The 57,671-nt window shown below is 57.6% G+C and carries 55 protein-coding genes and 1 tRNA gene (2 of these 56 only partly in view); 29 read left to right on the plus strand and 27 right to left on the minus strand.

The window, feature by feature from the left end; genetic code table 11:
- From MWU39_RS09325 to MWU39_RS09340, 4 genes are all read left to right on the plus strand, one after another.
- Positions 1–827, plus strand: partial view of an NAD(P)/FAD-dependent oxidoreductase gene (locus MWU39_RS09325; protein WP_348646383.1) — the 3' portion only. The gene continues 379 nt to the left of window position 1, outside the view; only the last 827 of its 1,206 coding nucleotides appear in the window; its start codon lies beyond the left edge, outside the window; the stop codon is at positions 825–827.
- 10 nt (positions 828–837) lie between these two features.
- On the plus strand, positions 838–1,257 hold the full coding sequence (locus MWU39_RS09330; RefSeq protein ID WP_247159719.1) for a DoxX family protein: 420 nt from the start codon (positions 838–840) through the stop codon (positions 1,255–1,257).
- 177 nt (positions 1,258–1,434) lie between these two features.
- Positions 1,435–3,072 carry a wax ester/triacylglycerol synthase family O-acyltransferase gene (locus MWU39_RS09335; protein ID WP_247159720.1) on the plus strand — a complete coding sequence of 546 codons (1,638 nt, stop codon included), beginning with the start codon at positions 1,435–1,437 and terminating at the stop codon, positions 3,070–3,072.
- Entirely contained in the window at positions 3,072–3,890 is an 819-nt protein-coding gene (locus MWU39_RS09340; protein ID WP_247159721.1) for an alpha/beta hydrolase, read from the plus strand. The genes MWU39_RS09335 and MWU39_RS09340 overlap by 1 nt, the downstream gene beginning before the upstream one ends.
- On the opposite strand, the gene MWU39_RS09345 is transcribed toward MWU39_RS09340, so the two are convergent.
- On the minus strand, positions 3,887–7,162 hold the full coding sequence (locus MWU39_RS09345; protein ID WP_247159722.1) for a hypothetical protein: 3,276 nt from the start codon (positions 7,160–7,162) through the stop codon (positions 3,887–3,889). The two genes, MWU39_RS09340 and MWU39_RS09345, sit on opposite strands and share 4 nt — an antisense overlap.
- 162 nt (positions 7,163–7,324) lie before the next feature.
- Here MWU39_RS09345 and infA point away from each other — a divergent pair, with 162 nt between their 5' ends.
- From infA to purQ, 10 genes are all read left to right on the plus strand, one after another.
- Entirely contained in the window at positions 7,325–7,585 is a 261-nt protein-coding gene (gene infA / locus MWU39_RS09350) for a translation initiation factor IF-1 (protein WP_218404713.1), read from the plus strand.
- A gap of 15 nt (positions 7,586–7,600) precedes the next feature.
- On the plus strand, positions 7,601–8,173 hold the full coding sequence (locus tag MWU39_RS09355) for a Maf family nucleotide pyrophosphatase (protein WP_247159723.1): 573 nt from the start codon (positions 7,601–7,603) through the stop codon (positions 8,171–8,173).
- A complete protein-coding gene (locus MWU39_RS09360) occupies positions 8,166–9,128 on the plus strand; it encodes a ribonuclease (protein WP_247159724.1) in 963 nt (320 codons plus the stop codon). Before MWU39_RS09355 ends, MWU39_RS09360 begins: the two co-directional genes overlap by 8 nt.
- Positions 9,125–9,313, plus strand: a complete 189-nt coding sequence (yacG, locus tag MWU39_RS09365) for a DNA gyrase inhibitor YacG (protein WP_247159725.1) — start codon at positions 9,125–9,127, stop codon at positions 9,311–9,313. Before MWU39_RS09360 ends, yacG begins: the two co-directional genes overlap by 4 nt.
- 120 nt (positions 9,314–9,433) lie before the next feature.
- A tRNA-Phe gene (locus MWU39_RS09370) sits at positions 9,434–9,508 on the plus strand.
- A 23-nt stretch (positions 9,509–9,531) separates the two neighbouring features.
- On the plus strand, positions 9,532–10,338 hold the full coding sequence (purC, locus tag MWU39_RS09375) for a phosphoribosylaminoimidazolesuccinocarboxamide synthase (RefSeq protein WP_247159726.1): 807 nt from the start codon (positions 9,532–9,534) through the stop codon (positions 10,336–10,338).
- Positions 10,339–10,438: 100 nt separating this feature from the next.
- Entirely contained in the window at positions 10,439–12,481 is a 2,043-nt protein-coding gene (locus tag MWU39_RS09380) for a DUF3857 domain-containing transglutaminase family protein (RefSeq protein WP_247159727.1), read from the plus strand.
- 96 nt (positions 12,482–12,577) lie between these two features.
- The gene (locus MWU39_RS09385; RefSeq protein ID WP_247159728.1) at positions 12,578–15,466 is read left to right on the plus strand and encodes a M16 family metallopeptidase; all 2,889 of its coding nucleotides are present in this window, start codon (positions 12,578–12,580) and stop codon (positions 15,464–15,466) included.
- Between the two features lie 113 nt (positions 15,467–15,579).
- On the plus strand, positions 15,580–15,846 hold the full coding sequence (gene purS, locus MWU39_RS09390) for a phosphoribosylformylglycinamidine synthase subunit PurS (RefSeq protein WP_247159729.1): 267 nt from the start codon (positions 15,580–15,582) through the stop codon (positions 15,844–15,846).
- Positions 15,846–16,535 carry a phosphoribosylformylglycinamidine synthase subunit PurQ gene (gene purQ, locus MWU39_RS09395; RefSeq protein WP_247159730.1) on the plus strand — a complete coding sequence of 230 codons (690 nt, stop codon included), beginning with the start codon at positions 15,846–15,848 and terminating at the stop codon, positions 16,533–16,535. The genes purS and purQ overlap by 1 nt, the downstream gene beginning before the upstream one ends.
- Positions 16,536–16,556: 21 nt before the next feature.
- Here purQ and MWU39_RS09400 read toward each other — a convergent pair whose 3' ends face one another.
- The 3 genes from MWU39_RS09400 to MWU39_RS09410 form a co-directional block, all read right to left on the minus strand.
- A complete protein-coding gene (locus MWU39_RS09400; RefSeq protein ID WP_247159731.1) occupies positions 16,557–18,914 on the minus strand; it encodes an EAL domain-containing protein in 2,358 nt (785 codons plus the stop codon).
- Between the two features lie 81 nt (positions 18,915–18,995).
- Complete coding sequence (gene glmS / locus MWU39_RS09405) at positions 18,996–20,819, minus strand: glutamine--fructose-6-phosphate transaminase (isomerizing) (RefSeq protein ID WP_247159732.1); 1,824 nt, start codon at positions 20,817–20,819, stop codon at positions 18,996–18,998.
- Between the two features lie 98 nt (positions 20,820–20,917).
- Positions 20,918–21,832 (minus strand): DMT family transporter, encoded by a 915-nt coding sequence (locus tag MWU39_RS09410; protein ID WP_247159733.1) that lies wholly within the window; start codon positions 21,830–21,832, stop codon positions 20,918–20,920.
- 182 nt (positions 21,833–22,014) lie between these two features.
- Between MWU39_RS09410 and MWU39_RS09415 the strand changes: the two genes are divergently transcribed.
- The 4 genes from MWU39_RS09415 (at position 22,015) to MWU39_RS09430 (ending at position 26,666) form a co-directional block, all read left to right on the plus strand.
- On the plus strand, positions 22,015–23,040 hold the full coding sequence (locus tag MWU39_RS09415; protein WP_247159734.1) for a glycosyltransferase family 2 protein: 1,026 nt from the start codon (positions 22,015–22,017) through the stop codon (positions 23,038–23,040).
- 2 nt (positions 23,041–23,042) lie between these two features.
- Complete coding sequence (locus MWU39_RS09420) at positions 23,043–24,713, plus strand: hypothetical protein (protein ID WP_247159735.1); 1,671 nt, start codon at positions 23,043–23,045, stop codon at positions 24,711–24,713.
- Positions 24,714–24,720: 7 nt separating this feature from the next.
- Positions 24,721–25,653, plus strand: coding sequence for a hypothetical protein (locus MWU39_RS09425; protein ID WP_247159736.1), 933 nt, complete (start codon positions 24,721–24,723; stop codon positions 25,651–25,653).
- 131 nt (positions 25,654–25,784) lie between these two features.
- Positions 25,785–26,666 (plus strand): FkbM family methyltransferase, encoded by an 882-nt coding sequence (locus tag MWU39_RS09430; protein WP_247159737.1) that lies wholly within the window; start codon positions 25,785–25,787, stop codon positions 26,664–26,666.
- A gap of 5 nt (positions 26,667–26,671) precedes the next feature.
- Here MWU39_RS09430 and MWU39_RS09435 read toward each other — a convergent pair whose 3' ends face one another.
- On the minus strand, positions 26,672–27,808 hold the full coding sequence (locus MWU39_RS09435; protein ID WP_247159738.1) for a glycosyltransferase: 1,137 nt from the start codon (positions 27,806–27,808) through the stop codon (positions 26,672–26,674).
- A 269-nt stretch (positions 27,809–28,077) separates the two neighbouring features.
- On the opposite strand from MWU39_RS09435, the gene MWU39_RS09440 reads away from it, so the two are divergent.
- Positions 28,078–29,625: a CpaF family protein gene (locus tag MWU39_RS09440; RefSeq protein ID WP_247159739.1), complete on the plus strand. Its 1,548-nt coding sequence runs from the start codon at positions 28,078–28,080 to the stop codon at positions 29,623–29,625.
- A 90-nt stretch (positions 29,626–29,715) separates the two neighbouring features.
- On the opposite strand, the gene MWU39_RS09445 is transcribed toward MWU39_RS09440, so the two are convergent.
- Positions 29,716–29,964, minus strand: coding sequence for a hypothetical protein (locus MWU39_RS09445; protein WP_247159740.1), 249 nt, complete (start codon positions 29,962–29,964; stop codon positions 29,716–29,718).
- An 83-nt stretch (positions 29,965–30,047) separates the two neighbouring features.
- Between MWU39_RS09445 and MWU39_RS09450 the strand changes: the two genes are divergently transcribed.
- Positions 30,048–30,959: a DMT family transporter gene (locus MWU39_RS09450; protein WP_247159741.1), complete on the plus strand. Its 912-nt coding sequence runs from the start codon at positions 30,048–30,050 to the stop codon at positions 30,957–30,959.
- A 56-nt stretch (positions 30,960–31,015) separates the two neighbouring features.
- Positions 31,016–31,147 carry an entericidin A/B family lipoprotein gene (locus MWU39_RS09455; RefSeq protein ID WP_247159742.1) on the plus strand — a complete coding sequence of 44 codons (132 nt, stop codon included), beginning with the start codon at positions 31,016–31,018 and terminating at the stop codon, positions 31,145–31,147.
- A gap of 8 nt (positions 31,148–31,155) precedes the next feature.
- Here the strand turns inward: MWU39_RS09455 and MWU39_RS09460 are convergent, their stop codons facing one another.
- From MWU39_RS09460 to MWU39_RS14555, 15 genes are all read right to left on the minus strand, one after another.
- Positions 31,156–31,758, minus strand: coding sequence for a DUF938 domain-containing protein (locus tag MWU39_RS09460; protein WP_247159743.1), 603 nt, complete (start codon positions 31,756–31,758; stop codon positions 31,156–31,158).
- Positions 31,759–31,767: 9 nt separating this feature from the next.
- Entirely contained in the window at positions 31,768–33,333 is a 1,566-nt protein-coding gene (locus tag MWU39_RS09465; RefSeq protein WP_247159744.1) for a fatty acid--CoA ligase, read from the minus strand.
- A 104-nt stretch (positions 33,334–33,437) separates the two neighbouring features.
- Entirely contained in the window at positions 33,438–33,884 is a 447-nt protein-coding gene (locus MWU39_RS09470) for an ABA4-like family protein (RefSeq protein ID WP_247159745.1), read from the minus strand.
- On the minus strand, positions 33,884–34,636 hold the full coding sequence (locus tag MWU39_RS09475; RefSeq protein ID WP_247159746.1) for an NAD(P)H-binding protein: 753 nt from the start codon (positions 34,634–34,636) through the stop codon (positions 33,884–33,886). The genes MWU39_RS09470 and MWU39_RS09475 overlap by 1 nt, the downstream gene beginning before the upstream one ends.
- Positions 34,629–35,813: a deoxyguanosinetriphosphate triphosphohydrolase gene (locus tag MWU39_RS09480; RefSeq protein ID WP_247159747.1), complete on the minus strand. Its 1,185-nt coding sequence runs from the start codon at positions 35,811–35,813 to the stop codon at positions 34,629–34,631. Before MWU39_RS09480 ends, MWU39_RS09475 begins: the two co-directional genes overlap by 8 nt.
- 342 nt (positions 35,814–36,155) lie before the next feature.
- On the minus strand, positions 36,156–36,851 hold the full coding sequence (locus MWU39_RS09485) for an amino acid racemase (RefSeq protein ID WP_247159748.1): 696 nt from the start codon (positions 36,849–36,851) through the stop codon (positions 36,156–36,158).
- A gap of 84 nt (positions 36,852–36,935) precedes the next feature.
- On the minus strand, positions 36,936–37,904 hold the full coding sequence (locus MWU39_RS09490) for an alpha/beta hydrolase (RefSeq protein ID WP_247159749.1): 969 nt from the start codon (positions 37,902–37,904) through the stop codon (positions 36,936–36,938).
- Positions 37,901–38,920, minus strand: a complete 1,020-nt coding sequence (locus tag MWU39_RS09495) for an SO2930 family diheme c-type cytochrome (RefSeq protein ID WP_247159750.1) — start codon at positions 38,918–38,920, stop codon at positions 37,901–37,903. Before MWU39_RS09495 ends, MWU39_RS09490 begins: the two co-directional genes overlap by 4 nt.
- A complete protein-coding gene (locus MWU39_RS09500; protein ID WP_247159751.1) occupies positions 38,917–40,107 on the minus strand; it encodes a parallel beta-helix domain-containing protein in 1,191 nt (396 codons plus the stop codon). Before MWU39_RS09500 ends, MWU39_RS09495 begins: the two co-directional genes overlap by 4 nt.
- 60 nt (positions 40,108–40,167) lie before the next feature.
- Positions 40,168–40,533 (minus strand): hypothetical protein, encoded by a 366-nt coding sequence (locus MWU39_RS09505; protein ID WP_247159752.1) that lies wholly within the window; start codon positions 40,531–40,533, stop codon positions 40,168–40,170.
- A 33-nt stretch (positions 40,534–40,566) separates the two neighbouring features.
- Positions 40,567–42,015 carry an NAD(P)(+) transhydrogenase (Re/Si-specific) subunit beta gene (locus MWU39_RS09510; protein ID WP_247160354.1) on the minus strand — a complete coding sequence of 483 codons (1,449 nt, stop codon included), beginning with the start codon at positions 42,013–42,015 and terminating at the stop codon, positions 40,567–40,569.
- Positions 42,016–42,185: 170 nt separating this feature from the next.
- On the minus strand, positions 42,186–42,467 hold the full coding sequence (locus MWU39_RS09515) for a proton-translocating transhydrogenase family protein (RefSeq protein ID WP_247159753.1): 282 nt from the start codon (positions 42,465–42,467) through the stop codon (positions 42,186–42,188).
- Positions 42,467–42,898 (minus strand): hypothetical protein, encoded by a 432-nt coding sequence (locus MWU39_RS09520; protein ID WP_247159754.1) that lies wholly within the window; start codon positions 42,896–42,898, stop codon positions 42,467–42,469. The genes MWU39_RS09515 and MWU39_RS09520 overlap by 1 nt, the downstream gene beginning before the upstream one ends.
- Complete coding sequence (locus MWU39_RS09525) at positions 42,895–44,016, minus strand: NAD(P) transhydrogenase subunit alpha (protein ID WP_247159755.1); 1,122 nt, start codon at positions 44,014–44,016, stop codon at positions 42,895–42,897. Before MWU39_RS09525 ends, MWU39_RS09520 begins: the two co-directional genes overlap by 4 nt.
- Before the next feature lie 16 nt (positions 44,017–44,032).
- A complete protein-coding gene (locus MWU39_RS14555) occupies positions 44,033–44,155 on the minus strand; it encodes a hypothetical protein (RefSeq protein WP_281501098.1) in 123 nt (40 codons plus the stop codon).
- Between the two features lie 317 nt (positions 44,156–44,472).
- Here MWU39_RS14555 and MWU39_RS09530 point away from each other — a divergent pair, with 317 nt between their 5' ends.
- Both MWU39_RS09530 and MWU39_RS09535 read left to right on the plus strand, forming a co-directional pair.
- The gene (locus MWU39_RS09530; RefSeq protein WP_247160355.1) at positions 44,473–45,879 is read left to right on the plus strand and encodes a sigma-54 dependent transcriptional regulator; all 1,407 of its coding nucleotides are present in this window, start codon (positions 44,473–44,475) and stop codon (positions 45,877–45,879) included.
- Positions 45,880–45,911: 32 nt separating this feature from the next.
- A complete protein-coding gene (locus MWU39_RS09535; RefSeq protein WP_247159756.1) occupies positions 45,912–46,670 on the plus strand; it encodes an SDR family oxidoreductase in 759 nt (252 codons plus the stop codon).
- A gap of 3 nt (positions 46,671–46,673) precedes the next feature.
- Here MWU39_RS09535 and MWU39_RS09540 read toward each other — a convergent pair whose 3' ends face one another.
- The 6 genes from MWU39_RS09540 to MWU39_RS09565 form a co-directional block, all read right to left on the minus strand.
- Positions 46,674–47,858, minus strand: a complete 1,185-nt coding sequence (locus tag MWU39_RS09540; RefSeq protein WP_247159757.1) for an alkaline phosphatase D family protein — start codon at positions 47,856–47,858, stop codon at positions 46,674–46,676.
- A 75-nt stretch (positions 47,859–47,933) separates the two neighbouring features.
- Entirely contained in the window at positions 47,934–49,049 is a 1,116-nt protein-coding gene (folP, locus tag MWU39_RS09545; protein ID WP_247159758.1) for a dihydropteroate synthase, read from the minus strand.
- A 146-nt stretch (positions 49,050–49,195) separates the two neighbouring features.
- The gene (locus MWU39_RS09550) at positions 49,196–49,981 is read right to left on the minus strand and encodes a P44/Msp2 family outer membrane protein (RefSeq protein WP_247159759.1); all 786 of its coding nucleotides are present in this window, start codon (positions 49,979–49,981) and stop codon (positions 49,196–49,198) included.
- Between the two features lie 177 nt (positions 49,982–50,158).
- Positions 50,159–51,277, minus strand: coding sequence for a site-specific DNA-methyltransferase (locus MWU39_RS09555; protein ID WP_348646395.1), 1,119 nt, complete (start codon positions 51,275–51,277; stop codon positions 50,159–50,161).
- A gap of 241 nt (positions 51,278–51,518) precedes the next feature.
- Positions 51,519–52,442, minus strand: a complete 924-nt coding sequence (locus tag MWU39_RS09560; protein WP_247159760.1) for a calcium/sodium antiporter — start codon at positions 52,440–52,442, stop codon at positions 51,519–51,521.
- A gap of 25 nt (positions 52,443–52,467) precedes the next feature.
- Positions 52,468–53,088 (minus strand): ribonuclease HII, encoded by a 621-nt coding sequence (locus MWU39_RS09565; protein WP_247159761.1) that lies wholly within the window; start codon positions 53,086–53,088, stop codon positions 52,468–52,470.
- Here MWU39_RS09565 and MWU39_RS09570 point away from each other — a divergent pair.
- The 6 genes from MWU39_RS09570 to MWU39_RS09595 form a co-directional block, all read left to right on the plus strand.
- Positions 53,087–54,247, plus strand: coding sequence for a PQQ-dependent sugar dehydrogenase (locus MWU39_RS09570; RefSeq protein ID WP_247159762.1), 1,161 nt, complete (start codon positions 53,087–53,089; stop codon positions 54,245–54,247). The genes MWU39_RS09565 and MWU39_RS09570 overlap by 2 nt on opposite strands.
- Before the next feature lie 43 nt (positions 54,248–54,290).
- Entirely contained in the window at positions 54,291–54,848 is a 558-nt protein-coding gene (locus MWU39_RS09575) for an N-acetyltransferase (RefSeq protein WP_247159763.1), read from the plus strand.
- Positions 54,849–54,919: 71 nt separating this feature from the next.
- Positions 54,920–55,480, plus strand: coding sequence for a DUF1285 domain-containing protein (locus MWU39_RS09580; protein WP_247159764.1), 561 nt, complete (start codon positions 54,920–54,922; stop codon positions 55,478–55,480).
- Positions 55,481–55,486: 6 nt separating this feature from the next.
- Complete coding sequence (locus tag MWU39_RS09585; RefSeq protein ID WP_247159765.1) at positions 55,487–56,083, plus strand: CoA pyrophosphatase; 597 nt, start codon at positions 55,487–55,489, stop codon at positions 56,081–56,083.
- Positions 56,080–57,273, plus strand: a complete 1,194-nt coding sequence (locus MWU39_RS09590) for a CCA tRNA nucleotidyltransferase (protein WP_247159766.1) — start codon at positions 56,080–56,082, stop codon at positions 57,271–57,273. The genes MWU39_RS09585 and MWU39_RS09590 overlap by 4 nt, the downstream gene beginning before the upstream one ends.
- A 248-nt stretch (positions 57,274–57,521) precedes the next feature.
- Positions 57,522–57,671, plus strand: the beginning of a protein-coding gene (locus MWU39_RS09595; RefSeq protein ID WP_247159767.1) for a hypothetical protein. 447 nt of this gene lie beyond the right edge of the window; only the first 150 of its 597 coding nucleotides appear in the window; the start codon lies at positions 57,522–57,524; the stop codon falls past the right edge of the window.

Consider the following 57,671-nt stretch of genomic DNA (forward strand, 5'->3'; position numbering starts at 1 on the left):
TCTGCGATGCCGAAGTTACTGCTGTTGAGCACGACAATGATCGCTTTGCTGTGATGGCGAGCGGGCAGATATTCTCCGCTCCCAAACTTGTCATCGCAACCGGCGGTCCGTCCATTCCCAAAATGGGGGCGACCGGCTTCGCCTATGATCTCGCAAGGCAATTTGGATTGAAAGTGGTTGAGCCGCGCCCTGCGCTGGTCCCCCTCACTCTTGGCGGAGATGATGTGCTGTTCCGGGAGCTTTCCGGCGTATCCGCTCCGGTCACCGCACGTACTGGCGCGGGAAAGACAAAAGCCGAATTTGCCGAAGCCGCTTTGTTCACACATCGAGGGCTTTCCGGCCCTGCCATCCTCCAGATCTCGTCTTACTGGCGCAGCGGCGAAGAGATCGGGATCAAATTCCTACCCGAAGCCGAAGCAGAATGGCTGATCGGCCTCAAGAAAGATTACCCCCGCGCCAACTTGCGCACCGTGCTGCGTCACCATCTGCCGGATCGGCTCGCAAACGCATTGGCAGACCGGATCGGCATCGAAACCGAGTTTAGCAATGTGCCTGATAAAGCTTTGCGAAGCGCAGGCGCGCAGCTTGCCGATTGGCGCTTCTCCCCGAACGGCACAGAGGGCTTTGCCAAGGCGGAGGTGACCATAGGCGGAATCTCTACCGCCGAGCTTTCATCTCAAACGATGGAAGCCAAGAAGGTGCCCGGTCTTTACGCGATCGGCGAGGCGGTGGATGTCACTGGCTGGTTGGGCGGTTACAATTTCCAATGGGCATGGGCCAGCGGGGTCGCCGCAGCGGAAGCCTTGGCGCAAGCAAAACACTCTTAAAGGGGATCACATGTCACAAGTGAGCATCACCGCCGGGCGCATTCTGCTGGGTCTATATTTTCTGCTGCCCGGCCTGATGAAAGTCGCGGCGCCAGCGCAAACCATCGCCTACATGGAAAGCCACAACATCGCCTTTGCCGAGCCGCTGATGTGGTTCGCCGCTGCGGCGAACATTATCGGCGGGTTGCTGCTGATTGCCGGGAGGCATGTGAAGCTCGTCGCCTATGGCTGTGTGGTCTACATTCTGCTGGTCAACGTGTTGTTGCATGGCTTTTGGGGCGTGACCGAAAATGTGGTCGAGCGCGAAACGCAGAACTTTATCAAAAACCTTGGCATTTTGGCCGGGCTGCTGGTTCTCGCAGGCTTCTCGCCCGCACGCAGTCTGTCTAGCGCAGGTTGGTGGCGCAGCGACAAAGCTGTCACCGGATAACCGAAAGCGCACGCACGAAAGTTTCAAAGCAGCTGTTGAAACGGCAACACTTCCGCGCGCGTGAGGTTGTCACGGGACTGAAACGCACCTACCCATTACTCCAGAGCTCGAAAACGGGCCGAAACGGGCCAGTTCTTGGTTCGCTTGCGGGAGAAACCCTTGCGGCAATTGCAGGGCATGGATTCATCGTTTGTAGCGATGGAATCGCCAAACTCGCCGATGCATATCGGCAGTGTACTGATTTACAATCCGGCGACCGCCCCGGGCGGCTTCGTTCGGTTTAAAGACATTCTTGGCTTCATCGAAAGCCGGATGCAGCTTTCCAAGACGATGCGACAGCGTCTTGTGCGCGTCCCGTTTGACCTCGATTATCCCTATTGGATCGAAGACCCCGATTTCGATCTGGAATACCACGTCCGCCACGTGGCTCTGCCCAAGCCGGGCGATTGGCGTCAGCTGTGCATTCAGGCCGCGCGCATTCACGCCCGTCCGCTCGATCTGAACCGTCCGCCGTGGGAATTTACCGTGGTCGAGGGTCTCGACAATGTGCGCGACTATCCGCCGGGCTGCTTCGCGTTCGTTACCAAGGTTCACCACGCGGCGATTGATGGTATGAGCGGGATTGACCTGATGGAGGCGCTCCACACGGTCACACCCAACGCAGCGCCGCCCAATAAACCCGATGATTGGAAACCTGAGAAGGTCCCCGGTCCGGTCGAATTGCTCGGCAAATCCTACTTCAACGCGATCCTCAACCCGCTGAAACAAGCGCAGGTCGCCGCCCAGGCCGTCCCCGGTGTTGCGAGCGCGATCAAAGGGCTGGTGACGCGCGATTTCAAGCTCAGCACTGATATGGTGCCGCCGCGCACCCGCTTTAACCGGACAATCTCACCGCATCGCGTGGTCGAAGGAGCGAGCTTCCCGCTGGCCGATATGAAGGCGATCCGCGCACTCTTGCCCGATGCCAAGGTCAACGACGTTGCCATTGCCATCATTGGCGGCGCGCTTAACAAATATCTCACATCGAAAGGCGACCTGCCCAAAACGACGATGACAGCCATGGCGCCAATCTCTGTCCGATCTAAGGATGAGAAGGGCGATATGGGCAATCAGGTCGCGGCCATGGTCGCGCCGCTTGGCACGCATCTTTCCGATCCTAAGGAACGGCTTGAATATGTGTTCGGCCAGACCAGCAATTCCAAAGCGATGACAAACGCTCTGGGCGCGCGCACCATGACCGAGGTGAGCAAGGTCAATCCGCTGCTCTACATGGCGCTGGGCGCGCAGCTCTTTAGCCGGGTTAGCATCGCGCACAAGCTGGCGATGCCGTTCAACACTGTTGTTACCAACGTACCCGGCCCGCCGGTTCATATCTATTCGTCGGGCGCACGGATGGAGAGCATGGCGCTCTCGCTGATCTGCCTGACCGATGGATTGGGCCTCGCCCATGTCGTGCAATCCTATGTCGATGAAGCCTATATCAGCTTCACCGCATGCCGCGACATCATGCCGGACCCCGAATTCTACGCGGAATGCCTGCAGGAAAGCTTCGAAGACCTGCTCGCTGCGGCCAAGGCCGTGGATGCCCAATCCGCAACAAAGAAGCCCGCAGCAAAAGCGCCCGCAAAAAAGGCAGCGCCCAAAAAAGCGCCTGCTCGTAAGCCCGCGGCGCGTAAAGCGCCCGCTAAGAAAGCCGCACCTACAAAAACGACGACCGCCCCTAAAACGGGAGCACGCAAAACACCTGCGCGCAAAACGGTCGCAAAACGCAAACCAACAACAACAATCGGTCGCAAGCCCAAGGAGACGAAATAATGGCAAGCATGGCACCCAGCCCGCACGCCGGTGGATTAGAATTGCCCGCAGCAGTTCCGCCCAACCGGTTCTGGACTCTCGCCGAAGGCCGCGCCTTTTTCGAACTGGGCGCGTTTTACGCGAGCAGCCCGTTTTTGATGAACCTCGCCAAGGGAGACGGTCACTCCGTTTTGACCCTCCCCGGCTTTATGGCGACGAACAGCTCGACCATTCCGATGCGGCGCCTGCTCAAGCGGCTGAACTACGATGCGCATGGCTGGGAAGCCGGACGCAATGTCCGTGTGAATGAAGAATTGCTCTCCAGTCTCGAACATCAATTGACCCGTCAGCACAAGGAAAGCGGGCGCAAGGTCTCGCTTGTCGGTTGGAGCCTTGGCGGCGTGCTTGCGCGCGAACTCGCAAAACTTCATCCGGAAAAAGTGCGTCAGGTGATCAGCCTAGGCAGTCCGATCTCGGATGATCGCAATCACACCAGCGCCGCGCGTCTGTTCAAACTGTTCAACGGCGATGAGCCAGAGAAACTTCGCGGTGGCCAGTTCGAAGGCCTTGATATCGCTCCGCCGGTTCCCACAACATCAATCTGGACCAAGACGGACGGTGTGGTTCACTGGCGCGGAAGCGTTCAGCACCCTCACAAAGGGCATGAAAACCAGCCATTCGAGAATATCGAGGTTTACGCCAGCCATTGCGGCCTTGGCGTCAATCCGAGCGTGATGGTGGCACTCGCTGACAGGCTGGCGCAGAAAGAGGGTGAGTGGTCACCATTCCTGCCCAAGCCGCATCAGCGCATCCTGTTTCCAAAAACCAGTATGAATTAAAATAACTTCCGAATATCGATCCCGATGAAACGGCCAGTCGGATCGATCAGAAATGGTTGGTAATTGATCGGCGTATCACCGTTGTCATCGGTGACGTCGCGCCGCGCATCGAAGATGTTATCAGCACGCAAGCTGATACGAAGGTTTTTGAGCGCTCCTTCGTTCTTGCCGACGAGTTCGCCGACATTGGAGAATAGGCGCAGGTCAAAGCGGAGCAGATCTTCGAAGAACAAGTCGCTGCTGCCCGCAAAACCAGAGCCATTGAGGCGCGTCTCCCCCGTGTACCGCCCTGAAACCCGCATGCCGACGCCCGCGCCGAATATGCCGCCTTCAAGCCGCGTGCTGTGACGCGGGAAACCGAATGCACTGGTCCCATCACCGTTTAGCTGATCAAGCGGTGCAAGACCGGGCGCGATGATGATCTCATTTTCGAGCTCGATCGTATGGTTGAGCGAAAGGAAATAACGGAAACCCGAAAAAGATCGGCGCGCGAGCGGGTTGAACCCTCCGGGAGGTCCACCGCCACCGCGCGCCTGCTGGCCGCCTTGGCCGCCCTGTTGGGAGCCGCTTTGCTCATTCGAACAGAAACGCTCGCGCAGGCCAGCGATCCGCTCATCCGTGATATTACCGTTTTCGTCACGCAAACGCCCGAGCATCATCTCCGCCATGCTCGGATCAAAGCCGGGAAGCTCGTCGGAGACGTCTTCTCCCGCTTCGATACGCGTGATGAGAGCGCGGATGCGCGCGGGGCCATCCTCGGCGCATGCGATAGCGCGGAATGCCGCGAATCCTTGCGGACGTTCGCCTTCTGGCGCGTCTGCGGGAGCACCTGAAGGTGGCTCCTCGCCGCGTCGGTCACCGCGCGGGCCGCCGGGACGTCCGCCCATGCTTTCCGGATCGAAACTGCAGATGCGCTCGCGCACAGCCGCCAGCCGCTCGGGATCGACATCGCCATTCTCGTCGCGAACGCGCGACAACAGCCGCTCAAAGCGCTGGGCGTCAAAACCGGGAATAGTCGCGGACAAATCTTCGCCATTCTCGACCGCTTCGACCAGTCGGGTCAAAACATCGAGACCATCATCGGCGCAAATGCGCGTGCGAAATTCCATAAAGGCCGCGCGTTGTTCGGCGGTAGGTGGGCCGCCGCGGCGCCCTTCTGGCGGGCCGCCTTGGGGACGCCCTTCGGCTTGCTGCGGCGCCGGACTGCTGCTCTGGCCGCCGCCCGGAGCATTGCCTTGCGGTCTGCCTCTACCGGGGCGTCCGCCGCCTGGTCTGCCGCCGCTTTGCCCACCGCCAATGCTTCCGCGTGTGAACAACCCGAATTGCAACCGATCCGCGCGCGTCTCAGAAAATGTCACAAATCGCGTATCAAGCGCCACCAACTGGCCGGCGGTATCGCGGGTAATCCGATCCGGGAATGCAGCCTCGATCTCAGGCGTGATAATCGGAAGACCGCGCGTCACATCGCTTGAACGGTTACGGATATACTCAACTGTAAAGCGGGTATTTTCCCAAAACGGCAGCTGCCAGTTTGCTGCAAACTTCCAATCACTTTGTGTTTCGGCCAGCAGATCGGGGTTGCCGCCTGTGGTCACCGTGGCCAGCACAGTCTCGCCTTTGGTGAAATCGAACACCGGCGTGTTGAAGAAGATGACCTCAGGATTGCCGAGAGCGGACAAAGACGGCGCGACTTCCCGTTCGATATATGTCGCGGACAAATTGAGCTTATCAGTCGGCGCCCATGTCAGGCCGATCGTATAATCGCCCAGCGTGCCGAAATCGGAAAGGTTATCGAGACCGGCTTGCGCATTCAGCGTGAAACTGCCCAAGGCATCCGCAAAGCCGGTCCGGCGGCTGGTAATCGGGATTGTCAGGTTTGCGCCCGTGGAAAGATTGCCGCGTGTGAGCGACACATCTTGGAAAGAACGGGAATCTGATGTTTGCAAATTGGTCCATGAGTACCCGACATCAAATGTCGCCAACACTTCGCCTGCCGGTAAATTGGCAATCGGGCCGCGCAGCGTGTTGAACGTACTGCCAAAAATGTTACGCGTATCGGCTGTGTCAAAGCGTGTCGTGACGCCCGATGGCAACAGGCCATCGATGGCCAAATCGCCAGCCAATGCAGACGCTTCAAAGCCGCTGGTATCGAACAGCTGGTCAATCTGCTGCGCCGTTGCGGAATAACTCACATTATAGGTGCTGGTCAGGCGAAAGGCATTGATGCGTTTCGTCAATGAGCCTGAGCTGGAAAGCGTATCGGTGGAGCTGATCTGTTGCAGCGGCGTGTCCGCTCCGAACACGCGGAATGCGCTGTTGCCGCCTGCATCTGTCAAAGTGACGGAGTTTAATCCACGCAGAGAGCGGCTATCATTGCGGGCATAGTTCAGATTTGCGCTCACAGAAGTGCCGCTGTCGATATAGGCTTTGGCCCAGCTTAAATTGCCCTCTAGCGAACGGCTGTCAGAGATCAGGCTGCGGAACGGTGCTTGGTCGGGATCTCCGGCGAGATCGGACACAGACGTCGCAGTCTGAATGATGTCACGCTCGCTTTCGGTCATCAGCGAGGTATCGCTGGCTTCGAAATTGACGTTTATCCGCCCGCCATTGGCGATCTGTAGAAAGCCCAATTCCTGTTCGCGCCGATGATACCCGCCGCGCGAAGGCCCTTCGAATTCGAATTCAACTTCCGCGTTGTTATAGTTTTCCTTCAGGATCAGATTGATCACGCGCCGATCAGGCGGAAAGCCGAAACGCTGCGCAGTTTCCTCTGGAAAAACTTCAACCCGCGCCAATGCTTCGGGTGGGTAATTGGCGAATTCGCGGAATGATCCGACGCGGATGCCATTGATCAAGATAACGGGACGACCGCCATCACCACGACCACGCGCCGAGCCTGTTTGGTTGGTTATCTGCGTTACTAGGTCAGCAATCGACGTCACGCCCTCGGCTGCGATGTCCTCCTCACCCAGCTCCAGCAACGGAGCCTGCTCAACATCCAACTGTCCGCGAATCCGTTCGGCACGCACGACAATTTCACCGGTGCCAGTTCCGCGTTCGTTGCGTGGTTCCTCGCTTTGCGCCTGCGTAGACTGTGCTTCTGACGATTGTTGTTCTTGGGCAGAGACGGATGTCGTCGCAAGACATGTCCAGATCGAAGCAGCACAGACACCCGATCTAAGCGTCGCTGAGGGGGACAGAGAGAAGATCATGGTTGCCCTTTTGAGGAAACGCTTGCCAGACACAAGCACCTGAATTGTATCGAATTGCACCGCTTGTTACGGCTTGGATTATGAACCCTTGGCATCGCGTCCGGTTCCGCTTCTCTCAAGCTATTAGCGCTGGAGGCTTCCCTTTTGCTCATCTCATCGCTAAATGCCGCGCCAGTATCGATCAGCGCATTCTGTTTTGCGCTCAAAATCTGAAGGGATTACATGGCCAAAGAAGAACTCCTCGAAATGCGCGGGCGCGTCGTTGAGCTGCTGCCCAATGCGATGTTCCGGGTAGAGCTTGAAAACGGCCATGAAGTGCTCGGCCACACCGCGGGAAAAATGCGCAAGAATCGCATCCGTGTGTTGGTGGGCGACGAAGTGCTGTGCGAGCTCACCCCATATGATCTGACCAAAGCTCGGATCACCTATCGCTTTATGCCCGGTCGCGGCGGCCCCGGTCAGGGCCCTGGCCCAACACCTTAAGACGCAGGTGCGCTGATGAGCGCCCTTCACCTGACTTTGGCTTCGGCAAGCCCGCGGCGGCGCGATCTTCTCGCGCGGCTCGGGTTGTCGCCTGACGCCATCTCGCCCGCTGATATTGACGAGAACCCGCACGGTGCCGAGAGGCCCCGCGACTACGCTTTGCGTATGGGCGAGGAAAAGGCTGCAGCCATCGACGCGCCCGGTTTCGTGCTTGCTGGCGACACGGTTGTCGCGGCTGGACGCCGAATACTGCCGAAGACCGAGGAAGCAGATGAAGCACGAGTTTGCCTCGAGTTGCTATCCGGCAGGCGGCACACAGTGCTGTCCAGCGTCGTTCTGCGCTCGCCTGACGGATCGGTGAAATCGCGTTTGAGCGAAAACACCGTCCGCTTCAAATCGCTCAGCCACGAAGAAATTGACGCTTATCTGGCGGGCGACGAATGGCGCGGCAAAGCGGGTGGTTACGCTATCCAGGGCGCCGCCGAGGGCTTGATCCAGTGGATAAGGGGCAGCCATTCCAGCGTTATGGGTTTGCCGCTTTACGAAACCCGCGCCCTATTGAAATCGGCGGGCTTTCCAATTGGCTGAGTGGCTGATCGAAGAGGGCATCGGCGAAAGCCGCGCCTTGTTTATCGAGAACGATCACGTAATCGGCGCCAAACTGTTTTGGCTGAGCAAAGAGTGCGCCCGGACGATCCTGATGGCGAAGATCGTTTCTCGCAAAGCAGGATCATCCCGCGCTTTGTGCGTCAGCCCGCGCGGAACCGAAATCAACGCCAGCGGCCTTCCTCGCGATGCGACCGAGGGCAGCGAAGTGCGCCTTATCATCACGCGCGAGGCAATCGCTGAACGTGGCCGGTTGAAACGGGCACAGGCGCGCTATTTTGGCGACGACAATCCCCATATTCCGCCCGCTTCGGTATTCGCGACGGGCACCATCATTAGGCGGTTTCCATCCGGCCTCTGGGAAGAAGTATGGGATGCGGCTTCTTCGGGTCAGATCGACTTCGCCAAGGGGTCACTACTGATCAGCACTACGCCTGCCATGACCCTTATCGATATTGACGGCGAAGGAAGCCCCCGCGAACTTGCCTTGGCAGCGGTGCCAGCCATCGCGCAGGCGCTGCAATGGTTCGACATTGGCGGTTCTATCGGCATCGATTTCCCGACAATTCAGGACAAACTTGGCCGTAAGGAAGTTGACGCTGCACTCGAAGCGGCTTTGGCCAACTGGCCGCATGAACGCACTGCAATGAACGGCTTTGGCTTTGTGCAATTGGTTGCCCGGCTCGAAGGGCCATCCTTGCTTCACCGGTTCGCGACTTCACGCGTCGGCGCGTGCGCGCGGATGGCTCTGCGCCGTGGTGAAATGGCAGAGGGAAGCGGGCGAGTGCTTCTACTGACTGTTCATTCCGCGCTGAAAGCCAAGCTTAAAGAGGAATGGCTGGTCGAATTATCGGAGCGGACCGGCAAAGAAGTGCGGATTGAAACGAGCCCCTCTCTTGCGCTCGAAGCGGCTCAGGCCCAGATAATCGCGCAATGACAACCAAGCCGCAAAAACCCTGCCCGATCTGCAAAAAGCCGCGCAGTGAAGAACACTCCCCCTTCTGCTCTACGCGGTGCAAAGACCGCGATCTCGCCAAGTGGTTTGGCGATGGCTATGCTGTCCCCGGACGGCCAGCCTCACCTGAAGAGGTTGCCACTACCGATTGGGACAAGCAGGACTGAGGAAACAACCGCAGGTTTATGGCCATTTCCTCTTGCCAAGCGCGCGAGGGTTCGCCATAGGCCCGCTCTCATTTGCTCGCCGGTCTGGCCGATTCAGGAAAGACCGCCGCCGCAGCGAATGCCCGGGTAGCTCAGGGGTAGAGCAGCGGATTGAAAATCCGCGTGTCGGTGGTTCGATTCCGCCCCCGGGCACCATTCGCTGAACAGGGGGTTCCCACATGTCCCGTCGTCGCCAAATTTACGAAGGCAAAGCCAAGATCCTTTATGAGGGTCCTGAGCCCGGCACGATCATCCAGTATTTCAAGGATGATGCGACCGCTTTCAATGCCGAGAAAAAGGGCACGATCAACGGCAAAGGTGTGATCAACAATCGCATCAGCGAGCATGTGTTCAGCCGCCTGTCTCATATCGGCATTCCGACCCATTTCATCCGCCGCCTCAATATGCGCGAGCAATTGGTGCGTCAGGTCGAAATCATCCCGATCGAAGTCGTGCTGCGCAATGTCGCGGCTGGCTCGATCTGCAAACGGCTTGGCCTCGAAGAAGGCGAGCCGCTGCCCCACACGCTGATTGAATATTATTACAAAGACGATGCGCTGGGCGATCCGCTGATTTCTGAAGAGCACATTGCGTGCTTCCAATGGGCCACCAATGAGGAAATGCACGACATCTCTTCGATGGCGATCCGCATCAACGATTTCATGTGCGGTATGTTTGCCGCCATCGACATCCGCTTGGTCGATTTCAAACTTGAATTCGGACGCCTCTACGATGGCGATTTCAGCCGTGTGATCCTCGCTGACGAGATCAGCCCAGATGGCTGCCGTCTGTGGGACATGAAAACGGGCGAAAAGCTGGATAAAGACCGTTTCCGCCGCGATTTGGGCGGCGAAGAAGACGCGTACCGCGAAGTCGCGCGTCGCCTGGGCCTGTTGCAAGACGAAGACAGCAATCCGGGCGAAGTGCTAGATCTGTCGAGCCACCGCACCCGCCTGCGCGGCACCCCTGCAACGCCTAAGAAGTAGGCGCCAAACCTAACGCCCCAATAAACCGTTGCAAACAAGTGGTTTGCGCCTGGCTGCCATGCATGTAGATGTTGGCTTCTAGGTTTGCGTTGGGGGTTTCATGCGTTTCGGATTGGTTTTTGCTGCCATGCTTATGGCGTCCACTGCGCAGGCTCAGACGGCTGAAGCGCCGGACATTGAAATCACACCGACGCCCGACTGGATCACCCTCAGCGAACCGTTAGCAGTTCCCGATAATGCCCAAGGCGGAGTTTTCGTTCGGGCACAAGATACAGTCGTACGGCTAACGAATGATGGCGAGCGCACGTTTCAAGCTCAAATCATGCGCATTCTCCAACCGCAGGCGCTTAGCGCAGGTAACATTGGGATCACATGGAACCCCGCCGCAGGCAGTGCGCACGTACACTCCCTAAAAATCCGCCGGGGCAGCCGAGTTATCGACGTGCTCGAAACCAGCACATTCGAGATACTTCGCCGCGAAGACCAGCTGGAAACGGCGATGCTTGATGGATTGCTGACAGCGGTCTTGCAGGTGCCCGATTTACGCGTCGGCGATGATCTTGAATTGTCATATTCGATTCCGTCTCACGATCCCACTTTGCAGTCGGCCAATAGCGGCATCCTGTTCTTGGCACATTCTCCTCCCGGCGGCCGGTTTCATCTCGAATTGCAATGGGAAGATGAACAAGAGCCGGCGTTGCAGCTGACACCGACGTTTGAAGAAGCGGCACGTCGCGGCGACAATTCGATCTCAGTGACATTCGACAATCCCGAAGTGTTAAGCCCGCCCCGCGCAGCACCGCCGCGCTATTCGTTGATCAGAATGCTGCAATATTCCGATTTTCAGGATTGGGCTTCCGTGTCCACACGGTTTCACACTTTGTTTGACGAAGCGCGCAAGATCGCACCGGGTTCACCTCTGCAGGACGAAGCCGCGCTAATCGCCGAAACACACTCGGAGAAATTGGCCCAGGCGCAGGCCGCTCTAACGCTCGTCCAACAGCAGGTGCGCTACATCTATGTTGGCCTGAATGGCGGCAATTTCACGCCTGCGAGCGCGGATGAGACGTGGGAACGGCGGTATGGCGATTGCAAGGGTAAGACCGCCATGCTTCTCGCATTGCTCGACCAGCTGGGTATCGAGGCCGAGGCGGTGCTCGTGAACAACAACTTTTCAACCGATGGCTTGGACAAACGTCTGGCAAGCCCCGGAGCGTTTGATCACGTTCTGGTGCGCGCCACTATCGATGGAGAGGCATATTGGCTGGATGGGACAATGCCACCTGTCATTGAAGGGCGGACCAAACCGTTCTTCAAGTATGATTGGGTTCTTCCTCTCAAGAAAGCCGGCGGGGAGCTTGAGCAACTGGCTTTCGAACCGTTTGATATACCACAGGAAATGGGCATTGAGGAGATCGATGCAACCGCAGGTTTTGACGTACCTTCCAAGAAAATCCTCAAATCCGTCATACGCGGGTCAGCCGGCCTTCAAGAATACTACACGTTTTCGTCCGTTTCCCCGAACCAACTGGAAAGCGCTCTGCGCAACCAGCTCGAAGGCACACAGATGTGGAATTCCGTCGACTCGGTTGAGTGGCGATTTGATAAGGCGACGCAAGCAAGCATTCTGACAATAACCGGAACTGGCCCTGTCGAATGGGAAAGTGACAGCCTTGATGGTCGATACATGTTCCTCCCGAGAGGCGGCTTCACCCCACCTCCGCGGCGCCAACGTAACGGTCAGGAATCTGGCAAAATTCCTTTCTATCAGGCCCCGAGTTATACCTGTCACGCCACTACTGTTCGGCTACCAGAAGGGACCGAGCTCAAGAACTGGGGGTTCAATTCGGTCTTCGATACGATGCTCTATGGCGAGGTCTATTATCGGATGATGGAAAAACGGGATGATCGCACATTGCGCATGGTGCGCGGCAGGCGGGTCGAAACCCCTGAAATCACAGCAGCACGGGCCAAGCGCGACAATGAACGGCTCGAGAATTTCGATAATTCGAAGGCGATCCTGAGTTACGATCCCAGTCAGGAAATCGAAGCGTGGGGGAATTTGCGCTCAGTCCCTGCCACTTACGAGATTGATTGGGCGGGTCGAGATACGCCGTGCCTGCCACCAGACATGCTCGAATAAGCAGCTATACGGGACAATTACATTCTATGGCTGACAGCGTAGATTAAGACGCTAAGCTGCATACCTTACGGGGATGAGAAGGTACTGCCAAACAACATGAAATCGAACGCACGCGTATTCGCTGCCGGGCTTTTGCTCGCATTGCCCAATTTTGCGCTCACTTCCGCGCTGGCTGGGCAAGAAACCGAAGCTTCAGAGCCCGCTAGGGAGCCAGTCTGGGCATTCGAAGACAGCGATGTTGAAGTCGACCCAGGATACACTTTTGGTCAGCTTGACAACGGCATGCGCTACATCGTCCGGCAGAATGGTACGCCGGAAGGCACAGCCGTCGTTCGCATGCGGATCGATTCTGGTTCGCTTGACGAAACCGAAAGCGAGCGGGGGCTGTCGCACTTCCTTGAACATATGGCTTTCAATGGATCGAAGGGTATCCCCGAAGGCGAGATGATCAAACTGCTGGAACGCGAGGGATTGGCATTTGGCGCCGATACCAACGCGACAACCGGTCTGAACGCGATAACCTACATCCTCAATCTGCCCCGCAATGATGAGGATCTGCTGGACACGGCACTCATGTTGATGCGGGAAACCGCAAGCGAATTGACCATCGCGCCCGACGCAGTCGACCGGGAGCGCGGTGTGGTCCTTTCCGAGCGGCGTGACCGCGCTGGATTTGCGCAGCGCAACCGCGAAGACAGTTATGAATTTTCGAGCCCCGGCGCGCGCTTTATAGACCGGCTTCCAATCGGAACAATCGAACGCCTCGAAACCGCGACGGCAGAGCAAATGCGCGGGCTCTATGAACGCACCTACACACCTTCCAATACCGTTCTTGTGATCGTTGGCGACTATCCCGTGGAGGTTATGGAGGCGGCGATCCGTGCAAAGTTCTCCGACTGGAAAGCAGCCCCTGCCCCCGAAGAACCCGAAGCGGGCCCGATTGATATCACCCGCAAAGGCCTGACCGATATTTACCTCGACCCTGCTCTATCGGAGAGCGTGCAAATCTCTCGGCTGGGCCCGTGGTCCGATGAACCCGACACTTTGGCGAACCGCAAGAAGCAGTTCGTGCGAGGAATCGGCTATGCGATTATCAACCGGCGTCTGGCGCGACTCGCTCGCGAAGCAGACGCCCCCTATCGCGGGGCCAGCTATGGCACCGGCAGCATTTTCGAAGACGCTTTAAGCACGGGTATCGGCATCAGCAGTGTCGATGGCGAATGGCGCAAAGGCATGCTCGCGGCGGTCCAGATCGTAAATGAGGCTCTGACCTACGGTTTCACCGCAGCCGAAGTCGATGAGCAATTGAAGCGCAGCCGGACCGCAGCCGAAAATGCAGTCTCTGGCTACAACACTTTCTCGAATGGGTATTTTATGGGGCAGGCGCTGGGCCTTGTCGCGAATGAGCGCGTTCCCGCCACCCCGGCCTACACCCTTGAGCAATTTGAGGCATTCGCGCCTTCGGTAACTGCCGAGGCTGTTCACAAAGCGGTGATGGAGCACGCGGTCCCGCTGGATGACCCGCTGATCCGTTTCACTGGCCGGACCGCTCCTGAAGGCGCTGAAGAGGGTCTGCGCAGCGCATTTGCCGAAGGGATGGCATTGCCAATCGACGCACCGAAAGACACTGGCATCGTCGAATTTGCATATAGCGAGTTTGGCGAGCCCGGTTCCGTCGTTTCTGATGAGACCAACGAAGAGCTCGGCATCCGCAAGCTTGTTTTTGCCAATGGCGTGCGGCTCAATCTGAAAAAGACCGATATTCGCGAAGACCGTATTCGCGTCTCTGTGCGCGTCGACGGCGGCAATTTGATGCGGACCAAAGAGGATCCGCTGCGCGTTTATCTTGCGGATTCGCTGATGTCGGGCGGGCTTGGCGCGCACAGTATCGACGAATTGCAAACCGTGCTCGCCGGCAGAAGCGTCTCCACCGGTTTCGGCAGTTCTGCGGACGGCTTTAGCCTTGGCAGCACGACCACCGCGCGCGATCTCGATCTGCAGATGAAGGTGTTTGCCGCGATCTTGACCGATCCGGGATATCGCAGTGAAGGCGTCGAACGTTTCCGCAAGGGCATCGATAACTTCTTTGAGACGCTCTATTCCACTCCCGGCAGAGCATACAGCACCGCGATTGGTGCGCAGCTATCCGATGGTGATCCACGGTTCTCTCTCCAGCCGAAAGAAGCCTATCTCGCGCTTGATTATGACAAGTTGAAAAGCGCGATTGCCGACCGCCTCGAAAATGGAGCGATCGAAGTCGCTATGGTCGGCGATCTTGATGAGGACACAGCAATTGCGTCTGTAGCCTCCACGCTCGCAGCTTTGCCTGCGCGAGAGCCCGATTTCGTTCCTCGCGATGAAGCGCGCAAACGTACATTCACTGCCAACCGCGGCCTGACAAAGCTCGAACACGAAGGCGAAGCGGATCAGGCATTGCTGCGGATGATCTGGCCCACAACCGATGACGAGGATTTTGCGGAAGCACTGCGTCTTTCGATGCTCGGCCGCGTTGTCCGCTTGGAACTGACAGACCGTCTACGCGAAGAGCTGGGTCAAACATACTCCCCGTCTGCCGGCAGTTCGACCAGCAGGATTTACGACGATTACGGCACGTTTTCGATTTCTGCTTCCGTCGACGTAAAGGAAATTGAGGCGACCCGTGCGGCGGTACGCGGCCTGATTGCCGATCTCCGTGAAGCGCCTGTGGATCAGGATTTGATCGAACGGGCTCGTAAACCAATCCTCGAATCCTATGCCAACGCCCTCAAGAATCTGGGTGGCTGGATGGGCTTAACAGCGCGTGCACAGAGCGAGCCGGAGCGATTGGAGCGGTGGTTCGCGGCGCCGGATTTGCTAAAAGCCATTACCCCCGACGATATTCAGGCCGAAGCGATCCAATATCTTGATCCGGATGCGGCGATCGAAGTTCATGTTCTGCCCGGAGAAAACGCCCGCGCGGACGCAGACACCGTTCAAGCAGGCTGAAACAGCGCGAACGTAGCCGCTATAGTGGGCAAGCTGCGGCGCATGATTGCGCTCGGCAATGGTCGCGCTATAGGGTCGCACAAAGTTACCGCACCACTCATCAGGAAACGCCCATGAAAGTTCGCATCCTCGTTCGGCTCAAGCCAGGTGTTCTCGATCCACAGGGTCGCGCAGTGCATCACTCGCTCGAAGGGCTCGGCTTTGACGGTGTAGAGGACGTTCGCATTGGCCGAATGATCGAAATGGATGTGGCAGATGGCACCAGCGACGAAGCGCTAAACACCATGTGTGAGAAGCTGCTTGCGAATATGGTGATCGAAGACTTCGCGATTGAAAAACTTGCCCCTTCCGAATCGCAGGGCGAGAAGGAAACAGCCTGATGGCCTTTAAAGCTGGCGTCATCACCTTCCCTGGCTCCAACTGCGACCGCGACATGGCTGTTGCTCTCGAAGAGGTCACTGGAGAGCCCGCCCTCCGCATCTGGCACGGCGATGCCGATCTTCCTGATCGTCTGGATTTCATCGCGCTACCCGGCGGATTTTCTTACGGCGACTATCTGCGCTCGGGCGCGATGGCGGCGAAAAGCCCGATCATGCGGGCTGTCGTGGCCGCAGCAGAGCGCGGCGTTCCGGTTCTTGGCGTGTGTAACGGTTTTCAAGTTCTCACAGAAAGCGGCTTGTTGCCCGGTGCGTTAATGCGGAATGCCGGACAGACTTTTGTCTGCCGGACTGTTCCTCTGAAGGTCGAGAATACTTCCTCGCTGTTCACTGGCGCCTATGCTGAAGGCGAAACGATCCGCGTTCCTGTTGCCCATCACGATGGGAATTACTTCGCTGACGAAGCCACACTGGATGCGCTTGAGGCCGAAGGCCGTGTGGCCTTTCGTTACGAAGAGGCAGTAAACGGTTCGCGCCGTAACATCGCAGGCATCCTGAGCGAGAATGGCCGCGTCCTCGGCATGATGCCTCACCCTGAGCGTGCAATTTCACCAGCTGCGCACCCAACCATGGGCGGGGAAGACGGGAAACGCCTTTTCGAAAGTGTGATCGCAGCTCTGGTTGATGCTTGATAGAGCCGGGGTCGAAGGCCCCTAACCGGCCTTCAACTCGTACGGGCTTTTCGTAAACAACCGTTTCGCGTCGTCTCTCGACATCGGCCTGCCGAAATAGAAGCCCTGTATCTTGTCGCAGCCGAGATTCCGGATCATCTCGGCTTCTTCGGGTGTCTCTACACCCTCTGCCGTGGTCGTCATCTTGAGGCTTTTCGCCATTGCGACCACAGCGTTAATGATCGCAAGACTTTCATCACTCTTCTGAGCAGCGCCCTGAACAAAGCTGCGATCGACTTTGATAGTCGAGAATCTCAGCGTCCGCAGATAGCCAAGCGACGAATAGCCTGTTCCGAAATCGTCGAGTGCAACAGAACAGCCGAGCGCCATGATCTGCTCAAGCGAATTTCGCGCGGTGGCCGCATCGCGAACAAAAATGCTCTCCGTAACTTCAACTTCAAGACGTTCGGGACGCAGACCACTGGCCGCGAGAGCGTTGATTACGTCCTGATGGAAACCGGGTTCGAGCAATTGCTCCGGTGAAACGTTGACGTTCACCTTTACGTGGTCAGGCCAATTGCGTGCTTCGAGGCAGGCCTGCTCCAAAATCCATTTGCCGATCGGAACAATCAGACGGGTGTCTTCCGCAAGCGGGATGAATTTTCCGGGACTGACAAAGCCGTGTTCCGGGCTGCTCCAGCGAACCAGCGCCTCAAAGCTGACAATATTCTCGCTCCGCGCATCGACGACCGGTTGGTAGTGGAGCACAAACTCCTCACCGTTGATCGCTTTCCGCAAAGAGACTTCTAGCGTGCGGCGTTCCTCAGCCGAAGCATGTAAAGACGGTTCAAAACGGCAATAGGTGCCTCCTCCAGCGTCCTTTGCACGGTACAGGCCAAGGTCGGCATTCCGCATGAGCTCCTCAACGGTGTTGCCATCGCGCGGACCGAATGCCGAACCGACACTGGCGCCTACATAAAGCGTCTGCAGATCAACTTCGTATGGCTCCGATAGAGCCGCGATTATCTCAGCAGAAATCTGTTCGATTTTGTTGCCATCCGATGCATCGCGAATGACCACTGCGAATTCGTCTCCGCCAAGCCGTCCGCACATCTGGCCTTCGCCAAGCTTGGCTTTGAGCCTCGCCGAAACCTGCGCAAGCAACTTGTCGCCAGTCAAATGGCCAAGGGAATCGTTGACCGCTTTGAACCGATCGAGATCAATCATCAGCAATGCGCAGCGCGTACGCCATTTTTCAGCATACCTGATGGCCTCGCCCAATGCTTCGTGCACTTGCAGGCGGTTGGGCAAGGATGTCAGCGTATCGTAGCGGGCCAAATAGGCGATTTTTTCGCTCGACTCCCGCTGTTCTGTCACATCGGATCCGACGCCGCGGAAGCCGATAAATCGCCCTCTCTCATCGCGCAACGGCGTTCCCGAAAGCTCCCACCAACGTTCTCTGCCTCTAATCATCACATTGACGATCAAGTTTGAGAAATTTTCGCGGCCCTTGAGTTCTGACGCCAACGCGCGGAGGCTTGGTGCGTAGTCGCTCGGATCGCAATCCTTCTGCGAGATAAGCTGCATGAGCGACTGTCCCTCAGCCTCGGCCTGAGGTCTGCCGAGTGCAAACGCGAAACGCGGGCTGACTGAGCGGACGCGCCGCTGAGTATCAACTTCCCAAAGCCAATCAGCTTCGTTTTCCTCAAACTCGCGCAGCAAAAGCGAAACGACTTCTTCTTTTTCCGCAAGATCGCTTTCCGTTAGACGTGCCAACAGGAACGTCCGCCCAACCGAAATGGTGCCTGCCAATGCCGTGAGCGTGAAAAGCGTGCTAGCGGCCGCGAGGACCCACAATTCAGCCGTCACGAGGTGGGTCACGGTCGCACTGCCGAGAATGACCGTCGACAAGGCCACACTCGCTGGAGCAGCGGGATAGAATACGATAGCCCCAGTCACCAACATTCCTGTGATGACCAGCAAAGCAGCCAAGTCTGCAATCGAACCGTGTTGTGCAAAGAATAGAACCGGGACAGACCACAGCATCCCTGACACAACCGATGTTATTGTTTGCCGGGTGTGTTCAGCCGCGCGAACAGACCTGCGATCTGTGTCGACCAGGGATCTGTCAAACAACGTGCCGCGTAGGTTAATAAGAACCAATGCAACCAGCCAGCCGGCTAACCATAAGAGAGGAATCTGACCGAAATACAGATACGTAACGAGGGCCGCCATGATCGCATGTGCGTAAACGCGGCGATTAGTCTGGTTCTTTAGCGCCGAGAATTGCAGTCCGCGCAGCCGCGACCATTCTGCATCGCCTCGGTTCCAAAAACCGAGAACGGCAGATACAGACAGGTTCGATGGTGTCACCCGGGAAGAGGAATCCTGATCGCTCACAGGCACGCGGGTTAAATGGAAAAGGTTATTGCCCCGTAAAGTAATGGCGGCAAGCAGCCGCGTTTTTACAACTTTTCCTGATCACTCGACGGTGACTGATTTCGCGAGATTTCTCGGCTGATCAACGTCTGTGCCTTTCACGACAGCAACGTGATAGGCGAGCAGCTGCACAGGGATCGCATAAACGAGGGGCGCAATGAGCGGATGAACCACCGGCATTTCGATCGTAGCGATGCACCCTTCGCCAGCCTGCTCAATACCTTCAGCATCGGAAATCAGCACGACTTGACCGCCGCGTGCGCGAACCTCTTCCATGTTGGAAACTGTCTTCTCAAATAGCGGGCCTGATGGCGCGATCACGACCACAGGAACGTCATCATCGATGAGAGCAATCGGTCCGTGCTTCATCTCACCGCTCGCATAACCTTCTGCGTGGATATAGCTGATTTCTTTGAGTTTTAACGCCCCTTCAAGAGCAAGCGGATAGTCCTGTCCGCGTCCAAGATACAGCACGTCGCGCGCTGGCGCGATCAATGGTGCCATCTCGGCAATATCATCATCGTGATTGAGCGCGGCGTTGAGCGCAGCAGGTGCTTCGAGCAAGTGGCGCACAATCTCCGCCTCTTCATCCCGCGAAACCAGTCCCTTCACGACCGCCATATTGGCAGCGAGCGCCGCGAGAACCGCCAGTTGGCAGGTGAACGCTTTGGTCGAGGCGACACCGATTTCCGGCCCGGCATGGGTCGGCAGCAACAAGTCTGCCTCGCGCGCCATTGAACTGGTCGGTACGTTAACGACCACGCCAATAGTCTGCCCTTCGGCCTTGCAATGGCGCAATGCCGCCAGAGTATCCGCAGTTTCACCGCTCTGGGAGATAAACAGCGCAAGGCCGCCATCTTCCAGCACAGGATCGCGATAGCGAAACTCGGAGGCCACATCTATATCGACGGGTACGCGAGCAAACTGCTCGAACCAGTATTTCGCAACCATTCCGGCGTAGTACGACGTTCCGCACGCCACAATTGTCAAACGCTTCACCGCTGAAAGGTCAAAATCAAACTGCGGCAGTGCAACCGAGTTGTTGTCACGGCGCAGATACGATCCGAGTGTTTGCGCGACCACGGTCGGCTGCTCAAAAATCTCTTTCTGCATGAAGTGGCGGTAATTGCCCTTTTCAACCACCGCGGCAGAAGCTCCCGAAGCCTGTATCTCGCGAGTTACAGGTTCATTCGCAGCATCGAATATCTGGGCACCATCTTTTGAGATGATTACCCAGTCGCCTTCTTCAAGATACGCGATTTTCTGCGTCAGAGGCGCGAGCGCCAATGCGTCAGAGCCAAGATACATCTCGCCGTCGCCATATCCGACAACCAAAGGCGAGCCGAGCCGCGCGCCAACCAAAAGGTCAGGATGGCTTTTGAAAGCAATGGCCAGTGAGAAAGCACCGCGCAGTTTTGGCAGGACATTGCCGACCGCTTCTTGCGGCTCCATGCCCTTTTCGATCCCGGAAGAGATCAAATGCGCGACCACTTCGGTGTCAGTTTCACTCTCGTAAACCCTGTTTTCGCCCGCCAGGTCTTCGCGCAGTGCTTTGTAATTCTCGATTATGCCATTGTGCACAATGGCGACTTCGCCGGTGGCGTGCGGGTGGGCATTGGCAGCGGTGGGCGCGCCGTGTGTGGCCCAGCGTGTATGTGCGATCCCTACGGTGCCGGGGGCGTCATCTTGGCGCAAGACGTTGACCAAGTTGGCCAGTTTGCCTTCAGCGCGGCGGCGGATCAGTTGCCCATCATGCAAAGTGCAAATACCGGAGCTGTCATAGCCGCGATATTCCATCCGTTTCAGGCCGTCGACAAGACGGTCCGATACCGCTTCACTGCCTACAATTCCGATAATGCCGCACATGCTCGAACGAATCCCCTATTGGTGCCTGACCGGTATGATTGCCGCCCCTTTAAGCATGTCTGGTGAACAGAGGCTTGAAGCAAGTGCAAATTTTTGGATCAACGCGTTTTTGGTCCTGAACTGATAGGCGCGGCGGCTTTCAGCCCGTCACGCCATAGGTAAAGACCCGCTGCAATTATTAAACCTGCACCGCCCAAGGTCAGCAGATCGGGGCGATCACCAAACCACCACCAACCCAGCACAATCGCGATCAGAATCTGCACATAAATAGCAGGCGCAACCTGCGCAGCGCCCGCTTTCGATGTGCCGATATAGGCGAGCCAGTGCGCCGTGCTCGCCGTAAATGCGACGATTGCGCAGCGCCCGACGACGTCCCAGCTTGGCCAGCCGAAATCCAGTTCTGACACGCCTGTCGCTTTGATCCCGAGGCATAGAATGATCAGGAGCGGCGCACATACAGCGGCAATGAATACCTGCATCGATAGCGCACTCCCCTGCCCCGCGCTCGCGCGGTTTGCGATCATCATCAAAGCAAAGAAACATGCCGAGATCAGCGGCAGGAACGCAGCCCAGCCAAGCTCCGCCAAATTCGGGCGGAGAATGATTCCCACTCCGGTCAGCGCGACCAGTGACACGGCCCAAACAGCGGGCCGCACTTTCTCACCCAGCAGTGGCCCGGCGAGAAGCTGCGTCAGCACAGGCGCAAGAAACCCGATGGCCATCGCCTCTGCCAGTGGCATCAAATAGATCGCGGAGAAAAAGCATGTGGATGCCGCAGCAAGACAAAAGCCGCGCGCCACTTGCAGCCACGGATTGGTGGGCTTGAACGCCTTCACGCCTTCATTCTTCAGCAGCAAGGCCGACAGCGCAATCGCGCCAATTGCAAAGCGCAGCGCCGCAACAGCATAAGGCGGCCAATCGCCCGCCATGCTTTTCACCACGGCATCGCCAACAGACAGCGTCGCAAAGCCAGCAACGGCATAGGCCAAACCTGTGCGTTCTTCTCCCGTCACTGCGAAATCCTGTTCTGCAATCCCATGCCGCCCCGTGGACCGCGCGTGCACCAAACGCAAGCCCAGCCCTCAATTCCAAAAGTTCATGGTTTACGTTTGATTAAACCCCTCACGGTATCGAGGCTGAATAGATACGCAATTTGGGCGCATTTTCCGCGCAAATCGGGGGCAAACCGACCGCAATGACGAAGCTGATCATCCAGATCCCGTGCCTTAACGAAGCAGAAGTGCTGCCCGAAACGCTTGCCAAGCTGCCGCGCAGCCTGCCCGGTGTCGATGTGATCGAATACCTGATCATCGACGATGGCTCTTCGGATGACACGTCTGGCGTTGCCCGGCGTTGGGGCGTGCATCATGTTGTGCGCCACCGCCGCAATCGCGGCCTTGCAGAGGCATTCCGCAACGGCATCGACAAATGCCTTGCCGAGGGCGCAGACATCATCGTCAACACCGATGCCGACGGACAATATGCCGGGGAAGACATCGCAAAGATCGTTGCCCCGGTCGTCGCATTGGAAGCCGACATTGTAATCGGGGACCGCTCTGTTGCCGACAATGCGCATTTCTCCTTCTTCAAACGCCTGTTGCAGCGTCTGGGCAGCACCGTTGTTCGAACCCTTTCCAACACCGACATCACCGATGCGGTTAGCGGATTTCGCGCGATCAGCCGCGATGCCGCCCAGCGCATCAATATCACCACCGAGTTCAGCTACACCACCGATATGCTGATCCAGGCGGGCCGCAAACGGCTCGCGATCAAATCCGTGCCGATCCGCACCAACAGCGCCACGCGCCCATCCCGGCTGTTCAAATCGATCCCGCGCTTCATCATGTCGCAGGGCATGACGATTACCCGCGCTTACACGACGTTTAACGCGCTTCGGGTCTTCACACTGTTGGGCGCGGCTTTGACCTTGGTCGGTCTGTTGCCGATGGCGCGCTTCGTGTGGTTCTTTGCGAATGGTCAGGGCGATGGCCACATCCAATCGCTTGTCATTGGCGGTGCACTGCTGACGGTTGGCGTGCTGGTTGCAACGCTCGGCATCCTCGCCGACCTAATCGCGACGAACCGCAAATTGATGGAAGCCAGCATCCTGAAACTGCGCCGCATGGACGAGAAACTGGATCGGCTTGAGAAGGCACAGAAAGGCACAGAAGCGCCTTTTGGCGATGTTGACACTGCGCCAGCCCGTCGCAAAGCCTCCTGACAATGACCACCGCCGCAAACACGGCCGAAACATCGCAGCGTCCGGGCTTTTCGCTTCCGGCGGCGAGTTCGGCTGCGTGGCTTTATGCCTTGATCGGGGTGATGGCCGCGATGCATGTGTCGATGGTCTTTGGCCGTTCGGTCAATTGGGACGAGTTTTGGTTTTATAGCCAGGTCGAAGTGGTGGCGCGGGGCGAGTTCATCCAACCGCTTCAGACCATACACACCCGTTTCTTCGCGTGGTGGCTGCCAAACATGCCCGGCAATGAGATTGACCATATCATCATCGCGCGGATGTTCATGTTTGCATGCCTAGCGATTACGGCCACAGGCATCTTCCTGACTGCGCAGAAATTTTCTGATCGCCGCGTCGCTCTTATTGCGACTGCCGCCTATCTGGGCGCTGGCTTTGTGCTGCAACATGGCACGGCTTTTCGCGTTGATCCGATAGTTGCTGCGCTCCTGACCAGCGGTTTCGCGGTTGCGGCCCTGACACGGCTTCGGCTGATGTCGATCATCGCGCTTGGCGCTCTGATTGGTCTCGCTGGTATGGTCACGATCAAGTTTGTCCTGTGGGCTCCGGCCTTTGCCGGAATCGCGCTGTATTGCTGGGAAGAGGAAGGGTTTGACTGGCGCTATCCCTTGCGCTGGATCGCCGCGGGCTTAGTCGCGCTGGGCGTTTTCGCCCTGCTCTACACTCTGCATGCCAGCGGATTTGAAGAGCAAGCACGTGAGGCCGCCGCAGGCACTCTTGGTAGGTCATCAAGCGGGATGCTAGGCATCGCATCGAGCCCCCATCTTGGCGCGGCAGCAAAAGCGCTTTTCACCGCGCTGCCGCTCGCCATTGCTATCGTCATTGCGCCATGGGTGATCGCGAAAGACACGATGACATGGCAACGCAAATTGGCTTTGGCCGCGATGTGGCTACCAGTGCTGACGCCGCTCTTTTACCGAAATTCGCTGCCCTATTTCTATCCGTTCATTCTGCCGCCTGTCGTAGTTGTAACGGTCTGGGCGTTTCGAATGATCGTGCAGCGTTACAGCGGAGCGCTCATCGCCGCAGTCATTGCAGGCAGTGCGTTAATGATCTGGGCCGTGGATGCCCGCGGAGTGACCGACCGCCAGCAAGTGCTCGTAAACGCCGTGCACCAGACCTTTGACAAGCCAGTGAACTATTTCGACTGCTGCGGAATGATCGCGACATTTCCAAAGCAGAACACTTTCCGAACCGGCTTTGGCGTAGAGCGTTATCTGGCGGCTGGCGAACCCACGCTCTTGCAGACGATGCGGGAAACGCCCGTGCCCTTCCTACTCGATAACAACCGCGAATTTTCCAAGGCTATCCTGGGCACTGACAACAGCACATTCCATCCTGACGATGCCGACGCGCTCGCAAACACATATGTCCGCTTTTGGGGAGATATCTTTCTGGCCGGCAAAGAAGTGGCCGCTGGCACGTCCGAAACATGGGACGTTCTCGTTCCCGGCCCATACACGGTTTCCGGCACACTGATCATCGATGGCCGCGAATGGTCTGATGGTTCAATCGTCACACTTGATCGCGGCAGTCACGTTCTCGAAAACGCTAAAGGCGATGATGCAGGCCTGATCTGGGGTGAAGGCCTAGTTCGCCCAACTGCGACGGCGCCAGACGCGTATTGGACAGCGTTCTAAGTCCGCCATGAGCACCGAGCCTGTTCTTCCCATTTCCTCCTCTGATGCCAAAGGCTCAGGTGGCAGCGCCGTGGATCGCCTTACGGCTGCGATGAAACGCTTGCAGGCATTCGCCAGCAAATACCGCACGGTGATTATAGCGGTTGCAGTGGTGATTTTCGTCGGCGGACTCGCTTATTCGGCATCGAGCCTCGATCTGAAATTCAGCGATTTGTCGTTGCCCTACATCCTGCTTTCCGCAGGTCTGATCATTCCCATCGCGTTTCTGTATGGCGCGCTCAACTTTATGGTGATGGCGCGCGGTGCCGGTCAGAACATTGCTTTCTGGCCCGCTTTCAAAGTGTCATGCGTCGCGCAGTTTGCCGAATTTCTGCCCATTCCCGGCGGCGCCATTGTGCGTGGAGGCGCTCTTGTGCGCGACGGCTCAGGCGCAGCGAATGCCGCCGCTCATGTGATGGTCAATGCCGTGCTTTGGGTCGCATGCGCTGCGCTCACGGCCGGTTTAGCGCTGGGTCTGAACAATCTAATCGCAATTCTCATCGCGTGCAGCGGGATCGCTGGAATAGTCATCTGCACCGGATGGCTCTGGTCGAAGGCCGGGCCGACCCTTGCAATGGCAGCCCTCGCCATGCGTATCGTCGGCCTTGGCATTGCGGGTCTGCGCATCCTCGCCGGATTTCTCGTGATCGGCGTCTCAATCGCGTTTTTCGATCTTTACCCGTTCGTTTTTGCAGCGATCCTTGGGTCGGCTGCTTCCATCGCTCCCGGTGGTCTTGGCATAAGTGAAGCGATAGCCGCTGCCATAGCTACGCTTTCAACGATACCGCCAGAGGCCGCGTTTCTGGCGGTCGCAATCAACCGCCTGATCGGGTTCGCCGTTAGCGGTGTCGCAACAGCGATCATCACCGTATTGCCGAAGAGGGCAAAGGCATCCGCCTAAGCCGCACACACATTCGACCGAACTGAATTTCACAAGTTCAAATTCTGTTTCCTTTTTGGCAACGTTTTATGGTTAACAGACACTATACACGCGCCCCCGTCGGGCCGAAATTGAACAGGATTGATTGATCGATGAAATACGCCAACGAAATTCGCGCCGCAGTCGAAATGGTGCAGTCGCGCGGAATTCAGCCCACTCTGGAGCGAACAGTCAACTTCACCCGCGCCCGTTGGGAAGATCGATCACGCCGTAAAGACTTTGCTCGCATGGGCTTAAAAGGCCCGCAGGTCCGCACAATCCTCGGTTCAAAAATGGAGCTGATGCCGGAGAAAGAAGGTCTCGACCGCGATCTCCTGCTCGATAGCATCCGCGAACCGGTCGCGACTGGCCACATCATGTCGATCCTGCGCGAAGACGATGTCGTTCTCGAAGTGGGTGCGAACATCGGATATTATGCCCTGATGGAGGCAAGCCGCTGCAAAAAAATCTACGCGATCGAGCCGCACCCGGAGAATGTTGAACGCCTGAAGCGCAATATCGAGCTCAACGGCTACGACAATATCGAAGTCCAGCATGCCGGTTTTGGCGAGGAAGACGGCAAGCTGAAACTCTACACATCCGAGCTTTCGAACTGGCACACAGCCAAGGAAAACCCTGGTTCGCCAACCGACTTTATCGAAGTTGACTGCCACCGGATCGATACTTTTGCTGAGGCAAACGAGACACCGACTTTCATCAAGATGGACGTCGAGGGCTTCGAACTCGAAGTGCTTCGCGGAGCGAAGGAAACGCTCAAGAAAATCCGCCATCTCTTTATCGAGCTTCACGGCAGCCTTTTGAACGAAGACGAAATCCGCGAAGTTCTGAACAATATTGAGGAAAGCGGGCTGAAACCGTCACTGGTCATCCAATACGACCGTCCGGGCATGTCCCTGATCCGCGAAGGATCGTTCCTTGAACAGATCAAAGAAGGCGATCGTGGCACGTTCGAGCTGTTCTTCGAACGCCCGTGATCGGTTCAGTCTTCGGCTCTACAGAGCCGGCTGATCAAAGCATCGACACCGGCCGCAGGGCTTAGCTCTCGCAGCGATTGCTGCGGTAGGGGCGCAAGCGCGCTTTTGCCGCTCAGTGCTGCCGCAACCGCATCTGCCAAGGCTTTCGGATCATCGGCAGGCACCGTGCGCAACGTTGCGGGGAATTCCTGTGCAAGCGTCTCGACCGCCGGGCTTGCCCGGGTGATCACCGGCTTACCTACCGCCAATTGCTGAAACAGCTTGTTCGGGATGACCCGCGCGGCCTTATCCGACGAGCTGAACACACCAAGACAGATGTCCGCACGCGCGATCACCGAAGGCAGTCGCTCATAATCTACCCATTCGATCCATTCGAGTGCCGCTCCATCCTCGCTGGTCATGGTCTCGCGCATTAAAGGCTCCAACTGACCGCGCCCGATAATTACCCAGCGCGTGCCCTTTCCCTGTGACTGTTTCGCCGCCTCAATGATGGTCGGCACGCCGTGGAGCGGGATCAGCTGACCATAAAACAGCACGATTGGGCGTTCGTCGATCGGTCCCAACAAATCTTCAACCCGGTCTTGTTTTGCGTCAGGCACAAAGTGGCTTTCCGCCCCGACAAGAACAGTATGGAACCGACCCCGCTTCAACCCGAATTCGCTGGAAAAATAGTCCCCATGGCTATCGGTATCGACCAAGATCACATCCGCGAGCCGAAGACCGGTGCGTTCGAACATCCAGATCGCTTTTGCAATCAAACCAGTCGGCTTCACCAAAGCTCTGTCGACAACAATTGTATCGTAAATCGGCAAGAATGCATCGAGCACCACCTGGCGTCCCAGCAATCGGGCGAGCGGTGCGATCAGGAATATCTCCATGATCCCTGGATAGGGCAACAAAACGGCAGCCCGCTTTTCGCTGCGGAGCAATCGCCACAGCGCGCGGGGATAACCCAGCATCAATTTCGCGAGCACTTTCAGAAACGCGCCGCGCGAGGGGATATTGGTCTGCGCCACATCTTCCCAGCCCGCTACGTGAATCTCCTCGGCAAGCGCGCCTTGACGGCGGATTGCCTCCACCAAGAGCCGCACACGCGGCTTGCGGGTGTCATATCCCCCAAATGCGATGATTTTTGCTGTCATGCGGCGGTGAAATTCCAAAAAAGAAGGCGCAGATCGAACTCTAATGCCTAACGTGACGGGCAAGCAAATTCAGTCAGCCATCGGACCGTGGGCAACCCAATAAGACGGGGCCAAGCCCGCAATTTCGGATCACATAAAAGCCACTGACGTTTGCCTCCCGAATTTAGGGAAAAAATAAGGTTTCCGGTTTATTCACCAAACATCGAGAGGCACTGTTCGTTCTAATCGAGCAGTGCACACACTAAGAATTTTGTCCTTGGGGGCTTGGAATGAGCGCATTCGGTAAAAAAGGCGGCGCAGGCGGCATGAAGGGCGGCGGACGCCCTGCATTTGGCGTAGCGCGCCCGATGAAGGGTGGCGGCAGTTCCAGCGAAGAGCCCAAGGGCGGCGAACAATTCCCGCCCCTACCCGGCGAAGATGGCGCGCCCAGCGCGGAGCCTGCTCCCGCAGCGGAAAAGCCATCTGGTAACGGCAAACCGAAAACCACCGCCGAGGCGATGGATCGTCTGACCGAGCGGATGAACGCGACCCACGTTCAGGAAGAACAGGGCGGCTTCGAAGCCAGCGTTCACAAAATTAAAGAACAGGTGCTCCCGCGCCTGCTCGAACGTGTTGACCCAGAAGCCGCAGCGACGCTTTCCAAAGAAGAGCTGTCGGAAGAATTCCGTCCGATCATCATGGAAGTGCTGGCCGAACTGAAGGTCACACTGAACCGCCGCGAGCAATTCGCGCTTGAAAAAGTTCTTATCGATGAACTTCTGGGTTTCGGTCCGCTCGAAGAGCTGCTGAACGATCCGGACGTTTCCGATATCATGGTCAACGGCCCGGATCAGACTTACATCGAGAAAAAGGGTAAACTGACCATCGCGCCGATCAAATTCCGCGATGAACAGCACCTTTTCCAGATTGCCCAGCGCATCGTGAACCAAGTCGGCCGCCGTGTTGACCAGACCACACCGCTGGCCGATGCCCGTTTGAAAGACGGCTCGCGTGTGAACGTCATCGTTCCGCCGCTGTCGCTGCGCGGCACCGCGATCTCGATTCGTAAATTCTCCGAGAAACCGATCACGCTCGATATGCTCAAAGACTTCGGTTCGATGAGTGAAAAGATGTGTACGGCCCTGAAAATCGCTGGCGCATCACGGATGAATATCGTGATTTCCGGCGGTACGGGTTCGGGTAAAACGACTATGCTCAACGCCCTGTCGAAAATGATCGACCCGGGTGAGCGCGTTCTCACGATTGAGGATGCCGCCGAACTTCGTTTGCAACAGCCACACTGGCTGCCGCTTGAAACACGTCCGCCTAACCTTGAAGGGCAAGGCGCGATTACGATTGGCGACCTGGTTAAAAACGCCCTGCGTATGCGTCCTGACCGGATTATTCTGGGTGAGATTCGTGGCGCGGAATGTTTCGACCTTCTCGCCGCCATGAACACGGGCCACGATGGTTCGATGTGTACGCTTCACGCCAACAGCCCGCGCGAATGCCTTGGCCGTATGGAAAACATGATTTTGATGGGCGACATCAAGATCCCGAAACAGGCGATTTCGACTCAGATCGCTGAATCTGTCGACATCATCGTTCAGGTAAAACGTCTGCGCGATGGTTCGCGTCGTACCACCGACATTACCGAGGTGATCGGGATGGAAGGTGACGTGATCGTGACGCAGAACCTATTCAAGTTCGAATATCTGGACGAGAGCGAAGACGGCAAGATTATCGGTGAATTCCGTGCCTCTGGCCTGCGCCCTTACACGTTAGAAAAAGCGCGCCAGTACGGCTTCGATCAGGCGTATTTGGAGGCGTGTTTGTAACACGCAAAATGGGGCCATCCGGCCCCATTTTTGCGGCCTAACCGGCCGACGCGCGGTCGCGCTTGCGACGCTGCGCGCCGTTCTCGTTCTCTACAACAAACTTCCCAGCACAACCGGCAGGCTCATAGCCAGGCACCCGCCTCCGATAATCGCGCCCAGCACGAACAGGGTCGTCCACGGCATAAAGCCGACGCGCTCGAGCCGTGCGAGATTGCGCGCTTTGTTCCGGCGACGCTCCATCAGCGCGCAGAACGCTGCGAATACCCAAAAGGCCCCGCCGGTTATGGCAAGCTGCGCCGCATCGCTCAGCAATTCAAACTGGACCCACAGGTTCGTCATAACTGCGCATGTAGCCACGCATTGCGCTTGCGCAATACTAACGTGCTTGCGCAATCCCCACCGCGGCTTAAAGCCCGCCATTCATGGATGGATCCGTCGCCCGCCCCCGCCCTATGCTCGCTATCGGTTTGCGGCTCCTCACCGCTGTGGTCTTTGCGACAATGGGCATGCTGGTAAAACTGGGCGGTGAACGCGGCGTCCACCTCGTCGAGATGCTTTTCTGGCGGCAAATCATAACCTTCGCGCTGATCACAGCAGGCTTGGTGCTGTTCGGAAAGCTCGCGACTGTGCGTACAAAGCGGATAAAGAGCCACGCGAGCCGCGCCGCTCTTGGCGGGTTTTGCATGTTCTTTGTCTATGGTGCGGTTCTTCTTCTGCCTTTGGCTGAGGCGACCACGCTTTCTTACACCGCACCATTCTTTGCAGTCGTTATCGCCGTGACGATGTTCGGCGAGAAAGTTGGCCTCTACCGCTCAGCGGCGGTTCTTGTCGGGTTTTGCGGGGTGGTGATCATCATGCAGCCGGGAAATATGGGCGAAGACATAACCCTGTTCGGCGTCTGCGTGGCTTTGGCCGCTGCCGCTATGGTCGCAATGATCAGTTTCCAGATTCAGGACCTCAACAAGACCGAAAGCCCTTGGAGCATCATCTTCTGGTTTACCGCGCTGTCTTCTCCCGTCTTTCTGATCGCGATGCCATTCTTTGCCAGCGCCCATGATACGGAAACATGGGGCATCATCGTGGCCATGGCGCTATCCGGAGCGCTCGCGCAGGTTCTGCTGACCAGCTCGCTTCGATTTGGTTCCGCAGGCGTCATCCTGTTGATCGATTACACGTCCTTACTTTGGGCCACATGGTACGGATATTCGATTTTTGATCGTGCTCCGTCGACGACTTTGTGGCTAGGAGCGCCGCTTATCATCGGTGCAGGGCTGCTTATCGCGTGGCGGGAACGGCAATTGGCCCGCGCCAAAGCACAGCCCATCGCAGAATAGGAACATGGGCGCCCTGCGGGCATACAAGGGTCATAGGCAATTTTGGAAAGACAGATATGACCCGCAAGACACTCCTCGCCGTCACGCTCGCCGCTCTCACAATGACGGCCACCGCCTGCAACACCGTCAAAGGTCTGGGCGAAGACATCAAATCGGTCGGTGAGGCTGGCGAAAAAGCCATCGACTAAGCTGACCGTCAGATCCGGCGATAGACCAGTATCAGATTGTTCGCCGGCATTTCATGCCGCGCACTCCGCTCGAATCCATGGCTTCGGGCCAATGTGTCCAATTTTTCAGCATCGCGAATACCCCAGTTCGGATTCCGTTCGCGAAGACCTGCGTCGAATTGCAGGTTTGACGGCGCAGCCTCGATACCCTGCTCAAAATATGGGCCGTAAAGGATGATCGGCAAATCTTTGCCGCTCAAAATTCGGGCAGCACCGGCAAACAACCCCTCAGTCGCCTCCCACGGGCTGATATGGACCATGTTGCTGCACAAAATTGCGTCAGCCTGTTTGACCTCCCAGCTATCAGGAACGGCCGCGTCAATCACAGCTGGAGCTCGCAGATTGGTTGTGCCCATCTCCTCTCTCCACGCGATAATGGAAGCGAGGGCATCCTGCTCAAAATCGCTCGGCTGCCAATCAAGCTGCGGAAAACGCTGTGCAAAATAAACCGCATGCTCACCAGAGCCGCTGGCCACTTCGAGCACCACGCCCGAATCCGGCAATTCCTCGGCTAGAACCGCAGCGATATGCTCGCGGTTCCGCTCAGTCGCCGGAGCGTGCTTTTTCGCCATTGATACGACCTAGCTGACCTGCCTGTCTTGCCCTTCCCAATATGGTGCACGCAATTGCCGGCGCAGGATTTTGCCTGATGGATTGCGAGGCATTTCCGGGATCACATCAATGCTCTTTGGCGTTTTGAACGGTGCGACGCGTTCGCGAGTGTAGGCGATGACATCATTCACATCGAGATCATGGCCCGGCTTGCACACAACGCAGGCCTTCACTTCTTCGCCCCATTTTTCGCTGGGGATGCCAATAACAGCCACTTCGGCAATTGCCGGGTGCCCATAAATCGCGCTTTCGACTTCCGCGGGATAAACATTCTCACCGCCAGTGATGATCATGTCCTTGATCCGATCCTGAATGTAGACATAGCCATCGGCATCCATGATCGCAGCATCGCCGGTATGGACCCAGCCCTCGGCGTCTATCGTGCTCGCAGTGGCCTCTGGCAGGTTGTGATACCCTGCCATGTTGGAAGGCGAACGGACGCAGATTTCGCCAATCTCACCCACGGGCACCGGCTTGTTATCCGGCCCGCGCACTTCCAGCTCGACACCGGGTACAGCTTTGCCGGCGGACCGCATCCGCTCATTGCCTTCAATCGTGTGATCATCAGGCGGCAGATGGGTCACTGTGCCAGTCGTCTCGGTCATGCCGTATACCTGCATCACGCCGGTATCAGGCATGGTGCGCACGACCTCTTTGAGCAGCTCAAGCGGCATCGGTGCCGCGCCGTAGAGCATATAGCGCAGATTGGAGAAATCGGTTTCCGCTGCGCGCGGATGCTGCACCACCATCTGCAGGGCAGCGGGCACGATAAACATGTGCGTCGCGCCCTCTTCAATCGCCTGAAGCACGCCGACAGGATTAAACTCGGCTTCCACGCGGCAGCGAATACCGTTGGCAATTGCAATGTTGATCAGACCCGTCCCGCCAATATGCGCGCAAGGCATTGCCGCCAGCATGCAATCATCATTGTTGTAATAATTCCACGGCAGGTCCGCCGCATTGCCCGGGTTGCGCAGCGCAAACAGGTTCCCGTTCGAAAGCATCACGCCTTTGGGATTGCCGGTAGTGCCCGATGTGTAGAGTTGCAGCACGGGATCGTCGTCATCTGATTTTGCGAAACCTTCTGCCGGTTCCTGCGCTGCGATTGCGGCTCTTGCTTCCAATTCGCCAAGAACGATCGGCTTTGTTTCCAAACCATGCGCGACCGTCTTTGCCGTTTCGAGGAACTCTTCCCCGGCAACAACAAGCTTCGAACCTGTATCAGTCAGGATGTACGCGATCTCTGGCGGGGCCAGCCGCCAGCCGACCGGGACCACAACCGCGCCAATGCGAGCGCAGGCCATATAGAGCTGACAATACAGATCGCTGTTCTTACCGAGCCAGGCGACTCTGTCGCCTTTGCCGATACCGTGAGCCGCGAATACAGCGATAATCCGGCGGGTGTTCTCCTCCAGCTCTCGGTAGCTCGTCTTACGGCCTTCCTGATCGAGCGCAGTGGCGTCCGGTCGCTCTTTCACCCAATATCGCAAGACATCATCGAAATGCGTGAAATCGTGATGGAACGGGTTGCTCATGCTGTCTCTCTCCACAAACTGTATTTGGGTGGGAGGATACGGGTTTTGAGCCGCCAGTCTAGCGAGTCTATAAAGTTAGCAAACCAGCCCGCGAACGGGGTGTTTCAAGACCAGCGACCCGATGCGCGTGAGCGGGGCTCTCTTACGATCAACCAGATGATTAATCCCAGCGGCCCGGCCATGAATGTTGCCAGCAGGATCGGGGCCTGTAGCCAGCGCGAAAAGAACTTCGCATCGGCATCGCGCGCGATCCAGATACCGACAAACAAATCGAATGCGAGGTAATGCGTCCATCCGATTGTCACACCGACATCGCTGACAAAAATGGATCGAACGCCTTCGATTGTGGTGAAGTCCGCCCCGCCCTCGCCTGCGGGGATAAAGCCGCCCAGCACGCTGATCAGAAGCACGGAATAGATCAGACAAAGCAGCCCGACACCAAGATAAAGGATAGCCGAGAGCAAAGCAGGCCAGCGCGGCAACGCAATCAATCCGACCCACGCGATGAGCGCCATGATGTTCACCGCGCTAAAGACAAAGCTCCAATCCATTATTCTGTCTCGTCTTTCTCGGCTTTCGCGCGCCACTCTCTCGCAGCGCGTTTCATCGCATCATTGTCATGAGTGAAGCGCCCGGCTGCGCGCCGCATCGCCAGACCCAACGCCGCCTGAGCAACGATATCGGCGTCGATCGAGTGGTACATTTCATAACTGGAAGGCAGCAATGGCTCGATAAGAGGTGCGACCGTCATCGCTACCTTCTCAGCAAAGCGGAAATCGCCTTCGCGCGCACCTCGCAGCAGGCCGGGGCGCAGGATATCAAGCCGCTTGAAACCGACTTTGGAAACGAGGTCCTCGGTCTCCGCTTTCACTTGCATGTAAAAGGATTTTGACTGGCGGCTGGCGCCGGCCGCGCTGACCAAAACCATATTGACCACACCCGCCGCCTTGGCCGCTTCGGCTGTCTGCAGGATCAGGTCCTGATCGACGGCCCGAAACGCTTCTTCGTCGCGGCCCGCTTTCTTCCAGGTGGTGCCAAGCGCACAGATGAGCGAGCGCGGTTTAAGGTCCTCAAAAACGTCGCCCCACTTGTCTGGATCAGCCACGAACATTTCCATCCGCGCGCCTTCCGGCAGTGTGGACTCGCGTCGCGCAATTCCGACGATGCGGGCGTGATCCCCCGCGCTCGAAATCTGGATAACGCGGCGACCGATCAATCCGGTCGCGCCGACCATGGCAATACGTTCGGGGCCCTTCTGGCCCATCGTGCGCCGCTGCGGGCTTCTGGTGCGCTGGTTAGACATTGCTCAGCCCCTCGGGACGCTCACCGTAAATGCGCTCGCACGCCTGAATCGCGAAACGGTCGCTCATTCCAGCGATGAAATCCGCAATAACCCGCGAACGCTGCGGGTCATGCTGGGGCAGACGATCATGCCAGTCTTCCGGCATCAGCTTCGCATCTTGGGAATAAGCGGCAAACAGGCGCGCGATCACGTCGCGAGCCCGCTCTGCCGCGCTAACCTGCTCAGGATGGTAATACAGCTTCTTATACATAAACGCTTTCAGCGTCCGCTCATGCTGCGCCATTTCGGGTGAGAACCCGGCAAGCTGGCGACCAGCGGCGCGCACTTCGGCGACCGACGCAAAGCCCTTCACTTGCGCCGATGTATGCTCGATAACATCATTGACCATCAGCCCGATCTGGTCCCGCACCAGCTCGCGAAGCAGCCGGTCTCTTGGTGCATTCGGAAAACGTTTTTCAACCGCCCGCCATTGCTGTTCGAGGAACGGCAGCTCCATCAGATCATCAAGGTCGAGAAAGCCCGCGCGCAGGCCATCATCAATATCATGATTGTCATAGGCGATATCGTCAGACACCGCCGCGATTTGCGCCTCGAGTGATGCATAGCTGCCGAGATCAAGCGGGAAGTCGGCGTCGAGCTCTGCCAAAGCCCAGTTTGGCGCGTTCACCGGACCATTATGCTTGGCGAGGCCCTCGAGCAGGTCCCAAGTCAGATTGAGCCCATCATTTTCAGGATACGGATTGTCGATCCGCATCACTGTACGGAGCGCCTGAGCGTTGTGGCAGAAACCGCCATGGCGCTGCATCGCATCCGATAGTGCGGCCTCTCCCGCATGGCCGAAGGGCGGGTGACCAAGGTCATGAGCAAGGCACAGCGCCTCGGTCAGATCTTCATCCAGCCCCAGCGTCCGCGCGAGAACCCGCCCGATCTGAGCCACTTCGAGGCTGTGTGTAAGGCGGGTGCGGTAATGGTCGCCATCAGGCGCGATAAACACCTGCGTCTTCGACTTCAGTCGGCGAAAGCTCATCGAATGAATGATGCGGTCACGATCGCGTTGAAACTCGCTACGCGGCCCGCGGGTCTCACCGCCGTTTTCTATCTCACCAGCACGGCGCTGCGGCCTGAATTCACGCCCGCCATGGCTCGTCGGGTCTGCTGCATAAGGCGCACGGTTCATCACCCAACCCGATTAGGTGACGATCCTCCTCCGCTCAACGGGAACAGATCGGCAACGTCGTGGGATTGCCGTGGACAGCGCCCGCTCTATCGAGATCGCGCCGAGTTCAAATTCTAGCGGGTAAGAGAAGTGGGGCTGTTTTCCGGGTGCATTGGGGGGGTGGAAAACAGCCCCAGGACCTCTGTCATAGCGACCCGAGGACCCGGATTTTGTACATAAAATGCCAAATCCTTGCCCGAGCCTCTAAATGAGGTGACCAATACAGCAAAGTAAAATGTTGCAACGCGGTGCGGGATTACGACGGGCGGAGTTTTGAGCGGACGGGTCAGACTTTCGGTCAGATTACTCTGACTGCAAAATCCAATCCGCTGCGGCTTCGCAGTGCGTGCGCGTGGAATCGAACACCGGCAGGACATTGGCATTCACATCGACAACCAGATTGAGCTCGGTGCAAGCCAGCACGATCGCCTCTGCGCCTTCCTGCTCTTTGTTGGTGATGATCGTCTTGAGCTTGCGCTCTGCATCGCGGCTCGCCTTGCCGATCATGAGCTCATCATAAATGATCCCATGCAGCGTTTCGACATTGGCCATGTCTGGCGGCGACAAATCAATACCATGGGCGATCAGCCGCTTACGATAGAAACTCTCCGTCATGACGTTGCGAGTGCCGATGAGTGCGGCCTTCTTGTGCCCCGCTCGTTTAATCGCGAGCGCGACAGGGTCCGCGATGTGAAGGATTGGAATATCAACCGCTGCAGCGACATCATCATACACTTTGTGCATTGAATTCGCGGCGATAATCAGTGCGCCTGCTCCGGCATCTTCGAGCCGCTTTGCACTTTCCGAAAGCACCTCTGAGGCGCGTTTCCAATCTTGCTCTTCGCGCAGGCCATAGAGCTGACAGAAATCAACGCTTTCGATGAGCAAAGGGGCGCTGGCCATAGGAGACGAACGTTTCTGAATGATCCGGTTGATCCGGTCATAATAAATACCGGTCGACACCCAGCTCATGCCGCCGATCATTCCCAGTTTGCGCAAAAGCTGTTCCTTAAGTCCCGAGTTTCAAACGGAGCCTTAGCGGGGAAGTTGATGAAGCGTCTAGCCTAGGTCTGTGTCCAGCCTTTATTCTGCTGATCCCAACTCGGCCAGCCAAGCCCGCACATCTGCAATGGTTTCAGCGGGCACTTCTTTTTGCGGAAGGTGACCGATCCCGTTGTAAACGACCAGCTTGCTGTTGGGCATCGTCGCATCCAGCCATTCGCCAGCAGCAAGCGGGATAAGCCTGTCTTCGTCGCCCCATTGGATCAGTGTTGGCAAAGTGATCGCCGCGACCTGTTCATTCGACAACGGCTCACGTTCGACCGAAAAACGCGCCATGGTCGCGCCCCGGTTGCCCGGATAGCGAAGCAATTCCCAATACCGATCGATCATCGCATCATCGACGACGGACTGCACCGAAACCGATTGCTCAAGGCTCTGCGCGATCAGGCTGCGCGGTGTGATCTGTCCAGCGATCTTGTTGATCCCGGGTGTCATGGCGATGGTGAAACCGATATTGCCGCTATCGTCATCATCTTTGTGATCCTGCGGGATCGCCCCGCCGCTTGCGTCGACAAGCACCAGACCGGTCAACCGCTCAGGGTAGGTCGAGGCAAAGGCGAGTGCATGCTTTCCGCCCATCGAATTGCCGCCGAGCACGAATTGTTCGGCACCGACGGCATCGGCCACTTCGCGAATATCCTCGACATAGTTTGCGCGGGTGTAGTCTCCGTCTGCATCAGGGCCGGTAAGACCATGCCCTACCTGGTCAAACCGGATCACACGGTATGTGTCTGACAGACCGGCCGCCCATTCATCCCAAGTGTGCAAGTCAGAATTGGACCCGTGAAGCAGGATGATCGTAGGCGCATCGCGCGGCCCTTCATCACGCAAATGGACCGTCACGCCATCGCCGATTTCAACGAATTGCGAAGGCTCGCTGCCGTATTTGGCGCGCATCTCACCCGCATCCGTATCCGGTGTGCGGAACACTAGGAATAGAATGACAAGCAGCGCGACGAGCACTGCCAGAATTCGAATAAACCACTTCATGATGCAGGCATTTCCTCAATCCACTTGCGAACCACCGCGATTCCATCTGGATCGTTAGTGGATCGGCCCAATTCCGGCATTGCGATACCCGCCTCGGTCGAACTCATTCGATAAACGAGAATAGACGCATCTGGATCGCCAGGAGCGATCGATACCGCATGGCCGCCCGCCCCGCGACCCGCCGCAACGGGCGGCTTGCGAATTCCGATCTGGCTCGGGTCATCCTGTTCCCAACGCAGATCGAGGCCCGAATTGGATGCTCCGCCACCGGGCTGATGACAATGTGCGCAATTCACATCGAGATAGGCTCTCGCCAGCGCATCGGTTTCGAAATCATCGGCACGCGTCCAGACTGGCAGAGCATCGGCGCCCGTAGGAACAGACTGCAATTGCCCGTCATTTGCCATCATCGTCAGCCAGCCATGATCCAGATTTCGCGCCTTCGGGCCGATCGGAATGACTTCACCGTCCTTACTATGACAAGTCTTGCACTGGTTCTTGTTCGGGATCCTGTAGCTAATCTCTTCGCCATCAGGCCGCGTCATCGGGATGCGCGCACCAGCAAGAGCGAGCTTCGCATCGGTCTGGTCTTCGTTCCAGCGGTAGGGCAGCGCGATCCAACCGTCCGCGCGGTGAAGCAACACCCGCGTTTCGATCAGCTTGCGATCATCGCCATCTCCGAATGCAAACGTCTTGATGATCGCGCTTCCGACCGGAAAATCGAGTAGGCCTTCGTCCTCACCCGAGAGCGAAGTGCCTTCCGGTAGATAGACAAACCGCAGCTTATCCGCGCCGTCCGAATAAAGCGGCGTGTTCAGTTCATAGCTGGTGACGTGGTAGTTTGGCTGCTGATCTGCGGCATCAAGGAAGAAGCCATATTGCGACAATGCGCGCGGCATTCCCTCCATGACCGCTTCATCATTGACCGCAGGCTCGTCGATCACTGTCGCATTTACAGTGATCGACCCAGCCAGTGCCGCCGCCGCGGTTGAAAAGATCAGCAGCGCTTTCTTCACTGGATGCGCGCTTCCATTTCAGCCGGCAGTTCAACCGGAGTGAAGGTCACTTTCGTGACCATCGGAGACGGCGGAAGCAGTTGCGGCTGAGCCTCTGCGAAAGGCTGGCCCACTTTTGTGAGGCCAAGCGATACAACCGGGACAGCATCCATCTTGTTGAGGTTGCGATGCAATCCATCGGTCAATACCGGCGGCAATGCGCCACCCATTGCGGCTGCCATCATGTCGCCGCCCGCGAAATCAGGTGCGCTTCCGCCTGAGCCATAGACATTGCCGCTTAGGACAACGTCGACTGGGCGCGGCTCATAGCGATCATCGTCAAAAGCTTGAGTGTAGGCGACCATCATCACGTGCGATGTAGAATTGTTGATCAACGCGTTGTCGCGCACATGCACGCCCTTATTCGCCATGATCATCACTCCGGTCCCTGCAGGAACGCTCGCGACGATATTGCCTTCGGGTGCGAAGTTGTCGGTGTTGTTGTCGATCACAGCATTGCGCGCGACCAGAACGTCGCCGCCGCCGACTTTGGGTAGGCCGGGCAGGTCAAAGACAAGGATACCGCCTGTGTTCTTAGTCGTCAGGTTTTCGGTGACTTCGGCGCGGTTGCTGTTCTCAATCTCGATCCCGGCGACGTTTTCAACCACGCGGTTGCGGCGCACGATGATGTTCTCTGATTGGCCAACATAGATGCCAGCGTCGGACGCACCACGCACATAGCTATCCTGCACGAGGATGTTCGACGCCTCGACCGGATAGATACCATAGGCACCGTTGCTTGCATCAGGGCCGTTGGTCCATTCAACCCGCAGCGCGTGATAAACGATCTGGTCCGCGCCCTTGGATTTGATCCCGTCACCCTTGGCGTTCTCAACCGCGAAATCGCGCAGCGTCACATTGTCCGATGTGACCAGCAGCCCCTCGCCCGATCCGGCCTGATTTGTGAAATCGAGGATTGAGGCGTTCATGCCTGCGCCTCGCAAGGTAACGCCATCTACGTCGAGGCTCAGTCCGTCAGTAAGCGTGTATCGACCCGCTTCTAGAACAACCTCGTCCCCGGGTTCGGCGAGGATCAGAGCTTCTTGCAACCGCTCCTGAGCGCCTTCACCCGGCGAAATCGTGTGCGTTTCGGCAAGAATTGGCGCGGCGCTGCACAGCGCGAGCGCGGCTACTGTCATTCTGATCATACTGGTATCTCCCATCCCGGCCAACACTTTGCCGCATAAGGGGGAGAATTGGCAAGCCCGCTAAAGCGGGAGCGCATTCAGCAGGCTTTCCGAGCCGCAACGTGCGCCAACAACAGCGAGTTGCTGCACAGCCTCGTCATCATCCACACGGCGCAGACGCTTGAGTGCTTCGGAGAAGTTTCGGGGCACACGCGCCTCGCCCTCTTCCGGAGCCAGCCGCTCAAGCTTGGTCAGCTGTGAAATCGAAAGACGTTCGGTCAGTTTGGGCGCCATGCATTCGGCCATCGGCAGGGGGACACCGTTGAGCAAGAGCGCGTCTTCAACGCGTTCTTCGGTCACCTGATTCAGCAGCCCTCCATCGCGGAAGACATACCAGCCGCCAACAGCCAAAAGCACGATTGCGAGGAGAATTGCTGTCAAACGCATAGGGTGTGTCTTCGTTGTTTCCGCCATGGGCCTTTAATCGAGTGCTTTGTTGATCTCTTCAACCATCTTTTTGGCATCGGAGAGCAGCATCATGGTTTGGTCCATATAGAACACATCGTTGTCGACACCGGCGTAGCCGACGCCTCCCATTGAGCGTTTAATGAAGAACACCTGCTTGGCCTTGTCCACGTCAAACACGGGCATGCCGTAGATCGGCGAGGATTTGTCCGTTTTCGCCGCAGGGTTCACCACGTCATTCGCGCCGATGATGAAGGCAACATCAGCCTGCGCGAATTCGGAGTTGATATCCTCCAGCTCGAAGACTTTGTCATATTCAACGCTGGCTTCGGCAAGCAGCACGTTCATGTGGCCCGGCATCCGGCCCGCGACCGGGTGAATGGCGTATTTGACTTCGACACCTTTGGCTTCGAGCAAGTCGGCCATTTCACGCAATGCGTGCTGCGCCTGAGCCACGGCCATGCCGTAGCCTGGGATGATGATAACCTTCTCGGCCTGTTCCAGCATAAAGGCTGCATCGTCTGCGCTGCCTTGCTTATATGGGCGCTGTTCGCGCGCTTCGCCGTCTCCAGCACCGCCCGCATCCGCGCCAAAGCCGCCAGCGATCACGCTAATGAAGCTGCGGTTCATGGCCTTACACATAATGTAAGACAGGATTGCGCCGGACGAGCCGACCAGTGCGCCGGTAATGATCATCGCGCTGTTGCCCAGCGTGAAGCCCATCGCCGCCGCGGCCCAGCCGGAATAGCTGTTCAACATCGACACAACCACCGGCATATCCGCCCCGCCGATCGGGATGATCAGGAGGAAGCCGATGATGAAGGCAAGCACGGTGATCCCGATGATCAGATAGCCTTCGCCCGCACCGCCGTCTGGCGACATTGCGTATATACCGATCATAGCCAAAATTGCGGTGAGCGTGCCCAGATTGATGACATGGCGCATCGGCAAAAGGATCGGTGACCCGCTCATTTTGCCCGAAAGTTTCAGGAAGGCGATGACCGAGCCAGAGAATGTGATCGCACCAATCGCGATACCAAGGCCAAGCTCAATCCGGCTGACCAACAGGATCTGGTCATTCGCATCCGTGATCCCGAAACTTGCCGGATCAAGCCACGCAGCAAGGCCCACGACAACCGCCGCCAAACCGACGAGCGAGTGAAAGCCCGCGACCAGTTCCGGCATGGAGGTCATCGCGATCTTGCGAGCAACCGTTACGCCGATAATCGCGCCAATTGCGATTGCAACGAGAACGTAGACTCCGCTTTCAAGCGCTTGGAACCCGGTCTCGTAATTGCCGGAATCCGAAGTAAAAACTGCATCCAGTGAAATCGCAAGTGTTGTGAACACCGCGATCAGCATACCGATAATGCCGTTGCGGTTGCCCGCTCGGCTGGTCGCGGGGCTTGATAGCCCGCGCAATGCGAGGATGAAGAACACGCCCGCGACAAGATAGGCGAGCATCGCCCATGCCGGGGTGCCGGCTGCGCCTTCGCCTGCTGCGCGAGCGGGGGCTGCAAGCAGCATCGTCATTCCCGCGAAAGCGGGAATCCAGAGCGGTAAACGCCGCTCCGCAACGGCATGGATTCCCGCTTTCGCGGGAATGACGAAGTTAGAGAAGAGAGAAGCCATTATTACTTCTCCTTTTTCTTGTACATAGCGAGCATCCGCTCTGTCACGGCAAAGCCGCCAAAGATGTTCACGCTCGCGAGAACAACCCCGAACAGGCCAAGATATTTGGCAGCCGGGCTGCCAGCCTCGGCCGCCGCAATCAGCGCGCCGACAATAATCACAGAGGAAATCGCGTTGGTCACAGCCATCAAAGGCGTGTGCAACGCAGGCGTAACCGACCAGACCACATAATAGCCGACGAAACACGCCAGCACGAAAATCGATAGGATTGAGATAAAGTCCATTATTTTTCCTGTCCGGCTTGCCGCTCAACGAGCGCATCCATTCGATCCAGCACACTGTTAGCAACAGAGATTTCGAGTTTCTCGCGCTCCAATGTCTCGGGGGCCTCGGGTTCGGGGCACGCGATATCTACGAGCGACATCTGATAGTTATAATCCGCCAACGCGATATCCATATCAATCTTCTGGCGCGCCTCGGTCAGGCTTTCAACGAACGCTGCGTATCTCTCAAGCACCGGGTCCATAGCAGGCGAGGTGCCACACGGATTAAACACCATAGGGATCACGATGGACGCTTCAGCGCGCAGCTGTGCACCCTTGCGAATATCCTCAAGAGAATAGGGGTAGTCGAGATTGTTACCCAAATGCGCATTCGCCGAAACCGTGGTCGCAGCGGCGGTAGCAAGAACAAGGCTTGCGGTGAGCGCCCTCACCCCTTCAACCTCTCACTGACCACTTCGCCGCCCTTTGTCAGGCGGATGGCATCGCCGATCTCTTCATCGAGTTCGGGCTTGCCTGCTTCCATGTCCCAGAACGCGCTGAGGAAGTTGAAGTGGTTGCGCGCGAACAGGGCCGATGCGTCGGCGGCAAGATGCGCGGGTGTGTTGGCATAGCCGATGATCTTGACGCCGTGTTTCTCGACGACTTCGTCTGGCTTGGAGCCTTCGACATTGCCCCCTTGCGCCACTGCGAGATCGAAGATCACGCTGCCCGGCTTCATTGTCGCGATCTGCGCATCGGTAACCAGCACGGGCGCGGCGCGCCCGGGGATCAGAGCGGTAGTGATAACGATGTCTTGCTTGGCGATATGCTCGGAAACAAGCTTGGCCTGAGCGGCCTTGTATTCGTTGCTCATCTCGGTGGCGTAGCCGCCGGAGCCTTCGCCCTCGATACCCGCGACCTCTTCAACAAAGATTGCTTTGGCGCCGAGGCTTTGAATCTGTTCTTTCGTGGCGGACCGCACATCGGTCGCCGAAACCTGAGCGCCCAAACGCTTGGCCGTGGCAATCGCCTGAAGCCCGGCAACGCCGACCCCCATGATAAAGCAACGCGCGGCCTGAACGGTGCCTGCGGCCGTCATCATCATCGGAAATGCGCGTCCGTAGACGTCAGCCGAATGAATCACCGATTTGTATCCAGCGAGGTTGGACTGGCTCGAAAGAACATCCATCGATTGCGCGCGGGTAATCCGCGGCATAAATTCCATCGAAAGCGCTTCGAAACCGGCCTTCGCATAGGCCTCGACCAACTCGCCCTTCGCAAACGGATCAAACAAAGCAGCCACCCACGCGCCTGCTTTGGCGCCTTTGAGCATCGCGACTTCCGGCGCCTGAATGCCCAAAACAATGTCCGCATCCTTCACCGTCTTTTTCGCATCGGCGATGGTCGCACCGGCTTCGGTATAGGCCTCGTCGGTAATCGCTGCGCTCACGCCAGCTCCCGCTTCAACAGCGAATTCATTGCCGAGGGCGATGAATTTCTTGACGGTTTCGGGCGAGGCGGCAACGCGGGTTTCCCCGGCTGCGCGTTCTTTCAGGACAGCGATTTTCACGTTATTTTATCTGCCTTTATTCGGCGATCAGCATGATGACAAACAGAGTAATCACCGCGATTAGAGGCACTGTCCATTTCAGCGAGCTGATGAAGCCGCTGTAAGTCTGTTTTGCGTCGTCCATATCATTTGTAGCCATAGCCAAGATACTCCGGTTTCGTCCTTAACGTTGAACCCGACGGAAAGTCGCCGGAATGTTGAACTGTTCCCGTATCGCGGCGAGCGGTTTCACTCAAGCCCGCCTGCATTTTGAACCCAAAAACTCACCAAATCTGCAAAAATGCCGATCCGATGCGTCAGCCTTAATATCGTCTTTACCCCGCGTGCCTATGGAGGATCGACGTTTCACCCTGGGACGATTGCCAGGGAGGGTAGAGGACACGCGGCGAACCTATGGCGGATATCGACTCGCGCCTTGAAGCACAGCCAGACGATGGCCGGGACGATTCCGGCGAAATGCGTCTGGTCATGCTCATTGATGATGAACCGGCGCAAAGTCGGTTGATCTCGGCCATCGCATCGCGCGAAGGCTGGCGCACGATTGTGGCCAGCGACCCCGAAACTGCGATTGCCATGCTGGGCACCCGCGAAGGGATGCAGCTTTCCGCTATTCTGCTCGACCAATGGGTTCCCGGTGATGATGCCTGCTCGTTGATTGCAGAGTTGAAAGAGCGCCGTCCGGCCCTGCCCATCCTGATGCTGACAACGAGCGCATCTCCGCTGCTCGCTGTTGAGGCGATGCGGGCGGGCGCGAGCGATTATCTGGTCAAGCCAGTCTCGCCAGACCGTTTGATGGAGGCCCTGCGCACCGTCACCACACGCGAAACACCGCGCGATGAGCTCGCTCCGCTGACCGAGAAAATGTCGGCGACGCTCGATTTCGATGCAATGATCGGCACCGCGCCAAAATTCCGCACCGCCCTTGCCCAAGCGGCGAAGGCAGCGCGCGGTCATGGCCATGCCGTGATCGAAGGCGAGCCCGGAACGGGCAAGGAAATGCTGATGCGGGCGATGCACGCAGCCAGTCCCCGCGCCAAAGAATCTCTTCGGATTATCAATGTCGGAAGTGTCCCGCCGAACTCGATAGAATCTGTTCTGTTCGGCCATGAACCCAACGCATTCCCGGGAGCATTCGATCGCCAGATCGGAGCGCTGCAGCATTGCGATGGTGGCACTCTGGTGCTTGATGAGGTCGACCGCCTGACGCCCGAGCTTCAAGCCCGACTTTTGGAAGCTTTCGAAAGCGGAATTGTCCGCCCTGTCGGCGCGACGCATGGCTTCCGAGTTGATGTGCGCATTCTGTGCGCGAGCAATTTCGGATTGAAACCGCTGGTAGAAACCGGGCACTTTGATTCCAAGCTCGCAGACAAGCTTGGTGCAACGCGAATTGCGCTGCCTCCACTGCGCGAGCGTACCGGCGATATCCCGGCCCTCGCCCGCCATTTCCTTGGCCGTATTGGCGATCAGCCCGGCTTGAAACACCTATCAGTATCGGAAAGCGCGCTCGCGCTGCTGTCAGCCTATGAATGGCCGGGCAATGTCCGCCAACTGCAATCTGTGTTGTTCCGCGCGGCCGTTTACTGCGAAGGCCAAACTTTGGCTGCCGATAGCTTCCCGCAACTCTCGGAAATGCTCGGTGAAGTTGCTAGCGATCCTCTATCCAGCGTCCATGAAGGCGTCGGCGTGATGCTTTACACTGAAGACGGCAATCTGCGCCCTCTCGAAGAAATCGAAGCAGACGTGATCCGCCTCGCCATCGGGCACTACCGCGGGCGTATGACAGAGGTCGCACGACGCCTCGGCATTGGTCGTTCGACACTGTATCGCAAACTGTCAGATCTCGGGATCGACAACGCTGCTTGATCGGAAAGCTGCTTGCGCCTAGCGCGGCAGACATGACTGATATTCAAGATTTCAAAGGCCGCACTGCTCTTGTCACAGGCGCAGGTTCCGGCATTGGCGCTGCTTGCGCAAAAGCACTGGCTGCGCGCGGCGCCGCCAAGCTAATCCTCGTCGATGTGAGCGAAACGGGGATGAGCGCGCTCGATCTCGATTGCGATGTCGAAATGGTCGTCGGAAGTGTCGCTGATGAAGCGCTTTGGACTGCTCTTGAGCCCAAACTCACCGGACTAGACCATGCCATCGCCAATGCCGGTGTTGGCGGGCACGGACAGATTGCCGCGCTCGACTTTGCCGAATGGCGGCGTGTTATGGACGTCAATCTCGATGGCGTGTTCCTAACCATGCGCGCGGCGATGCGGGCCATGAAGAAATCTGGCGGAAGCGCCGTGATCACATCCAGCTCGACCGGAACGAAACCCATCGCCGGCATCGGCCCTTATGGCGTCGCAAAAGCGGCGGTTTCGCACCTGACGCGGATCGCAGCGCTTGAAGGCGCACCGAATAATATCCGCGTCAACGCCATCGCGCCGGGCGGCGTCGACACCGCCATCTGGGAAAGCTCTGACGACTTTAAGCGCTCCGTTGAGGCATCAGGCCGCGACGCGACGATCAAGAATATGGCCAGCACAACGCCTTTGGGGCGCTTCGCAACGTCCGAAGAGATCGCGGGCACTATCCTTTACATGCTGTCCGATGCCGGATCGAACTTGACCGGGCACATCATGATTTCGGACGGCGGGTTTACGCTTTAGACACTACCAAGAGACCGTTTCGGTCACGCGCACTTCACCTTGGCTGCCGCGCATGCTCATGGTGAAGGTCTTCGCGTCCCAATCAATATCGACAAGACCGAAATTCTCTTCGGAAATGAAATCTGTCAGACGCTTGGGATCAGGCTCGCGCGCCGTGTTCCGCTCGGTGGAAGAGAACGAATAGTTCAGCGAGGAACTGGTCAGCTCCCATAGTTGCTCTCCGCCAGCAGCCTCGGGCGTATCGGCATAGATGCCGCCCGCATGGCGATCCCCGGAAAGCATCACCAACCCGCTATCTTCGCGGGCAGCAAGCAATCCGTAGAGCTTTTCACGCTGCAGCGGCAGCGCCTCCCAGCTTTCGTAATCGTGCGCGTCGGTGATCACCTGAATAGAGGAAACCAGGATGCGCAAATCAGCGGGTTTGGCGAGCTCCTGCTCCAGCCATTTCCACTGCGCATCACCCAGCATCGTTTTCGAGGCATCATCGCTTGGCACATACGGCCCGAGCGGCGGACGCTCGGGCGTGTATTCCATCCGGTCCAGATCAGAACGGAAGAAACGAGTGTCGAGCATAATCACCTGAGTAACCTTGCCATCGGCCCCGAAAGTCCGGCTTTCATAGATGCCCGGACGCGATTGGACTTCTTTGGAAGCACCCCAGAAGGTTTCGAACAAAGTCTCAGACCATTTGCGGAACGCAAAGTTCGCGCCGGCATCATTCGCGCCGTAATCGTGATCATCCCACGTGATCATCATGGGAACCTTAGTGCGGAAATCGGTGAGTTCCGGTGTCTCAGCCTGCTGTTGGTATGCCATCCGCAAACTTGTCAGCGCAGCGTCTCCGTTCCAGCCACTATCGCCGTAATTGTTGTCGCCGATAAACAAGAACAGGTCGGGATTGGTCGCCGCGATCTGCGCCCACATATGCTGGCTGCGCGACTGATGATTGCAACTGCCAAAGGCGAGGCGCGTAATCGTCGCATCCGGTGCAAGCGACACATTGGCTGGCGCAACCGGCAGGTCAATCCGCTTTTCAAGCTTGGCGTAATACGCATCCAGCAAGTCTTCGGCATACATCGGCACGTGGCCGTCATTGTGCTTATGCTTGCCGTGGTCATCGGCCATCAATGGCGCGGCGCAAAGGCCTGCGACGGCGGCGGAAAGTGCGAGAAGCGAAAGACGGCGCATAATTGGCGTTCCCAGTCATGTAGAATCTGTTGCGGGCATTGCCCGATCCAGATGACGGTATTGCGACTGCTGCGCCTAGTCCATCGGCAATTGCGCAAAATCTGTTAGCGCTGCGTCGCGCATTCCGCGCCAGACATTGCGCGCTTGCACAGTCTGTTTGACGTCATGCACACGCAGCATATGGATGCCCGCGTCCATCCCTTTCATGGCGAGCGCGATAGAACCGCCAAGCCGTTGATGCGCAGCCTCCTCGTTGGAAAGCGCGCCAATCATCCGCTTGCGACTGACGCCCAGAAGCAGCGGTGAACCCAGCGCGTGGAAGAGCGGCAGCGCATTGATAAGAGCAAGGTTATCGGCAAGCGTTTTGCCAAAACCTATTCCCGGATCGAGCATAATCCGCTCTTCGGAAACACCGCCAGCGATCGCGCGATCACGCGCATGTCTAAGAAAGTCGAACACCTCGCTCACAACATCGGTGTATTCGCCGCCTTCATGCAGGTCCTCGCCAGTTCCGGGAGCATGCATAAGGATGACGGGGCATTTCGAGTTTGCTGCCAACTCTGACATGCGTGGATCGTAGCGCAGAGCCGATACGTCATTCGCCATATGTGCGCCCGCCTGCAGGGCCGCTTCGAGAACGCCCGCGCGGCGTGTATCGACGCTGATCGCGGCGCCCATGCTTTTGCAATATTCTACGGCTGGCAGGACGCGTTCTTTTTCGTCCCCTTCCCATGTAGCCGCTGCGCCCGGCCTCGTGCTTTCACCGCCGATGTCGATAATCGCGGCGCCAGCTTCCAGCATTTCCGCCGCATGCGCGCGGCCCGCGTCAGGCTTTTCGAGGAAGTCGCCGCCGTCGCTAAAACTGTCTGGCGTAACATTAAGCACACCCATGATTTGCGGCTGATCCAAACGGATTGTGCGTTCGCCAAGTTGGATCGGCGCGTGAATTTTCTGCAGGTTGGTCCACTGCCGACGCGCTTCCAATTCCAGACTTCCTTCAAGTCCGGCGAGCGCCTCTTCAAACCCTTTTGCGCCGAACAGCCGGCGGTCAGTCGCCACGCCATTCTCACGAAGGACCAATGCAAAACGACTGGAATAGACCATTGTCCCAGCCAACCGGATGGCCGCACCGTCTTCAGCTTGCGGACCAGAGGCGAAGCCGATGGGGTGAAGATAAACGCTGGCACTCATTCGGCGGCTCCTGTGAATTCGGGTGGTGCGGCTTTAGCGCTGTTGGTTCTAAGTGGACAGCGCAAGACATCAGGTTTTCACAGCCCAAAAAAAGGGGCCACACATTTCTGCGAGGCCCCTTAAATGCAGTGTCAGGTATCAGAGTTTCAGCCGCCAAAGTTGAAGCGAATACCAGCTGAAACGACTGACTGTGACGATTCGACGCCCAGCGTCGCCGGAACAACAGCAAGCGGAATATCCGCGTCTTCGGTTGTGTCGCGCCAAGTGTACTGGCCAAACAACTCGACGCTATCGCTGACTTCGTAGCTCGCGCCAGCCATCAGCTGATACGCAAACGCACCATCATCGTCTTCGCCAACCGCTACGCCGGATGGGCTGTAATCGACATCCACCCACTGGTAACCGACGCCGCCGCCGACATAGGGTTTGAGAGCGGATCCGGTATCAATGTCATAAAAGACGTTACCGAACAGGCCGAAATTCGACACTTGGCCCTGACCGTCAGCGATAACCGCGCCGACGGTAGGGTTGGCGGCATCTGCCGCTCCGCGCGTGAGGACTGCGACATCAACGGCGTCGATGTCGGTACCGCCTACGGTCAGGCCGCTATGCGTGCCTACGCCATATTCAGAATAGGCAGCCTCGGCCTCGACCCGAAATCCGTTTTCGAACGCATAGCCGACTTGGCCCGACAAAGCGTAGCCTGTGTCGAATTCAGTGTTCCAAGCCAATTCTGTACCAGCAGGAATCTCATCGAAATCTGCTGTGGCGGGCACGGATTCGTCGAATTCACCTGAATTCGTGCTGTCTTCGGGCAAAGCGACACCGCCGCTAATGCTGACATAAGGGCCATCGGCAAGAGCTGCGCTGGGGAACGCAACCAAAGCCGCGCAGGCGACGGGGGTGAGAGAAATTTTATTGATATATTTCATGTCTTTCCTCGTACATTTTGCCTCGCGCATTCGGGGGATGAGCGCGAGATCAAAGGATTTACGAGGATTCTACATGAACAGTTTCAGGCTGTTTCGGTCAGCCGTGCGAAGAAAACGATAGTGAGCCCCACTCAGCGACGGAGTGTTGCTGTTGCCCGTTGAAATTTGCGCGGATGTTCAGTCTTCGTTGGCGAGCAGATGCATTTGCCGCGCGTGATCGACAGGCTTCACATCGCCGCCAATTTCATAGTGCCAGAAAGTCCAGCCATTGCAGCTAGGGGCATCTTGCAGCTCCTTGCCCAAACCATGGATCGAACCGGCCTTGCCCTGATGATCAAGCGAACCGTCGGCGCGAACGGTCGCGATCCAGCGGCGTTTCTTGTCAAAAACCTGCGTTCCGGGCGCGATCGCTCCGGTTTCAACCAGCGTCCCGAATGCAACACGCGGAGCGGATTTCTTGCTCTGCATTGTCTTCAATGCGCTTTCATCCAGCGGCAGTTCTTTCTCGATGCGTTTGTAGGCAACGCCGCGGTAGAAATCTTCGCGCTCGCAGCCGATCCAATCGCGGCCCAGACGTTTGGCAACCGCACCGGTCGTGCCAGTGCCAAAGAATGGATCGAGGACAACGTCACCCTTCTCAGTGGTCGCGAGCAGCACACGATACAGCAAAGCTTCGGGTTTCTGCGTCGGATGCGCCTTCTTGCCATCTTCCTTCAAGCGCTCACCGCCTGAACAGATCGGAAGCACCCAATCGCTGCGCATCTGAATTTCATCATTCAGCGTTTTCATAGCGCGATAGTTGAAGTGATAACGCGCCTTTTCGCCCTGGCTCGCCCAGATCATCGTTTCATGCGCGTTGGTGAAACGGGTTCCTTTGAAATTCGGCATTGGGTTCGTCTTGCGCCACACAACATCGTTGAGGATCCAGAAACCCAAATCCTGCAGGATCGCGCCAACGCGGAAGATGTTGTGGTAACTGCCGATCACCCAGAGCGCGCCATCGGGTTTCAGCACCCGGCGCGCCTCGGTTAGCCAAGCGCGGGTAAATTCATCATAGATTTTGAAGCTGTCGAACTGGTCCCAGTGATCGGTGACCGCATCGACTTCGCTGCCATCGGGGCGGTTGAGATCGCCGCCCAATTGCAGATTGTACGGAGGATCAGCAAAAACGCAGTCGATGGAATTGTCAGGCAGCGAACGCATGGCTTCGATGCAATCGCCGTCAAGGATTTGGCCAAGCGGCAAAAGCGCGCGCACGTCCTCTGCGGACGGTTTGACTGTGCGTTTGGCCCGCACTTTCGCTGTTTCGATGACACCCACGGCGCAATTCCCTGCTTTTTCGAACCCAAAGTTATCCACAGGGTGAGTCCTCAGGTCACACCCGTCAAGCAAAGATTCTGAAGAGTCATGGTTAACGAACGGTAAAGACGCACAAATCTGGCGCGGAACGAAACGTGATCACCACAAGATGTTGAGTCCAAGTGTTAAGAACGGACTCGATATGGAGGGTGTGGCGCGGAGGACTCGGCTCGCAAACTTAATTGAAAACGAGCACCACATTGGCGGCAAAAGCCGCGACCAGAACAGCGCCAAGAACACGTCCGATGCTCTTCGCCTTCCACAGCAATGCCAGCAAGATTAGCGCGCTTGCTGTAAGAAGCGCCATCTGCAGACCCGCCAGTTCAAACGGAGCCGCTTGCGGTGCGAGCGTCATAGTGGCCCCGCCAATCAGCAGAATGTTGTAGATGTTCGATCCCACGACATTGCCGATGGCCAGCGCCGATTTGCCGCGCAAAGCCGCCGCGATTGATGCGGCGAGTTCAGGCAGTGACGTGCCCACTGCAACCACCGTCAAACCGATAACCGTCTCAGGCACTTTGAAGATGGTCGCGAGGCTGATCGCCCCCGTTACCAGCGCGTTGCCGCCAGCAACCAATATGCCGAGACCAACAACGAAGAGCAGACCCGCAAGCCAGCCTTTGCTTGGCGCATCATCTTCCATGTCCTCACCGGCATTGGCACCGGGATGGCGGTATCGCCATACGATGTAGGCGAGAATACCGCCCAGCAGAACAAGACCGATCCATCGGCCGCCCATCTGGGACGCGATCAGGGCCCAAAGTAACAGCGTCACCCCCAATGCCACGACAGCGTCTCGCCTGCCGGTTCCGATCAATACGATCGGCGTAACAAGAGCAGACACACCCAAAATCAAAAGCGTGTTTGCGAGGTTCGACCCGACGATATTGCCCCATGCGATTTCTGGCGATCCCGCAAGTGCGGCCTGAACGCTCGCCACCATTTCCGGCATCGACGTAGCAAAGCCGACAATGACTAAGCCGGTGAATAGCGTCGACACGCCAAGCTTTTGCGCAATGCCCACTGCACCGCGGACAAGCAGTTCGCCCCCAATGGCTAGGCCGACCAATCCGGCAAGACTTAGAAGAATCGCATTTAACATGCTGGGCGCTTAGGGCACGGCGCGACTATATCAAAGTGGCTTGCGCAACTGGAGCAAAGCTTTTCCGGTGCAATGCTGTCGGGCCATGCAGGCGCAGTGCTTCCATATGCTCCGCTGTTCCATACCCTTTGTTACGTTCCCAGCCATAATGCGGGTGTTCTTGCGCCGCTTCAATCATCATCCGATCACGCCATTCCTTTGCAATGATCGATGCCGCGCTGATCGCTGGTTCGATACCGTCCCCGCCAACGATCGCTCGCGCGGGCCACCGCCAAGCGGGCCTGCGCCCTTCCGGAGTCATGTTTCCGTCGATCAAAACCGAGCATTCGCCGCCCACTTCGGCCGCCAAATCAGCTACGCAGCGCGTCATCGCTTCCATCGTTGCCTGAAAGATATTGAGCCGGTCGATATCCTCCGGATCGACCACCGCAACCGCCCAACTGCAGCTTTCGCGTATCTCTTTGTCGAGAACACCGCGCCGTTTGGCAGATAGTTTCTTGGAATCGTTCAGACCTTTGGGTACGACTTCGCCCAGAACCACCGCCGCCGCCACAACTGGCCCAGCGAGCGGCCCTCGTCCGGCTTCGTCGACCCCTATGACGTATTGGCGGGCACCGATTTCACTTTTGGGAGTTATCAAACCCATGACCTATATTTCCAAAGCTCCGCTCATCCTTTCGCTCTCCACCCTCGCGCTCGCAAGCTGCGCGAACGCCGAAGCGGGGGATAGTGCTGAAACTGCCTCTGCCGAAGTTGCCATGAACATTGAACCGATGGGCGAGTTTGATCGCCCTTGGGCAATCGAGTTCATTCCCGGGTCCGACACGCTGGCGATCACCGAGAAAGCCGGCACACTGAAGCTGATGAAAACAGGCACCGGCGAAACGACGACCGTTAGCGGTGTTCCCGAAGTCGATTATGGCGGCCAAGGTGGTTTCGGCGACGTGGCCTTCCTCCCTTCAGAAGCCAACCGTGAAGACGGCCGCACGATCTATCTCAGCTGGGCCGAAGCGGGCGCGAACGATACGCGCGGAGCCGCTGTCGGCCGCGGCATGTTGGTCTGCAACGACGAAACCGACGCCTGCGCGATCAACGATCTGGAAGTCATCTGGCGTCAGGCAGACAAAGTGACCGGTAAAGGCCATTATTCGCACCGCATCTCCTTCTCGCCGGATGAAAAATACATGTTCATCGCCAGCGGTGACCGGCAGAAACTTGAACCGGCGCAAGACACAACAAACACTTTGGGCAGCATCGTGCGGCTCAACCTTGATGGAGCGCCGGCTGCGGGCAACCCGATGGCGGATCAAGGCGGCGTAACCGCTGAAATCTGGTCATATGGTCACCGCAATATCCTCGGCATGGATTGGGATGCACAGGGTCGTCTTTGGGACATGGAGCATGGCCCGGCGGGTGGTGACGAGCTGAACCTTGTCAAAGCAGGCGCTAATTACGGTTGGCCCACCCGCTCATACGGCAAGCACTATAACGGCGATCCGATCACAGATCACAGCGCTGATGATGGTTTTTCAAAGCCTGCCATCCACTGGACACCTGTAATCGCGCCAGGCGACATGATTTTCTACACTGGCGATATGTTCGCAGCGTGGAAGGGTGATGCTCTGATTGCAGGCCTAAGCAGCCAAGCAATTGTGCGCGTCACTATCGACGGCGAAAAGGCAACCGAGACCGGACGCTATGCCTTTGACGGACGCCTCCGTTCAATCGATCAGGCACCAGATGGCAGCATCTGGGTCGCTGAAGACGGACCAGAGGGTAGAATTCTTAAAGTGTCGGCCCAGTAATTCTTGTTGGGAAGTTCGCTCGAAAGCGACTAACGCGCCCGGAATGAGCGCCAACACTGCCACTCTCATCCCGCTTTCGGCGGTCGACCCTGCGATGATCGAGGAACTGCTTGATCGCGCATTCGGCCCTGATCGGCACGCCCGCACAGCGTACCGCATCCGTGCTGGCATGGAGTGGCTGGAAGCGTTGAGTTTTGCCGCGCTGGATGATCAAGAAATGCTGGTCGCGACGATCCAATGCTGGCCAATCGCTTTGATAAGCGACGACGGAAAACCCGTGCCGCTTGTAATGGTCGGCCCGGTGGCCGTGTTGCCTGAACGCCAAGGCGAAGGGTTCGGTATGGGCTTGATGGCGGCAATGCTGGACGCAGAAGCGCGGATGGCGGCGGACGGATCGCCCAGCTTCCCGCAGGTTCTGATCGGCGATGCCGACTATTATGGCCGCTGGGGCTTTAATGCGAATGCAACAGGCGGTTGGCGCTGCCCGGGTCCATACGAACAAGACCGCTTGCTCGCCCGCGGCCCTGCGCTTTCCATGATGCCGAAAGACGGGATCCTTGGTCCGTGGAATCCTGAAGGCGGCATTGTCGGTAAAGACTAGATCGTTAGTAAGCAGTTGCGCGTTTCTCCACTTCACGGGAACGCGGTGTTCTGGCATCGCGTTATGCGAATATGCCTTATGAACCTCCCCCCTATCTAGCCGAACTTACGCTAGCCCAAATCGCCGAGCAGGTTGAGCAACGTAAACTCCCCCCTGTCGAGGGGTGGGCTCCGCAGCAGATCGGTGAAAGCGAAATGCGGATTGCCGCCGATGGCACATGGTTTCACGAAGGTGATCCGATCCGGCGACCCGCAATGGTGCGTGCATTTTCGGGTCTGCTGACGCGAGATGACGCGGCCCAGCATTGGCTGGCAACACCATTTGAAAAACTCAGCATTGAAGTCGATGACGCGGCCTTTGTGGCCGTGGACTGCGTGATGCGAGACGGCGAGATTGCGTTTCGGCTCAACACAGATGAGCTAGTCGTGGCTGGTCCGGATAATGCCATCCGGGCCGCTGGAGACCCTGAAACTCCGGCAATTTATCTGCACGTGCGCCGAGGCTGCGAAGCGCGCCTAAACCGTTCGACTTATGAACAACTCGTCCAAATCGCGATTGATACCAGCGGCGATGATCTGACCAAAGGCCTGATGGTAACCAGCCAGGGCGCGATCTTCTCTCTGCTACCCTAGCCCGGAATGACCGACCTTTACGATCAGCTTTCTGCTTTGCATGAAGAAGGGCATGCGCGTGATATCGCCGACCTATTGTCAGATGCGCACTTTGCCGATGGCCGCGCGACGCCAGCCGCTGTCCTGATCGCCGTGACCGAGCGCGAGGCGCCGGGCATCTTGCTGACCCAGCGCCCCAACGCCATGCGCGATCACCCTGGCCAAGTTGCCTTTCCCGGTGGCAAAATAGACCCCGGAGAAGACGCCATCACCGCCGCCGTGCGTGAAGCCAATGAGGAGCTTGCGCTGCCAAGCGATCAAGTCCGCGTTATCGGTACGAGTGATCTCTATCAGACAGGAACCGGCTTTGCCGTGACACCGGTGCTGGCCGTGGTTCCGCCTGACCTCGAATTGACGCCTAACCCCGATGAAGTCGAAGCATGGTTCGAAGCCCCGCTTGCGCTCTTGCTTGATAAGAGTAACTGGACCGTCAATGAAGTGTTCTGGAAGGGGGCGAACCGGCGCTATCTGGAAATGGATTACGAAGGTTTCAGAATTTGGGGCGTTACAGCGGCAATCCTCGCGAACCTTTCGCGGCGGATTGATTGGGAGCGCTTGAAATGAGCGCATCTGGACTGCCCGGAACCCTAGCAAACGCGGACTGGCCCAACCGCAAGGGGCTCCGTGTGCTCACACGCGCTCTGGGTGCGGAGAACATCCGCTGGGTCGGCGGCGCAGTGCGCGATACGTTGCTGGACGTGGGTGTTCACGATGTCGACTGCGCGACAACCCACCCGCCTGATGAAGTGATGGATCGCTGCGCCATGGCAGGCATCCGCACCGTTCCGACCGGAATTGACCACGGAACCATCACGGCGGTTCTGGAAGACGGGCCGGTTGAAATCACGACCCTGCGGCATGATGTTTCAACGGATGGCCGCCGCGCAACAGTCGCCTTTGCCAACGATTGGCGTGAAGATGCTGCGCGGCGCGATTTCACAATCAATGCGCTCTACGCCCATCCGGAAACTCTGGAGATTTCAGACTATTTCGGCGGACTCGACGATCTTGCCGCGCGCCGTGTTCGCTTTATCGGTGATGCGCGCGAACGTATCGCTGAGGATCATCTTCGCATTTTGCGCTATTACCGGTTTCAGGCTCGCTTTGGTGCGGCATTGGACAATGAAGCCGAAGAAGCCTGCGCCGAGCTTGCCGGAACGCTGAAGGGGCTGAGCCGTGAGCGAGTGGCGGAAGAACTGCTGAAACTGCTTTCGCTGCCTGATCCGGGTGAGACAGTCGAGCGGATGTTTAATCACGCGGTCCTGCGGGTTATTTTGCCAGAAGCAAGCCTGCGCAATGTCGAAATCATGCGTGAAGTGATTGACCGCGAAGCTGCACAAGGTTTTGCGCCTGATCCTTTGCGACGTCTGTCTGCACTTCTGCCGCCCTCACCTGATGTCGCAGGCGATGTTGCGGCGCGCCTACGCCTGTCGAGAGCCCAGCGGGCCGTACTAGTCGGGGTGGCTTCGCGCCTTGGCAGTGACGCTGAAGCTCCCAAGGCGCTGGCCTACAACGAAGGCAACGCGATTGCGGTTCACCGATTGCTGCTTGCAGGAGCCGATGCCGCCGCAATCCGGGACTGGGCGGCACCGACACTTCCGCTCAAAGGCGGTGCAATCGTTCAGCGCGGCGTTGCCGCCGGTCCGGAAGTGGCGCGGATACTCCAAACGGTCGAGCAGCGTTGGGTTGCGGAGGGTTTCCCCGGTGAGGCTCGTGTTCAAGAGATATTGAACGAAGAACTGCCAGAAGCTTGACGTTTGCGTTAAGCGTTCCTTCACTCGCGGGCTGTCATTAACGTTCGTAAGCGAGGTGCTTGCCACTTTGCCTGACCCTGATTAGGGGAACTCACGTGCGTTTTGGGCATTGGTCTGATGCGTGCATTCACCGCTTTTGGCGTTACATTGCTGGTCCGTTTTTCGGGCCACACCGCCATGTATGCGTGCGCTGCCCTCTCCCCCCGTGGCGGCCACCTGACTAGAAGAACTGACGGAGAGAATACCACATGAAGTTTGCAAAGCTGGCCATCGTTGCCACTGCTATCGCCGCGACCCCGATTGCCGCCCACGCACAAGATGCGGGCACAACCGTCTTCGGCAATGACGATGCACCAATCGGCACCGTTGAAAGCAATGAAGGCGGCATCGTAACCGTC

The organism is Erythrobacter sp. F6033 (assembly GCF_023016005.1).
Taxonomy (GTDB): domain Bacteria; phylum Pseudomonadota; class Alphaproteobacteria; order Sphingomonadales; family Sphingomonadaceae; genus Erythrobacter.

Bases quoted from the DNA above. Each gene is read 5' to 3' on its own strand.
- purC (WP_247159726.1), top strand. From the start codon at position 9,532: ATGTCCCGTCGTCGCCAAATTTACGAAGGCAAAGCCAAGATCCTTTAT.
- MWU39_RS09500 (WP_247159751.1), bottom strand. From the start codon at position 40,107: ATGATCAGAATGACAGTAGCCGCGCTCGCGCTGTGCAGCGCCGCGCCA.
- MWU39_RS09420 (WP_247159735.1), top strand. From the start codon at position 23,043: ATGACCACCGCCGCAAACACGGCCGAAACATCGCAGCGTCCGGGCTTT.
- MWU39_RS09385 (WP_247159728.1), top strand. From the start codon at position 12,578: ATGAAATCGAACGCACGCGTATTCGCTGCCGGGCTTTTGCTCGCATTG.
- MWU39_RS09510 (WP_247160354.1), bottom strand. From the start codon at position 42,015: ATGCTCGCCTATCTTGTCGCGGGCGTGTTCTTCATCCTCGCATTGCGC.
- MWU39_RS09435 (WP_247159738.1), bottom strand. From the start codon at position 27,808: ATGACAGCAAAAATCATCGCATTTGGGGGATATGACACCCGCAAGCCG.
- glmS (WP_247159732.1), bottom strand. From the start codon at position 20,819: ATGTGCGGCATTATCGGAATTGTAGGCAGTGAAGCGGTATCGGACCGT.
- yacG (WP_247159725.1), top strand. From the start codon at position 9,125: ATGACAACCAAGCCGCAAAAACCCTGCCCGATCTGCAAAAAGCCGCGC.
- MWU39_RS09535 (WP_247159756.1), top strand. From the start codon at position 45,912: ATGACTGATATTCAAGATTTCAAAGGCCGCACTGCTCTTGTCACAGGC.
- MWU39_RS09490 (WP_247159749.1), bottom strand. From the start codon at position 37,904: ATGAAGTGGTTTATTCGAATTCTGGCAGTGCTCGTCGCGCTGCTTGTC.
- MWU39_RS09415 (WP_247159734.1), top strand. From the start codon at position 22,015: ATGACGAAGCTGATCATCCAGATCCCGTGCCTTAACGAAGCAGAAGTG.
- MWU39_RS09425 (WP_247159736.1), top strand. From the start codon at position 24,721: ATGAGCACCGAGCCTGTTCTTCCCATTTCCTCCTCTGATGCCAAAGGC.
- infA (WP_218404713.1), top strand. From the start codon at position 7,325: ATGGCCAAAGAAGAACTCCTCGAAATGCGCGGGCGCGTCGTTGAGCTG.
- MWU39_RS09560 (WP_247159760.1), bottom strand. From the start codon at position 52,442: ATGTTAAATGCGATTCTTCTAAGTCTTGCCGGATTGGTCGGCCTAGCC.
- MWU39_RS09455 (WP_247159742.1), top strand. From the start codon at position 31,016: ATGACCCGCAAGACACTCCTCGCCGTCACGCTCGCCGCTCTCACAATG.
- folP (WP_247159758.1), bottom strand. From the start codon at position 49,049: ATGAGTGCCAGCGTTTATCTTCACCCCATCGGCTTCGCCTCTGGTCCG.
- MWU39_RS09580 (WP_247159764.1), top strand. From the start codon at position 54,920: ATGCCTTATGAACCTCCCCCCTATCTAGCCGAACTTACGCTAGCCCAA.
- purS (WP_247159729.1), top strand. From the start codon at position 15,580: ATGAAAGTTCGCATCCTCGTTCGGCTCAAGCCAGGTGTTCTCGATCCA.
- MWU39_RS09505 (WP_247159752.1), bottom strand. From the start codon at position 40,533: ATGCGTTTGACAGCAATTCTCCTCGCAATCGTGCTTTTGGCTGTTGGC.
- MWU39_RS09430 (WP_247159737.1), top strand. From the start codon at position 25,785: ATGAAATACGCCAACGAAATTCGCGCCGCAGTCGAAATGGTGCAGTCG.
- MWU39_RS09585 (WP_247159765.1), top strand. From the start codon at position 55,487: ATGACCGACCTTTACGATCAGCTTTCTGCTTTGCATGAAGAAGGGCAT.
- MWU39_RS09570 (WP_247159762.1), top strand. From the start codon at position 53,087: ATGACCTATATTTCCAAAGCTCCGCTCATCCTTTCGCTCTCCACCCTC.
- MWU39_RS09530 (WP_247160355.1), top strand. From the start codon at position 44,473: ATGCGTCTGGTCATGCTCATTGATGATGAACCGGCGCAAAGTCGGTTG.
- MWU39_RS09450 (WP_247159741.1), top strand. From the start codon at position 30,048: ATGGATGGATCCGTCGCCCGCCCCCGCCCTATGCTCGCTATCGGTTTG.
- MWU39_RS09540 (WP_247159757.1), bottom strand. From the start codon at position 47,858: ATGCGCCGTCTTTCGCTTCTCGCACTTTCCGCCGCCGTCGCAGGCCTT.
- MWU39_RS09465 (WP_247159744.1), bottom strand. From the start codon at position 33,333: ATGAGCAACCCGTTCCATCACGATTTCACGCATTTCGATGATGTCTTG.
- MWU39_RS09440 (WP_247159739.1), top strand. From the start codon at position 28,078: ATGAGCGCATTCGGTAAAAAAGGCGGCGCAGGCGGCATGAAGGGCGGC.
- MWU39_RS14555 (WP_281501098.1), bottom strand. From the start codon at position 44,155: ATGGCTACAAATGATATGGACGACGCAAAACAGACTTACAGCGGCTTC.
- MWU39_RS09590 (WP_247159766.1), top strand. From the start codon at position 56,080: ATGAGCGCATCTGGACTGCCCGGAACCCTAGCAAACGCGGACTGGCCC.
- MWU39_RS09355 (WP_247159723.1), top strand. From the start codon at position 7,601: ATGAGCGCCCTTCACCTGACTTTGGCTTCGGCAAGCCCGCGGCGGCGC.
- MWU39_RS09460 (WP_247159743.1), bottom strand. From the start codon at position 31,758: ATGGCGAAAAAGCACGCTCCGGCGACTGAGCGGAACCGCGAGCATATC.
- MWU39_RS09480 (WP_247159747.1), bottom strand. From the start codon at position 35,813: ATGAACCGTGCGCCTTATGCAGCAGACCCGACGAGCCATGGCGGGCGT.
- MWU39_RS09335 (WP_247159720.1), top strand. From the start codon at position 1,435: ATGGATTCATCGTTTGTAGCGATGGAATCGCCAAACTCGCCGATGCAT.
- MWU39_RS09515 (WP_247159753.1), bottom strand. From the start codon at position 42,467: ATGGACTTTATCTCAATCCTATCGATTTTCGTGCTGGCGTGTTTCGTC.
- MWU39_RS09470 (WP_247159745.1), bottom strand. From the start codon at position 33,884: ATGGATTGGAGCTTTGTCTTTAGCGCGGTGAACATCATGGCGCTCATC.
- MWU39_RS09380 (WP_247159727.1), top strand. From the start codon at position 10,439: ATGCGTTTCGGATTGGTTTTTGCTGCCATGCTTATGGCGTCCACTGCG.
- MWU39_RS09445 (WP_247159740.1), bottom strand. From the start codon at position 29,964: ATGACGAACCTGTGGGTCCAGTTTGAATTGCTGAGCGATGCGGCGCAG.
- MWU39_RS09330 (WP_247159719.1), top strand. From the start codon at position 838: ATGTCACAAGTGAGCATCACCGCCGGGCGCATTCTGCTGGGTCTATAT.
- MWU39_RS09565 (WP_247159761.1), bottom strand. From the start codon at position 53,088: ATGGGTTTGATAACTCCCAAAAGTGAAATCGGTGCCCGCCAATACGTC.
- MWU39_RS09550 (WP_247159759.1), bottom strand. From the start codon at position 49,981: ATGAAATATATCAATAAAATTTCTCTCACCCCCGTCGCCTGCGCGGCT.
- MWU39_RS09575 (WP_247159763.1), top strand. From the start codon at position 54,291: ATGAGCGCCAACACTGCCACTCTCATCCCGCTTTCGGCGGTCGACCCT.
- MWU39_RS09475 (WP_247159746.1), bottom strand. From the start codon at position 34,636: ATGTCTAACCAGCGCACCAGAAGCCCGCAGCGGCGCACGATGGGCCAG.
- purQ (WP_247159730.1), top strand. From the start codon at position 15,846: ATGGCCTTTAAAGCTGGCGTCATCACCTTCCCTGGCTCCAACTGCGAC.
- MWU39_RS09340 (WP_247159721.1), top strand. From the start codon at position 3,072: ATGGCAAGCATGGCACCCAGCCCGCACGCCGGTGGATTAGAATTGCCC.